Below are 57,276 nucleotides of genomic sequence, written 5' to 3' on the forward strand. Positions count from 1 at the left end.
CCGGGCACGCCGCCGTGCAGCCTCGGCCGGCGGGGGGAGACGGAGCACGAAGGGCGGTAGCGGTCGGATGACCGCCACCGCCCTGCCGCGCCGTCGGGCTACAGCTCCTTGATGCGGACGTTGCGGTAGGAGATCACGTCAGTGGTGCTGTGGACCTGCAGGCCCACGTACCCCGAGGCGTAGCGGCGCCCGTCGGTGCCCGGGTCGTCGTCGCGCGGCGGGTTGAAGACCTGACCGCGGTCGTTTTGGAACTCGTTGATCAGCGTGCCGTTGCGGTAGAGCTGGTAGTGCTGGTCGATCACCCGGATCTCGTAGTCGTTCCAGGTGCCCTTCGGCGTCACACCGGCGCCGGCGAGGCCGACTCGGTCGAAGCCGTAGACCGATCCCGTCTTGTACATGTCCCCGTCGGGACGGTCGAAGATCTGCATCTCGTGCCCGTACTTGATGGCCACCCACTCGGGCCGGGACTCCTCCGGGTGGTCGTGGACGTCGGGGAAGCGGACGAAGACGCCGCCGTTGGCGCGGCCGTCACCGGGTGCGTCGTCGCGGAACTGGAGCTTCAGCGAGAAGTCACCGTAACGGCGCTTGGGATACCAGAGCATGCCCATGCCCTCGACGGTGTCGTCGCTGGTCATGGAGCCGTCCTCGTTCAGTCCGAACCTGCCGCCGCCGACCTGTTCCCAGGCGGCGAACGACTCCTCGCTGCCGTCGAACAGGTCGCGGTAGCCGGTGTTCTGACCCGGCGTGCCGATACCGGAACGCTTCGCGGCCTGGTTGATCAGCTTCCGCTCGCGGGGCACGAGGACACCCTCGTCGAGCAGGTCCTCACTGACGCCGCGCACGTGCTTGAGGAAGAGGGCCTGGGAGGTCCACTCCTTCTCGTCCTCGATCAGCTCGTTGACGGTGCAGCGGCGCTGCGTCATCCGGTTGGGCACCCCGGTGTCGATGGTGCCGACGAAGACCGTCTCCCGCTCGTCGTACTCGGGGCAGTTCGGTGCCGGCACGCCACCGCCCGCCACGACGCGGAAGGAGAGCGTGCGCGGCTCGGAGGTGTTGCCCGCCTTGTCGGTGGCCCGGTAGGCGACCGAGTGGTGCCCGGCCCGGTCGACGACCAGCGGATCGCCGTAGGCCAGGTAGGGGGCGCCGTCGAGCGCGTACTCGATCTTCTCGACGCCGGACTTGTCGTCCGTCGCCGACAGCGTCACCGTCGCCTTGCCGAGGTAGTTGCCGTCCGAGTTCTTCTTGCCCTCGGCCGCGCCCTCGGTCGTCGGCGGGGTGGTGTCCACGTTCGGAGGCTCGACGACGGTGAAGCTCGCCGACTTCTCCTCCGCCGCGTTGCCCGCCTTGTCCTTCGCGCGGTAGCGGATCGTGTGCTCGCCCACGTCCGTGACGGTCACCGGCTCGGTGTAGGCCTGGAACTCGCCCTCGTCGAGCGCGTACTCGATGGTGTCGACACCGGAGTCCGCGTCCGAGGCGGTCACCGTGACCGTCGCGGTGCCCAGGTAGTTGCCGTCGGCGTCCTTGTCGCCCTCGACCGTCGCCGAGGTCTCCGGTGGCGTGGTGTCCTCACCCGGCTCCCCGCCGGTCACCACGAGGGTGCCCGTCATCTGCTGATGCCCCGGAATCGTGCAGTGGTACTTGTAGGTGCCCGGGGTGAGGGTGACCTGAGCCGTGTGCTTGCCGCCCTCGGCGTCCGCGGGCGAGGCCAGGATGTTCAGGCTGACGTCCTGGTTGTAGTCCGGGTCCGAGGTGACGAACGTGAGCGTGTGCGACATGCCGGTGGTGTTGCCGGTGGCCGCGCTGTTCTCGAACACGATCGTCGCCTCGCCCGCCACGGCCGTCGCCGGAGCCGAGGCGTACTTGGTCATGTCGTCGTCGGCCGTCCAGGTCAGCACCTGGTCCGCCGCCTTCGGGGCGTCGTCGGCGCGTGCCGCCGCGGTCGCCTGCCCCTGGCCCCACGCCGTCGCGGACGTCAGCCCGAGCACCATCAGCAGCGCCGCCAGCACGGCGGTCAGCAGCCTGGCACGCTCCCGTCTTTCCCGTCGTCTTCCCAGGGGCCTCGCGCTCATCGGCCCGCTCCCTTCCGCAGCGCAGGTTCGGCCATGTCCTCGGGCGTCGGCGTCGGCTCGCCGCCCTTGTAGGTGATCCGCCACAGCGCCGACTTGTCGTCGGAGGTGAAGAAGCCGCGCCCGTAGTCGAGGACGTAGAGGGCACCGTCCGGGCCGAACTTCCAGCCCATGAGGTTGCGGATGCCGCCCTCGCCGACGGGCACGATCTGATCCAGGCTCTCCGCGTGGGCCGGCAGCGCACCGGTCTCGCCGCCCTCGGGCATCAGCAGCGCGTGCCGCGGCTGGTCACCGTCGTACAGGTCGCCCACGAACCACTTGCCGTCCCAGTAGGAGGGCCACTTGACCTTCGAGTCGCTGTCGGCGTCGTAGCGGTAGAGCGGGCCGTTCATCGCGGCCTGCCCGCCGCCCTTGAGCCAGTCCAGCTTCAGCTCCTGCTCGTCGAGCTTGTAGCTGGGCACGCCGTTCTCGTCGCGCGGGAAGTCCGGCGCACCGCCCTGGGGCGAATACCAGATGTTGTTCGGCTTGGCCGGCGGGATGTCGACCAGACCGTCGTTGTTGGGCGACTCGTTCTTGAGGTGGTCGCAGTCGTACCAGCCCAACGGCTTGCTCGGATCGGGCAGGTTGCGGTCGCGGTAGGGCTGCTTGTTGCCCATGCAGAACGGCCAGCCCTGGTTGCCCGCCTCGGTGATCTTGGCGAACGTGTCGTACTTGGCCGGGCCCCACGTCTCGCTCGGCTCGGTCGCGTCCGGGCCGACCCACCCCGCGTACAGCGTGTCGGTCTCCTTGTCGACGGAGATCCGCGACGGGTTGCGCACGCCCATCACATAGATCTCGCCGCGCGTCTTGCCACCGCCCTCGTCCGGCTCCTTGCCGGTGAACAGGTTGCCCTCCGGCAGGCTGTAGGTGCCGTCGTCCTCGGGGTGGATGCGCAGGATCTTGCCGTTGAGGTTGTTGGTGTTGCCGGCGGTGCGGCGGGCGTCCGAGAAGGAGACGCCCTTGAAGTCCGGCTCCGGGTTGTTGCCCGAGTACCCGTCGCTGAACTGCGAGGAGTTGTTGTCACCCGTGGCGATGTAGAGGTTGTCCTGGGAGTCCCACGCCATGCCGCCGCCCGCGTGGCAGCAGCTGTGGATCTGCACGGGCCACTTGAGCAGGACCTTCTCCGAGCCGAGGTCCAGCTTGTCGGTCTCCTGGTCCAGGGTGAAGCGGGAGACACGGCGCTCGGCCATGTGCGTGTCCCGGTTGATCTCGCTGTGCGGCGTGTAGTGCAGGTAGACCCAGCCGTTGCGCGCGAAGTCCGGGTCCAGCTCGATGCCGAGCAGCCCCTCCTCGTTCTTGACCAGCTCCTCGCCGCCGCCCTTGTTGCCGAAGATCGTCAGCTCGCCCGCGAGGGTGACCTTCTCCGTCTCCGGGTCCCAGACGTGGACCGTGCCCTTCCCCTTGCCGACGTCCGGATCGTCCCAGTCGGTGACCACGGGCTGCGAGGCGTCCTCGCCGCCGCGGCCGATGTAGAAGACCCGCCCGTCGGGCGCGGTGACCAGACCGTGCGGCTCCCCGATCTGGTCGTGCTCGCCCGGCTGGTTCGGTTCGGTCAACCGGGTGGCCTCGTAGTTGTCGGAGATCGCCGCCTGGCAGTCGGCGCGGGCCAGCCGCGTCGTCCACATCAGGGCGCCGCGCAGGTGGCTGCGGAAGTCGGTCTCCTGGTAGCTGGAGGCCGTGCCGCCCATGGCGGTGTAGAAGGACCGGCCGCCGTCGTAGTCACGGCACCAGGAGACGGGGTGGTCCCAGCCGCCGCCGTCCTCGCCCGGGTCGTAGCTGTTGGCGCGGACGCGGGCGACCGTGTGGACCTTGCCCGAGGGGTTCTCCTTCCAGTTGGGCCACTTGTCCAGCCGCTTCCACTCGACGGGCAGCCCCTTGGTCGCCGGGTTCCCGCGGTCGCCGATCTCGACCACGGCCCGCTGCGCCTTGGCGGGACTGTGCTCGGCGGGCCGGGCACCGATCAGCCCGGTGAACCAGTCCGAGTACGGCTCGGCGCGGGCCGCGTCGTGGATCCCGAGGAACCCGCCGCCCGCCTCCATGAAGCTCTCCAGGCCGGCCTCCTGCTCGGGATCGAGCACGTCGCCGTCGCCGGTGAGGAAGACGACGGCGTTGAAGCGGCCCAGCCGCTTGGCGTTGGTGAAGACCGCCGGGTTGTCGGTCGCCGAGATCGTGAAGTGCTCCTGGGCCGGCCCCTGCCCGCCGATCTTCTCGATCGCCTCGATCGCGGCGTTGACGGTGGGCGACTCCTCGCCCGTGGCGCCGTGGAAGACCAGCACGCGGACGTCCTCGCCGCCCGGCGGGCTCGGCAGGGCCAGCTTCTGCGCGGGCGTGTCCGGCGGCGGCCCGGCGAGTGCCGGGCTGCTCAGCAGCCCGGCGGCGAGTGTCCCGGCCAGCAGCGCGGCGATCCTTCTGCGCCGGGGTCTGGCCCGCTTCGTATGCGGTTGGTGCCGCATAAGTGATCCACCCCTCTTCTGTCACAGAAACGTGGCAGAAGCTAGACCTCTTTTGGTGGTTCGCCAAGAGCTATGACCACAACTCGACGAACTTTGTCCAGGGTGTGGATAAACTACCGGCGCAGCGCTACGGTCCCAGACTGATCCGTCAACTCGACTCACTCGCACTCACGTTGGCTCCACGCCGGCGCACCAATGGCCTCACGCCCCGGGGAGAACGAGAACGATGACCGGAAACGCGCACACCCACACCCGTCGCACCTTCAGCAGACGCCTCCTGGCGGGCGGCGCCGTCGCGGCCGTCGGCAGCAGCGCGCTGACGGCCGGGGCGAGCCCCGCACAGGCGGCCCCCGCCGCCTCCGGACAACTGCGCCGCGCGGGCAAGGGAGGCGAGACACGCCGGATCAAGATGTACGCGGAGAAGCTGCCCGACGGGCAGATGGGCTACGGCCTGGAGAAGGGCAAGGCGACCATTCCGGGTCCGCTGATCGAACTGGTCGAGGGCGACACCCTGCACATCGAGTTCGAGAACACCATGGACGTCGCCGCCAGCCTCCACCCGCACGGCGTCGACTACGACATCGACAACGACGGCACGAAGATGAACGACAGCCACGTCGAGCCGGGCGGCAAGCGCACCTACACCTGGCGCACCCACGCCCCGGGGCGCCGCAAGGACGGCACGTGGCGCCCGGGCACCGCCGGGTACTGGCACTACCACGACCACGTCGTCGGCACCGAGCACGGCACAGGCGGCATCAGAGCCGGCCTCTACGGTCCCCTCATCGTGCGCCGCGAGGGCGACATCCTGCCCGACCCCGACCGGCAGTTCACCATCGTCTTCAACGACATGACCACCAACAACCTCACCAAGGGGCCCGACTTCAAGGCCACGGTCGGCGACCGCATCGAGATCATCATGATCACGCACGGTGAGTACTACCACACGTTCCATGTGCACGGGCACCGTTGGGCCGACAACCGCACCGGGCTGCTGGAGGGCCCCGAGGACACCTGCCGGGTCATCGACAACAAGATCACCGGACCGGCCGACTCCTTCGGGCTCCAACTCATCGCGGGCGAGGGCGTGGGCGCCGGCGCGTGGATGTACCACTGCCACGTCCAGAGCCACTCCGACATGGGCATGGCGGGCCTGCTGCTGATCGCCAAACCGGACGGCACGGTGCCGGGGCATGGGGAGCACCACTAGCGCCACCAAGGCGTGGCCGCTCACGGCGCCACCAAGGCGTGGCCGCTCACGCGGTCTTCCGGTCAGTGGTGCGCCCAGGCCGGCGCCCACACGTCGCACGGCGTGCGCGGCCGTGAGGCGCGCAGGTGGTCGCGTAGCGCGGTCAGCACGGGGTGCCGGTCCTGGCTGCGGAACAGCAGCACGTGCGGGTAGACCGGGGTCGGGCCGTGCAACGGGATGCGCCGCAGGCCGTGGGTCCGAGGCCGTGCGGCACTACTTTCCGTTGTGTTCGGCGGTCCGCTGCCGGAGTCGGTGACGATCTACCCGCCGTTCTTCACCGAGCATGGGCTGAACACGACGTTCGGGGAGAACGTCTTCGTCAGCCAGGGGTGCACGATCGAAGACGACGTCTGGATCGGGACGGCTGCCGTGATCACACAAGGGGTGGCCATCGGCGCCGGTGCGGTGGTCGCGGCAGGCGCGGTGGTCACTCGGGACGTTCCTGCCGGCACCGTGGTCGCGGGAGTCCCCACCCGGGTGCTCAAGACGATCGACTGAGCCCGGCAGGGACCCGGCGGTCCCGGTGCCGGCCTTCCTGTGCCGGTCTATCCCGTGGCCGGCGCCGTGCCGGCGGTCCCGGAGGCGTCCGGTTCGTAGGCGTCCGGTGCGGAGGCCTCCGGTGCGGACGGATCCGGTTCGCGGGCGGGTGGTGCGGGAGACGGCGTGCGGTAAGCACGCAGGGCCGTGTTGGCCGTAGCTACGACGGCGATCGCCACGCCGGCGGACAGGCCCCCGGCCACGAGGGAGAAGGGGGCGGAGGTGGCGGAGGCCAGCAGGCCGCCTCGGAAGTTGCCGAGTTCGGGGCCCGCGACGCCGATGACGTGTTCCACGGAGGAAACCCGCCCGCGGTACGCGTCCGGGGTCTCCAGCTGGATCAGGGCGCTGCGGGTGACCACCGACACGGTGTCGGCGGCGCCCGCCACGGCCAGGCAGCCGAGCCCCGGCCACAGCGGTCCGGCCAGGCCGAAGCCGGCCAGCGCAAGGCTCCAGACGCCGGCCGCGGTCAGCTGGACCAGGCCGCCGCGGCGCCAGCGCGTCACCGTGCCGGAGAGCAGGCCGGCCGCGATCCCTCCGACAGCGACGGCGGAGAGGAACAGCCCGAGGGTCTGCGGGTTCCCACCGAAGCGGGCCTCGTTGACCAGCGGAAAGAGTGCGATCGGCATGGCGAGCAGCGTCGCCGACAGGTCGGTGGCCAGCGAGCCCCAGAGGGTCTGGCGACGCAGGACGATCCGCCAGCCGCCACGTTCCGGCCGACGGCGGCGGCCTGAGACGGTGCCCTCCGGGGGCATGGCCGGGAGGCGGAGCACCGCGAGCGCTGAGACCGCGACGGCCGCGGCCTGCGCCGCGTAGGCAGCGGGGAGGTCCCAGCGGGCGATGATCAACCCGGCCGTGGCGGGCCCGGCCAGCATCGCCGCCTGGAACGAGACGTTGGTCAGAGCGAGACCGGCCGCGACCTGGTCGGCCGGCAGCAGCCGGACGGGGAGGGTGCGCCGGGCAGGCGCGCCGAGCGCGCTACAGGCCGATCCCGCGGCGACCAGAGCGAGCAGCCCGAGCACGTTCCTGTTGTGCGCCAGCGCCTGGACGCACAACCCCGCGGCAGCCAGCAGCTGGCCTGCGGTGGTGGCCCGCAGCACCGCCCGCCGGTCGACAGCGTCGGCCAACGCGCCGCCGAGCAGCCCGAACAGCAGCATCGGCAGGCCGGTGGTCAGCCCGATGGCGCCGGTGCCCACCGGGCTGCCGGTCACGTCCCAGACCTGGGCGAGCACCGCCACCGTGGCGATCTGACCACCGAGCTGGGAGGCCGAGGAGCCGATCCACAGGGCGCGGAACGGCCGACTGCCACGGAGCGGGCGGACGTCGAGTAACCGGACGGGGATCCTCACCGCGGCGGCTCGATGAGGTGTTCGAGGACGCGTTGCCGCATCGACCGGCGCTCCAACGCCCGCCGCAGCTCCTCGACCACGGTGGTCAGCGGGTGCGGGAGCTCGGCGTCCAGCTCGGCGACCGTCGCGTGGGTCGCGCGCCACTCGGCTTCCATCAACGGCACCAGCGACCGGCCGCGTTCCGTCAGGCCGATGCGCCGGGTACGGGCGTCGGGCCCCGGCTCGGAGGTGACGAGGTCCTCCCTGCGCATGGCGGCGACGGTCTGGCTGATCGCGGAGTGCGAGCGGCCGAGGGACTCCGCGAGCTCGCGGATGGTCAGCGGGCCGGTGTGGGCGAGCCGGATCAGCGGATAGGCGAACCGGGGCCGCACGCCCTTGATGCCGCGCGCGAGGTAGACCTGCTCGATCTCGGCGTCCATGGCGGCCAGCAGCTCATGCAGCGCCTGCCAGGGATCGGGCACCGTCGTGGGATCCGGGGAGTCCGAGGATGACACAGCGCCAATATAACAGCGCTGTTGTAATGTGCTCGGTCACCCTTCGGCACCCGCCCGCCTCCGTACCGTGTTAGGCTGAAGGCGTTGCGGTTTTGGTACCCATGAACGTGTGCGCGCCTGAGCTCAGTGGCTCGGGCGCGTTCTGTTTTTTCCGGAGTCACTCTGGAGGGGGTCATTGCGGCGACGCGGAGCCGCGCGAGGTGTGCGGCTCCCAGCCACCCTGAAGGAGAAGAAGATGGCAACCGGCACCGTGAAGTGGTTCAACTCGGAAAAGGGCTTCGGGTTCATCGAGCAGGACGGCGGCGGCGCCGACGTCTTCGCCCACTACTCGAACATCGCGGCCACGGGCTTCCGTGAGCTCCACGAGGGCCAGAAGGTCGAGTTCGACGTCACGCAGGGCCAGAAGGGCCCGCAGGCGGAGAACATCACCGCCGTCTGAGACGCGACGCGTCGAGACACCCCGCTGGGGCCCGCACCGGTCAGGTGCGGGCCCCAGCGCCGTTCTCACGGCAGCATCCACGCCAGCACGTGCGACTGGAGCAGGACCAGCAGGCAGATGGCGAGGAGCAGCAGCAGGCTCCAGGCGACGGCCTTGCGGAAGAGCACCGCCTCCTTGCCGAGCAGGCCGACGGCCGTCGCCGCGATGGTCAGGTTCTGCGGGCTGATCATCTTGCCGACCACGCCGCCCGAGGTGTTGGCGGCGACCAGCAGCGTCGGATCCAGGCCCGCCTTGCCCGCGGCCGTCTGCTGGAGGGTGGCGAACAGGGCGTTGGCCGAGGTGTCAGAGCCGGTCACGGCCGTGCCCAGCCAGCCGAGGAGCGGGGAGAAGAAGGCGAAGGCCGCCCCCGCGCCGGCGATCCAGGTCCCGATGGTGATGGTCTGGCCCGACAGGTTCATCACGTACGCGAGCGCCAGCACCGAGCCGACCGTCAGCAGCGCCCAGCGCAGCGTCAGCACCGTCTGTCCGAACTCCCGCACGGCCTCCAGCGCCCGCACGCGGTAGACGGCGGCCACCACGATCCCGCACAGCACCAGCAGCGAGCCGGGGGAGGAGAGCCAGGGGAAGACGTAGACGGTGGTCGACGAGCGCTCGCCCGCGGCCGTGAGCACGTGGCCGTCGAGCCCCGGCCAGCGGACGGCCACGTCGCTGTCGGCCAGGAACTCCTTGACCGGGTCCAGCAGTTTCGCGACGGAGAAGACGGCGATGACCACGAGGTAGGGGACGAAGGACATCCAGACGCGGGCACCGGTCATCGTGCCCCCGCCCTCCGGCTGCGCCGACGCGGCGACCTCGGGCGCCGGACCGGCGTCGCCCGCGTCCTGGCGCTCGCGTTCGGCCGCCTCCCGCAGGTTGCGGCGCACGCGCTCCCCGTCGCCCGGCTGCCACACGCGCAGGAAGACGACGACGGCGGCCAGTGCCACCAGGGAGGCGATGATGTCGGTGAGCTCGACCGATATGTAGCTGGAGCTGACGAACTGCGCCACCGCGAACGCCCCGCCGCACACCAGCGCCGCGGGCCACGTCTGCCGCATGCCCCGCACGCCGTCCACGAGCGCCACCAGCAGCAGCGGCACGAACAGCGCGAGCAGGGGGGTCTGCCGTCCGACGTAGGCGCCGATGTCCTCGTAGTCGATCTTCGTGAGGCTGCCCGCGGTGATGATCGGCGTCGCGATGGCGCCGAACGCGACCGGCGCGGTGTTGGCCACCAATACCGTGACGGCGGCCCGCACCGGGGAGAAGCCCAGCGCCATGAGCATCACGCCGGTGATCGCCACCGGTGCCCCGAAGCCGGCCAGCGCCTCCAGCAAGGCGCCGAAGCAGAAGGCGATGATCAGGGCCTGGATGCGGGGGTCGTCGCTGACGAGGTTGAAGGCCCGGCGCAGGTCGTCGAACCGTCCGCTGGAGACGGTCAACTGGTGCACCCACAGGGCGGCCAGCACGATCCACATGATCGGGAAGAGGCCGAAGGCGGCGCCTTCTGCGCCCGCGAGCAGGGTCAGGTCCACCGGCATGCCGTAGGCGCCCACCGCCACCACAACGGAGACGCCCAGCGCCGCGAGCCCCGCCCAGTGCGCCTTGAGCCGCAGACCGCCCAGCAGGACGAAGAGGGTGAGCAGCGGCAGGGCGCCCACCAGCGCGGACAGCGCGAGGGAGTCGGCCACGGGGGACAGGTCGGGACGGTACATGGTCACCCTTCGCCCTCGGACAGCGCTCATGGCGGGGCAGGATCGCACCCCGGTTCGAACTGATCGTTTTGCAAGGTTGATTCCGGATCGGCGCGCTGTCCAGGGGTCCGGCATGATGAGCTCATGTCCCGTCGCAAGGGCGCCCCCAGGGGCCGCCGCTCCGCCGCAACCTCCCGCCCCGTCGCCCAGGGGGCCGCGCCGCTCGCTCCCGGGGCCCCCTGCCCCTGCGGGCTCGCCGCCTACGGGGACTGCTGCGGGCCCTTCCACCGCGGCGCGTCGGCTCCCGCCACCGCCGAAGAGCTGATGCGCTCGCGCTACGCGGCCTTCGCGGTGGGGGACGCCGCCTACCTGCGGCGCACCTGGCACCCCGAGACGCGCCCCGCGCGGCTGGACCCGGCAGGACCGGCACGGTGGACGGGGCTGGAGATCCTCGCCACCACGGGCGGCAGCGCGTTCCACAGCGAGGGCACGGTCACCTTCCGGGCCCACTGGGCGGACGGCGACGGCACGTTCGGAGTGCAGGAGGAGCGCAGTCGGTTCGTTCGGGTGGAGGGGGCGTGGGTCTACCTGGACGGCGCCGTGGCCTGACGGAGTGTCAGGACATGGCACCGGGGGTGCTTACTTAGGTGCCGTATACATCTGATATACCGGTGGTATGACCGAGCACGCATCAGCCGAGCTCGTCATCCGGGACGCCCGCCACGGGGCTCCTGCCACGACCACGCGCCGCGACAGCAGCCACAGCGGGTCCCCTCGGATGAGGGCTCTCACTCCTCACGCAGACCTCTCGGGCCATGCGGGCCATCAGAGGCAGGTAGGCCCCTTGGGGCACGGGGGCCTCTCCGGGCCGGACGGCCGGACCTAGCGCCCTCCCCGTCGGCGGTCCGAGCGCGCCGCCGACCCCGCTGCCCCGCGCGTCCTGGCGCCCGCCGCTCCGGCGGAGCGCGCCCGTGTGCGCGGCGGCGGCACGTCCACCGGTGGGCCCGGATTCCGCTCCCCGCCGCTTGCGGGCCGTCCGGTGTGCCCGATGCCGTCGTGGCGCGCGGCGTTACTCCGTGAGGTTGTCGGTCCACGGGTTCGGCGGCACGGCTCCGCCCGTACCGCGAGGCCGGTCGTCAGGATCGTCGCGGCGGAAATCCGCACCAAATGTCGCAGAGGTCTGAAACGTACCGATCTTCATCCGCCCTAGGCACGCCCGCCGTGCCGTGACAGACGGGTATGGGAAGCGCACCATATGCACCTTCTTGTGAAAGGGACACGCCAGCCGCTGGCCGGCGAGGTCCTGGTCCCCAACTCCAAGTACCACGCGCACCGCGCCCTGATCCTCGCCTCCCTCGCGGAGGGAACCAGTGTGATCTGCGGTCTCACGGACGCCCGGCACGTCCAGTACACCGTGCAGCTCCTGCGCGGGCTCGGCGTCCGCGTCGACGTCGACGGCGACTCCTTCGTCGTCCACGGTGGTCCCTACCGGCCGCGCCGTGCCTCGGTCTCCGCCGGCAGCTCCGGCAGCACGCTCTACTTCATGATCGGGCTCGCTTCCCTCGCCGAACGGCCGGTCGCCGTCACCGGGCAGAAGTACTTCAAGCGGCGCCCGGTCTCCCCCCTGCTGGACGCGCTGCGCACCCTGGGCGTCGAGCTGGAGTCGGCCGACGGATGCCCTCCCGTGCACGTGCGGAACAAGCGGCCCACAGGCGGTCACGTGCGCGTCGCGGGCACGCTCTCCCAGTGGATCTCCGGCCTGCTCCTGCTCGCCCCCTTCGCCACGGGACCCAGCGTCGTCGAGGTCGAGGGCGAGCTGAACGAGCAGCCGTATCTGGAGCTGACGGTGGCCATGATGCGGCAGTTCGGCCTCGCGGTGACCGTCTCACAGGACTGGCGGCGCTTCGAGATCGAGGGCGGTCAGCACGCCACCCCCTGCGACCTCACCCTTCCGCCGGACATCGGCTCCGCGGCCTTCGGACTCGCCGCCGCCGCGCTTCACCCCTCCGACGTGCTGCTGCGCGGCATGCACACGCTGCACGGCGGCCCCGCCGACCACCCGGAGGCCCACTTCCTCGACCTCGCCAGGGCCATGGGCGTCCCCCTGGAGCTGGACGAGGCAGGGCGCGGCGTCCGCGTCCGGCACGACGGCATCGACCTCAAGGGCGTCGAGGTCGACTGCCGCGAGGTCCCCGACATGCTGCCGGTCCTGGCCACCCTCGGCACCTTCGCGCAGGGCGAGTCCGTCTTCCACCACGTGGCCCACACCCGGCTCAAGGAGTCCGACAGGGCCGCCGCCATGCTCCAGCTCAACGCCATGGGCGGCGAGCTCGAACTCCAGGGCGAGACCCTGCGGGTGAGCGGCGGCACCCGGCGCCTGGTGGGCACCGGGCTCTCCTCCTTCAACGACCACCGGGTGCTGATGTCCCTCGCGGTCGCCGCCTCCCGCGCCTCCGGGCGCACCACCCTCACCTACCCCCACGCCTACCGGATCTCCTACCCGGCCTTCCTGGAGTCGATGAACACGCTCGGCATCCCCATGACCGTCGAAGGCGGCACCAGGCCGTCCGCCGAGAGCGGCGGAGGGCCTGGTGCCGACCGCCGCCCGCGCGACCCCCGCACCCCACGGGCCCCCCGCACCCCGGTGGACGTCTCGCGCCCCGACGAGGCGGCCAGGCACACCCTCCCCGCACTCGTCACCGACCGCGCCGCCCGCGACCCGGACGGCACCGCCCTCGTGGACGTACGCGAGAGCGGCGCCACCACCCTCACCTGGCGGCAGCTGCACGAGCGCAGCGAGCACATCGCCGCGCTGCTGCTGCGGCTGGGCGTCCAGCCGGGGGAGGCCGTCGCCTTCCAGCTGCCCAACCGCTGGGAGTTCACCGCGCTCGCGCTCGCCTGCCTGCGCGTCCGCGCGCTGTGCTGCCCCATCATGCCGATCTTCCGCGAGCGGGAGGCCGCCTTCACCCTGCGCCGCTCCTCGGCCCGTGTCCTGCTGCTGCCCGACCACTTCCGCGGCCGGCGGCACGCCGCCGAGATCGCCGCGCTCGTGGCCGAGGGCAGCACCGACGTCGGCAGGCTCGCCCACGTCGTCGTCCTGCCCTCGGGAGAAGGCCCCGCCGCCCTCCCCGCCGCGGCCCGGGAGGGCGGGAGCGTCCGCTGGCACGAGTGGAGCGCGGCGCTCGACGCCACCCCCGTCGACCCCGAGGCGCCGGCCGCCCGCGTGCCCACCCCCAACGACCTCACCCAGCTCCTGTTCACCTCCGGCACCACCGGCGAGCCCAAGGGCGTCCTCCAGCGCTCCGCCTCCCTCAGCCGCGCCGTCGCCATGGAGATCAGGCACCTCGGGCTGACCGGAGCGGACACCATCTGGATCCCCTCGCCGCTCGCCCACCAGACCGGTTTCCTCTACGGCATGTGGCTGGCGCTCGTCCTCGGCGTCCCGCAGATCGTGCAGGCGGAGTGGAACGCGCCCCTGGCACTGCGGTCACTGCGCGAGCACCGCGCCACCTTCGTCCAGGCCGCGACACCCTTCCTGATGGACCTCGTGCGCGCCGTCGAGGACGGCGAACGCGCCCCCCAGGACCTGCGGATCTTCGTCGCCACCGGCGCCACCGTCCCCCGCGGCCTGGCCGAACGCGCGAGCAGGGTGCTGGGCACCACCGTGCTGGGCGCCTTCGGCTCCACCGAGACCTGCCTGGCCTCCCTCGCGGGCCCCGGCGACGAGCCGGCACAGCGCTGGGGCACCGACGGGCGTGCCCTCACCGGCGTCCGCCTCAGGGTGACCGACGAGAGCGGAGCCGAACTGCCCTGCGGCACCGAGGGCCACTACGAGATCCTCACCCCGACCCTCTTCGACGGCTACCTGGAGCGCCCCGACCTGACCGCCGAAGCGCTCACCGCCGACGGCTGGTACCGCACCGGCGACCTCGCCACCATCGACGCCTCCGGATTCCTGCGGATCACCGGCCGGGTCAAGGACGTCATCAACAGGGGCGGCGAGAAGATCCCCGTCGCCGAGATCGAACAACTGCTGCACGACCACCCCGCGGTGGCCGACGTGGCCGTCGTCGCGATGCCCGACGAACGGCTCGGGGAGCGCGCCTGCGCCTTCGTCGTCCCCGAACCCGGCGGCGCGCCCCTCGGGTTCGAGCAGATGCAGAAGTACCTCGACTCCCACCAGGTCGCCAAGCAGTACTGGCCCGAGCGGCTGGAGACCGTCGCGGACGCGCTGCCCCGCAACGACGTCGGAAAGATCCAGAAGTTCGTGCTCAGGGAGCGGGCCCGCGGCCTGCGCCCCCAGCGCGGAGAAGGAGAGGGCAAGTGAGTGAGCAGCACGGCACGCAGCCGGCACAGCAGGGCGTGGGGCCCGCGCAGTACGAGCGGCTGCGCCAGAAGGCCACCGCGTGGGTGAGGGGCCCCGGCGAGGAGTGGGCCGCGCGCATCGAGGCCACCGGCCAGGTGCCCGAACAGCTGTGGGCCGAACTGCGCGAAGAGGGCTTCCTGCGCATGGCCGCGCCCCGCTCCTACGGCGGCCACGGGCTCTCCTTCACCCAGTGGATGGGTCTGATGGAGATCTTCTCCCGCTCGCACGGCTCCCTGAGGATGATCGTCCACGTCGTCAACGGCATCTGGCGCGCCATGGACCCCTTCGCCTCCGACGAGCAGCGCAAGAAGTTCGTCCTGCCCGCCATCGAGGGCGACATCAAGATCGCGTTCACCCTCACCGAGCCGGGCAACGGCACCGGAGCCGACATCACCACCTCCGTCGTCCGCGACGGCGACACCTACCGCCTCACCGGCGACAAGCACCTGATCACCTTCGGAGTGCGCTGCGACTACTACCTGCTCGCCGCGCGCGTGGAGGGCTCCACGGGACACGAGGGCACCGTATCGCTGCTGGTGCCCCGCGACGCCGCAGGTGTCCACGTCGAGGACACCTCCCAGACCATGGGCGTGACCGGCACCGACCACGCCACCCTCCGCTTCGAGCGCACCCCCGTGCCGGTCGCCAACCGGCTCGGCAAGGAAGGCGAGGGGCTCGACGTCGCGCTCGGCGGCTTCCTGACGCCCTCGCGGATCTCGGTCGGCATGAGCTGCGTCGGCCTGGCACAGCGCGCCCAGGAACTCGCCCTCGACTACGCCGAGCGCCGCCACACCTTCGGCAAGAAGCTCAGCAGGCGGCAGGCCGTCCAGTTCATGCTCGCCGAGAACGCCGCCGACATCGAGGCCGCCAAGCAGCTGGTGATGCACGCCGCACGCACCTTCGAGGAGGGCGGCGAGGACGCCTCCATGCTCTCTTCCATGGCCAAGATGACCGCCGTTTCCATGCTGACCCGCGTCACCGACAACGCGCTCCAGGTGCACGGTGGCCTCGGCTACTGGAAGACCAGCCCCATCGAACGCGTCTACCGCGACGCGCGCGCCCAGCGCTTCGAAGAGGGCACCAACGAGATCCAGAAGACCGTCGTCTTCCGCGAACTGCTGCGCGCACACACTAAGGGAGGGAACCCGTGACCGACACCGAGACCCCGAAGGTCGCACTCATCACCGGAGCCTCGCGAGGCATCGGCCGCGAGCTGGCGCTGACGCTGGCCCGGCGCGAGGGCGCCACCATCGCCGTCAACTACAAGAAGAACGCCGACCTCGCCGAGAAGACCGTCGCCGACATCGCCTCCCTCGGCGGCAGCGGCTTCGCCGTCCAGGCCGACGTGGAGACCCCCGAGGGCGTCACCGCGCTCTTCGACGAGGTCGCCAGGCGCTGCGGGCGGCTCGACTGGTTCGTCTCCAACGCGGCGGCCAGCGCGTTCAAGAACATCGTCGACCTCAAGCCCCACCACCTCGACCGCTCCTACGCCATGAACCTGCGGCCCTTCGTGCTCGGTGCACAGGAGGCCGTCAAGCTGATGGACGACGGCGGCCGCATCGTGACGCTGTCCTCCTACGGGTCCGGCCACGCCTACCCCACCTACGCGGCCCTCGGCGGGATGAAGGCCGCCCTCGAGGCGTGGGTGCGCTACATGGCGCTGGAGTTCGCGCCCTACGGCATCAACGTCAACGCGGTCAACGGCGGGCTGATCGACTCCGACTCGCTGGAGTTCTTCTACGACGTCCCCGGCATGCCCGAGATGAGCACCGTCCTCGACCGCATTCCCAAGGGCCGCCCCGGCACCGCGGGTGAGGTCGCCGACGTGCTGGCCTTCCTGCTGGCGCCCGAGTCGGAGTACATCACGGGGCAGACGCTCGTCGTCGACGGCGGACTCAGCGCCGTCGCACCGCCCTTCTTCGCCGACGCGGGAGGCGAACTGCGCCTCCCGCCCCGCCCGCAGCGCCCCGCATGACCGACCGCGCCCCCGCGGCGGCCTGGACGGCCGACCGCGCCCCGCAGCGGTCCGCATGACGGCCCGCCGGGCGCCCGCCCACCCCCTCCGGCAGGCGCCCGGCGCGGCCCAGCACGCACCACACCGAGGAGTCCCGCGTGTTCACCCACGTCACTCGGCCCGGCGCCATCGGCTCGCTCCGGGTCGCGAACCGCCTGGTCATGGGGGCGATGCACCTCAACCTGGAGAACCTGGACGACGGAGGCGCCGCACTGGCGGCCTTCTACGCGGCACGGGCCCGCGGCGGAGCCGGACTCATCATCACCGGCGGCTCGGCCGTCAGCACCGTCGCCGCCGGCGGCCCCGGCTACAGCCACGTCAACGACCCCGCGCACCACCCCGTGCTGCGCCGCACCGCCGACGCCGTGCACGAGGAGGGCGGAAAGATCGCCCTCCAGCTCTTCCACGCGGGACGCTACGCCCTCACGGGCGCGAGCGGCCCGGCACCCGTCGCGCCGTCGGCAGTGCACAGCCGCTTCTCGCGGACCACGCCCCGCGCGCTGACCGAGACCGAAATCGGCGAAACAGTCCGCGACTTCGCCAGCGGTGCGGCCACCGCGCGCGACCTCGGCTACGACGCCGTCGAGGTGATGGCCTCCGAGGGCTACCTGATCAACCAGTTCCTCTCGCCCGTCACCAACCTGCGCGACGACGCGTGGGGCGGCGACGCCGCACGCCGCCGCCGCTTCCCGCTCGAGGTGCTGCACGCCGTACGCGAGGCGGCCGGCGACGGCTTCCCCGTGCTCTTCCGCATCTCCGGGGCCGACCTGGTCCCCGGCAGCAGCACCCAGGAGGAGACCGAAGCGCTCGCCGTCGCCCTGGCCCAAGGCGGCGCCGCCGCCCTCGACATCGGCGTCGGCTGGCACGAGTCGCGCGTCCCCACCGTGCAATCCGCCGTGCCGCCCGGCACCTGGGCCCCCTACGCCGAGGCCGTGAAGAAGGCGCTGTGCGCGGCCGGGTACGCGGACGTGCCCGTCATCGCCTCCAACCGGGTGGTCGGGCTCGACCAGGCCGAGAGCCTGCTGCGCGGCGGCGGCATCGACCACGTCTCCATGGCCAGGCCCCTCCTGGCCGACCCGGACCTGCCGGCCAAGTGGACCGCGGGGCGCAGCGCGCTCGTCAACGTCTGCCTCGCCTGCAACGAAGCCTGCATCGACCGCTCGTTCGGCACCGAACGCGTCTCCTGCCTGGTCAATCCGCGCGCCGGACACGAACGGGAATTCCCCGAGCAGCCCGGGACCCACCCGCCCCGCTCCTTCGCCGTCATCGGCGGCGGCCCCGCGGGGCTGGAGGCCGCACGCGCGCTCGCCGCGCTCGGCCACCGCGTCGACCTCTTCGAGGAGGACGAGCAGCTCGGCGGGCAGTTCCGCCTCGCCCGGCAGGTCCCCGGCAAGGAGGACTTCGCCGCCACCGTCCGCTACTTCACGGCCGAACTCGCCCGGCTGGGCGTACGCGTGCACCTCGGGCGGCGACTCGGCCTGGGCGACGTCGGACTCCTGCGCCGCTTCGACGGGGCCGTCCTGGCCACCGGCGTCCAGCCCAGGCTCCCCGACATCCCCGGCTGGCCCCTCCTGCACACCCTCACCTACCCCGAGGCCTTCGCCCGCCCCGAAACCCTGGGCGAACGCGTCGTCCTCCTGGGCGGCGGCGGCATCGCGATGGACCTCGCGCACCTGCTCACCGGAGAGCGGACGCCCGCGACCCCGCAGGCGTTCTACGCCGCGTACGGCCTCGGTGAGGGCCCCGCCCCCGAGGCCCCCACGGCGCGGCACCGGCTGACGCTCGTCAGGCGCGGCCCCCGGATCGGCGCGGGGACCGGGCCCAGCACCCGCTGGGTCGTCCTGTCCGCGCTGCGGGCCCACGGCGTCGAAATGGTGACCGGCGTCGGATACCGCGAGATCACCAGGGAAGGCGTGGTGGTCCGGGGCGCCGACGGAGCCGAGCGACTGCTCCCCGCCGACTCGGTGGTGTGCGCCACCGGGCAGGAGCCCGAGCGCGCGGCCGTGCACGCGCTGCGGGCCGCCGGCGTCCCCTTCGAGGCCGTCGGCGGCGCACGCGACGCGGCCGGGGTCAACGCGGTGCGCGCCACCGCCGAAGGCCTGGCAGCCGCCCACCGGCTGGGTACCGCGACCGTGTGAAGCCCCGCCCGTCCCCTCCCTCCCGTCCCCGGGGCTTCGCCCCCGAACCCCGTCCGTCCCCCCGCAACCGCAACCGCAACCGCGACGAAAGCAGCAGCGTGACCGTGTCCCACCACCCCGCAGAACCCGCCGTGGTCGTCACCGGCATCGGCGCCCTCACCCCCGTCGGCAACGACAGGGAGACCAGCTGGGAGGCGCTGCTGGCCGGCAGATCCGGCGTGGCCGAGATCTCCCGCTTCGACGCGCGCGACCTTCCCACCCGCATCGCCGCCGAGGTCAAGGACTTCCGCCCCGAAGAGCACTTCGACCGCAAGCGCCTCCGCCGCTCCGAGCGCTTCTCGCAGTACGCCGTCGTCGCGGCGCGGGAAGCCGCACGGGACGCCTCGCTGGCCGTGGACGGCGATCCGGACGCCCGCGTCGGCGTCCAGATCAACAACGCGGTGGCCGGCTTCCCCGGCATCGAGGCGGCGACCGACCAGCGGCACGAGGACCCGCGCAAGGTCAGCCCCTACTTCGTCTCCTCCGTGATCCCGAACATGCCCGCCTGCGAGGTCGCCATCGACCTGGGCGCCCACGGCCCCGTCAACGCCTCGGCCCTCGCCTGCGCCAGCGGCATCCACGCGCTGCTGGAGGCGCGCCGCACCATCCTGGCGGGCGAGGCCGACGTCGTGGTGGCCGGCGGCACCGACTCGGCCCTCACCCCCGTCATGTTCACCGGGCTGAGCACCATGGGCGCGCTCTCCACCCGCAACGACGCGCCCGAGCGGGCGAGCCGGCCGTTCGACGCGGAGCGCGACGGGTTCGTCTTCGGCGAGGGCGCCGTCGTCTTCGTCGTCGAGTCCGCCGCGCACGCGGCGGCCCGGGGCGCGCGGCCCTACCTGGAGATCGCAGGTGGCGCCCTCACCTCGGACGCCTTCCACGTCAGCGCACCGCACCCCTCGGGCGAGCACGCGGCCACCGCGATGCGGCGGGCCCTGGCCACGGCGCACACCGCCCCCGGCGAGGTGGACTACATCTGTGCGCACGGCACCGCGACGCGGATCAACGACCGGCTGGAGACCCAGGCCGTGCGGTCCGTCTTCGGCGAGGCGGCGGACGGGCTGCTGGTCAGCTCGCCCAAGTCCATGGTCGGACACATGATCGGGGCCGCCGGAGCGCTCTCCGCGATGGTCGCGGCGCTGGCCGTGCGGGACGGTGCGGTGCCGCCGACCATCAATCTGGACACCCCCGACCCCGAGTGCGACCTCGACCACGTCCCGCACACCGCGCGCAAGACCGACGTGCGCACCGCCGTGGTCAACGCCTTCGGGTTCGGCGGCCAGAACGTCGTGGCCGTGCTCCGGGCGCCGCGGGGCGCGCGGCATCCCTAGGGCCTCTCGTTGGGATCTTGCTGGGCTCGCCGGGCCCCGTGGGGGCGGACCGCCCGGCGCCTCACTCCGGCGAGTCCTCCAGCACCCTGAATTCGAGGCCCGCGCGGACCAGCCGGGCGGTGAGCGCCTCGCCCATGGCGACCGACGTCGTCACCTGGCCCGCCGTGGGCGGCAGGTCGTCGTGGGCCAGGCACAGGGCCGCCTCGGCGAGCATCGTGGCCGTCTCGTCGTAGCCGGGATCGCCGCCCGCGACCTCGGTGACGACGCGGCGGCCGCCGCCCCGCCCCACGAACCGCACCGAGAACCAGCTGCGGGCCCTGCGCGCCTCGTCGGGGCCCTGTCCCGGAGCCAGCCGTGCGGACAGGAAGCGCCGCAGCGCGGGCAGTTGGGCGGCGGCGAAGAGCCCGCCCGCGCCCGCGAGGCCGCCCGCGACCAGCGGCAGCCGCTTGACGGCGGCGTGGTGGCGGTAGGTGAAGACGGGCCCGTACCTCTCCAGCGCGGCGGCCGAACGGCCGACGATCTGCGGGTCGAGGGTGGGCAGCGGTACCGCCCACACGCCCAGCTCCTCGTCGCGGCGCACGGTGCCCGTCGGCGTGCGGATGACGCGGTGCGCCGGGCGCGGGTCGGCGGCGCGGCGGGCCTTGGCGGCGCGGGCCATCCGGTCGACGCGCGCGAAGGCGAGCAGGGTGCTCGCCAACGTGCCGCCGGAGATCATGGCGTTGGAACGTACGAACCCGTCAACGCTGAGCGGTACGTTCTCGGGCAGTTGTTCGACGGTGAAACGCACCCCCAGGTCGTGGGGGACGGAGTCGAAGCCGCAGGCGTGCACGAGCCGCGCCCCGGTCTCCTCGGCGCGGGAGTGGTGCCGCAGATACATCAGGTCCACGAACTCCGGCTCGCCCGACAGGTCCAGGTAGTCGGTGCCGGCCTCGGCGCAGGCGGCGACCAGCCGGGTCCCGTAGCGGATGTAGGGACCCACGGTGCTGGCGACCACGCGGGCGCGGGCGGCGAGGTCCGCCACGGAACCCGCGTCGGCCGCGTCGGCGGTGACCAGGGGGACGTCGGCCGCGGCGGGATGGTCGGCGGCCAGCCGCGCGCGCAGGGCCGCGAGCTTGTCGCGGCTGCGTCCCGCCAGCGCCCAGCGGCACCCCTCGGGCGCGTGCGCGGCCAGGTGGCGTGCCGTCAGCTCTCCCACGAACCCGGTGGCCCCGAACAGGACGATGTCGAACTCCCGCGCCCCGCGCTCAGCTGTCCCAGTCTCCACGGCGATCTCCTCCGGACGAGCGTCTCTTACCGATCAGTAGGGTGCCGTCCCTCATTTCAGCAGACGGGACATCCGACGGTCGGCGAGGGGCCTGCCCCCGGTCTGACAAGTGGGGCAGTACTCCAGCGTCGAATCCCGGAAGGAGACCGAGCGGACGGTGTCCCCGCACACCGGACAGGCCTCGCCCGCGCGGCCGTGCACCCGCAACCCGAGCCGCTTGCCCGCCTTGAGCCCGGCGGCCGGCACCCCGCGCGCCCGCTCGACGGCATCGGCGAGCGTGTCCCGCAGCGCCGCGTACAGCGTGTCGACCTCCTCCTCGGACAGGTCGGCAGCCAGCTTGAACGGCGACATCCGCGCCGCGTGCAAAATCTCGTCCGAGTAGGCGTTGCCGATCCCGGAGACGACCGACTGGTCCCGCAGCAGGCCCTTGATCTGCTGGCGCCGGCCCCCGAGCAGCGCCGCCAGTGCCTCGCGGCCGAACTCCGGTGCCAGCGGATCGGGCCCGAGCCTGGCGACGCCGGGCACCTGCCGCGGGTCGCTCACCACGTGGACGGCCAGCCGCTTCTGCGTGCCCGCCTCCGTCAGATCGAAGCCCTCACCCGAGGCGGCGCCGCCGGAGACGTCGGCCAGTTCGAGACGCAGCGCGAGCGGACCCTTGCCGGGGCGCGGCGGCGCGGCGGGCAGCGCCTCCTGCCACCGCAGCCACCCCGCCCTGGCCAGGTGGACGACCAGGTGCACAGCGCCCGCCGGCCCGCCGTCCGCCGCCATGTCGAGGAACTTCCCCGCCCGTCGCACCCCCGTGAAGGTGCTCCCTTCGAGCGTCTGCACGGGCGGGTCGTACGTCTTGAGCACGCTCACGGCGACCGTCAGCACGCGCCACACGGACCGCCCGGTCAGCCGCTCGTCCAGGAAGCCGGACAACGCCTCGACCTCGGGAAGCTCCGGCACGGTGTCTCCTTCCGCGAGAAGCGAGAACGCCGGGGCGGCCTCGCCGCGAGACCGCCCCGGCCCTTGGGGCCCGCCCTCAGGCCAGCGTGGCCTCGTGCGTGATCGTGGTGCCCTTGAGCGCCTGGCTGACCGGGCAGTTCTGCGCGGCGTCCGCGGCGGCCGCGTCGAAGGCGGCCTGGTCGATGCCGGGAACCTCGCCCTCGACGGTCAGATGGATGCCCGTGATGCCGGTACCCGGCTGGAAGTCCACGGCGGCCTTGGTGGTCAGCCTGGACGGCGGGGTTCCCGCGCCGGTCAGCCCGTTGGAGAGCGCCATCGAGAAGCAGCTGGAGTGCGCGGCCGCGATCAGCTCCTCCGGGCTGGTCCTGCCACCGGGCTCCTCGGCGCGCGCGGCCCAGGAGACGGGGTATTCGCCGATGCCCGAGGAGTCGAAGGTGACGGCCCCCGCCCCCTCCTGCAAGGTGCCGTTCCAGACGGTGTGGGCGGTGCGTGTGGTGGCCATGGTGATCACTCTTTCCTCACATCGGTGTCAACAGGCACGGGGCGCGCCCGAGCCGGATTCCGCACCCGGCGCTGGACACCCCGTGCCAGTCTCGCAGTACCCGATCCTGCGCCTTCACCACGTCGGCGACACCTCCCGACGCGCCGAGGGGGAGGGCGGTCAACCCGGTCGTCCCCGGTCACCCTCCCCCTCGGCGTCGCCGCGGTCCCCGCCGCCGTTCCCGGACTCAGGCGAAGGCGGGCATGATCTCGTCGTGGATCGCCCTCAGCTGAGTCGCGGCATCCGCCACCCCTTCCAGATCGCGCCCGGTGAAGGCCCGCACCAGGGCCCGGTCGGTGACGGCGCAGATCACGTGGTTGACACCGGCCGGTGCGATCTCGTCCCGGATCCTGGCCGCGCACTCCCGGGGCGTGCCGGACACCGAGAGCCGCTCGGTCAGCGAGTCGGTGGTCAACTCGATGCCGCGGGCCAGGTCGCCCGCGCCGATGGCGTCGATCACCGGCTTCAGCTCGGCCGGGTCGACGCCGTTGCGGACCAGTTGCTCGGCGGGCATCGAAGACGCGTAGATGCCCACCATGCTGCGGGCCGCGTCCTTGGCCGCGGCCGAGTCGGGACCCGTCGCGAAGACCACCCACGCGCCGATGTCCAGCGCACGCCAGTCCTTGCCCGCCCGCTCCGCCCCCGCCCTGATGTGCCGGACGGCGTACTCGTACGCGTCACGGGTGTAGCTGAGGGCGTGGTGGCAGCCGTCCGACAGCTCACCGGCCGCCTCGAAGGACCGGGGCCCGCGCATGGCACCGAGCTTGAGCGGCACCCGCTGCTGCACAGGACGGGCGAAGGTGAACAGCCCCTCGTAGGAGTAGAACTCACCCTGCCGGGTGATCGCGCCCTCGTCGAGGAGCGTGCGCACGACGGCGAGCGCCTCCTTGGTGCGGGACAGCGGCCTGGTGCGCTGCCAGTCGATGCCGTACTGGGCGAGGAGCCCGAAGTTGCCGCTGGAGAGCACCGCTTCGGCACGCCCGTCGGACAGCTCGTCCAGCGTGGCGACGGCCTGCGCGATCAACGAGGGCTCCCGAAGCGTCACGGGGGAGACGCTGGGCCCCAGACGGATGCGCGTGGTCGATCCCGCCGCCGCGGCGAACAGCAGCCACATGTCCTTGTGCCAGGTCTCGTCGGCTGCGTAACACGCGTGGAACCCCAGCTCGTCGGCGAGGCGGATCGCCTCGAGCGACTCGGTGAGGGGGCAGTCGGGAAGCATCGCGTAACTGAACTTCATGAGCCACCTTTCCTGCCGCCGGCACCGGGCGGGGCCTCAGCCCGTGCCGGAAGGCGCGAGGAGTGGTGTGCGGACCGGGCAGATTGTGCCAAGGGGGCGCGCGCCCCGCGAGAGTTGTGTGCGACGACGCGCCGGACGACTGGGCACCCCGTACAACAACTTCCGTACGTCCCGCGGCTTCCGCGGCGGTACGGTGTGACGCCCAGCGGGTATCGAAGAGTAACCAGCCTCATTCGGAGAGTGAGAAGGAAGTGGGTGGCCCACCATCATGATCAAGGGAATCGACGTCTCCTCCTACCAGCCGGAGGACTACAGCACGAAGGGCATGGAGTTCGTCTTCATCAAGATCACGGAGGGGAAGTCCTACACCAACCCCAAGTGGGTCGCGCAGCGCAAGACCGGCCGCGACGCGGGACTGGTCACCGGCTTCTACCACTTCGTCAGGCCGGGCAGCATGAAGGAACAGGCCGACTACTTCCTCTCGAAGATCGACCTCGTCGCGGGCGACATGCTGGCACTCGACTGGGAGGACGCCGGGGTCGGCAACGACGAGAAGGACGAGTGGATCAAGTACGTCCAGGACAAGGCCCCCAAGCACAAGGTCGTGCTCTACTGCAACGTGGACTTCTGGCTGAACCGCGACAAGACCTCGTTCGCGGGAGACGGCCTGTGGATCGCCCACTACAACGGCAAGCCCGGCGAGCCGGGAGTCAAACACCGGTGGCGCTTCCACCAGTACACCAGCGACCCCATCGACACGAACCTGGGCGAGTTCGACAGCCGGGACGCGCTGCGCAGTTGGGCGGGCGGCAAGAAGTAGCCGCGCGCCCCACCGCGCCTCGCACGCGGGGATGGGGGCCCGCAGGGGAGCCCGCGCCGCCGGGGCGAGCGTCGCCGACGGCGGCCGAGGGTCCCACCCGACGCCGGCTGCCGATACGCTCCCGTTCATGCCGGAAGCCAACTCGCCCTCGTCCCCGTCCCCCCACGCCCGCACGGAGGCCCCCGCCGACGAACGGATACGCACGAACGAGCGGACCCCCGCGGCGGAACGCACACCCCCGCAGGGCCGCGCCGCCACGGAGGGCGCCCCCACCGAAGGGCGCACCTCCGTGGCCGGGAGCGCCCGGGCCGCGGCGAGCCCCGCCCCGGAGACCGGGCCCGGGCGTGCGGCGGGTGCCGAGCGCGCTGCCGACCAGGGGCGTGCGGCGAGCGCTGAGCGTGCGGCGCGGGAGCAGTACCCGGCCGAGGAGGACCAGCGGCCGGCAGTGGAGGGCGACGGCCCGGCCGAGGAGGAGCGCCCGTCGCTGACGCCGCGACAGGCGCGGCGCATACGCATCGTTCTGTCCACCGTCGTCATGCTGGCCGTCGCCGTCGCCCTCGCCGTCCGGCTGGGGGCCGCCCCCTCCGTGCTGACCGTCGGCTTCTACGGGCTGGCGCTGATCCTCTCCGGGACCGCCATCGCCCTCAGCCGCAGAGGCCGCACACGGGTGGCCACCGCGGTGCTGGCGGCCGGTTTCGTACTCGTGGTGTTCGGCGAATGGCTGGTGTGACCCGCACGGCCGGGCACGGCCGTCGGCGCCACGGCCCCGGCGCTCAGATCCACTCGGTGGAGTCGCCGCCCACCAGACCCGGCACGCGCGCCCAGTCGCGGGGGCTGCACGCGGCGTCCGGCGTACCCCCCGCCTCCCTGGGACCGCCCGCGCGCGCGGCCGTTCCGAAACCGACCGCCGGCAACGCGTACCGCAGTCGGCCCAGCGGGCTGTCGGCCTCCGCCAGCCACGGCGCGTGGTCGAGCGGCGGCTCGGCCGCCGCCTGAGCCCCACGCACCGTCCCCGCCCCTCCGGGCGCGGCCCCGCCGGCGCCTTGGCGGGCGGCATCCGAGAGAGGGGCCCCGGGCAGGTCGTGCAGCAGCCAGTGGGCGGTACGCGCCAGCGAGAGCCGTACCAGCCGTGACCCCGCCGTCCCGGTGCGCTGCTCGGTGAGCGCCCTCAGCAGCCCCGCCGCCAGCAGATAGCCGGAGCCGTGGTCGAGCGCCTGCGCGGGCAGCGCCCCAGGGACCAGATCAGGCGAAGAGGAGTCCCCGCCCGCGCTCTCCGCGGCCTCCACAGCGGCGATGCCCGTCGCCGCCTGCACCAGGCTGTCGAAGCCCCGTCGGCGCTGCCAGGGCCCCGCCGGACCCCAGGCACTGAGCTGGCCCACCACGAGGCCGGGGCGGCGGTCCATCAGCGACTCGGGCGCCAGCCCGAACCGGTCCAGCGCGCCGGGCCGGTAGCCGGTGACCACCACGTGCGCCGACGCCAGCAGCTCCTCGAACGTCGCCTGCCCCGCGCGGCTGGACAGATCCAGCAGCGTCGAGCGCTTGCCCAGGCCCGTGTCCGCGTGCGTACCGGGGAACTCGGGCCGCTCCGGCGCGTCGACGCGCAGCACGTCGGCGCCCAGCAGCGCCAACGTGCGGGTCGCGACCGGGCCCGCGAGCACCCGGGTGAGGTCCAGGACGCGCAGCCCCCGCAGTCCGCCGGGGCCCGGCGGGCCCTCCAGGGCCGGCGTCGGCGCCGCGTCCAGACCGCCCACCGCCACCAGCGGGGCGGCCGCGACCGCCTGCCGCTGCGGATGCGCCACCCACTCCTCGGGCGTGCGGACGGCCACCGCCAGACCGCCCTCCCGGAACACCACCTCCTCGACCTCCCGCGCCCGGCGGCTCGCCAGCTCCGTGGCCACCCGGCCCGCCGCCGCCTCGTCCTCGGCCGGGCCGTGGTCCTGCATGCCCAGCGCGGACAGCAGGCGGGCACGGTGGTGCGGGTAGTTGGCGTGGGTGCGGACCCAGCCGTCAGCCGTACGCCAGAAGCGCGACAGCGGTGCGAAGGCGGCCGGGCCGTGCCCGTCGATACGGACCAGCCGGTCGCTGTGGAAGGCCGTCGCCACCGCGCCGTCATCGACCCGTACCGGCGGCAGAAGCGCGCTCCGCGCCCGTACGCAGGAGAACTCGGCCGCGGCGAGCGAGCAGACGGCGACCGCCGCGGAGGCCAGTTCCCGCACGGGCAGCGCGGACGGGAGCACCCCTGGGCGGCGCTCGTAGGAGACCCGCCCCAAGAGAGCGGGGTCACCGCCCAGCGCGGCCCACGCCTGCGCCGCTCCGGACGGGGTGCCGTTCCGCCGCCCCTCCACGGCGTCCTGCTCGGACGCAGGGTCCGAGACGCCCGAGGCCGCACCGGACACCCGGCCGGAGGCGCCGGCGGTGAACGCGGCGGACGCCGGTCCGCCCGGTTCGAACTCGGTGTCGAACTGTCCGGCGCTCGCGGGGCCGCGCGCGGACAGGTCCCCCGGCGACGCGGGCTTCCCGGCCGCAGCAGAAAACTGATCCATGGCACGCATTTTCACACCCGAAGGCACCGAAGGCCGGGACGGCGGGGCGGTGAGGGGGCCCAAGGTCGCGGCCGCATGCCGTCGCCCGGGCCGGGGCGCAGGGCCCGGAACGAGGTCTGCGGCGCAGCACACGGCGGTGGGCGGCGGGCCGCTCTGTCGGGCGGGTGCCCGAGAGGGACGGCGCGCGAGAGTGCCGCGGTCCGCGCGGGCGACTACTCCGTGCGGGTGCCGTGCCGGGCCCTATGCCGCGGGGGCTCCCTCGGGGGCGGTGCCCGCGGGGTGGTGCCCGCCGGGGCGGGACCCCGACCGGGATCGCCCCGGCCGGGGCGGGCGGGCCGTGGAGTGGGGCCGCTGTGCGGCCGGGTGGCCGGGTGGCCGCGTGGGGGCCTGGGCGCGCCCTGGGCCCGGGCTCCCGGGCTCCCGGGCCGCGCCCTGGGCCCGGGCCCCCGGGTGGGGCAGCCCCGGGCGTGGACCCGGGACGCCGTGGCGCTCGCCCGTTCGCCGGGGCGCCTGTCCGACGTGGCGCCCGTGCCGTACGCCGTGGCGCGAGGGCCGCGTGGCGAGGGTCCGCCGGGCGGTGAGGGCCACCGCCCCGCAAGGGCCACCGCCTCGCGAGGCACACCGCAGCGCGAGGGCCATGTCGTTCAGCGTTCGCTGTCGAGCTCCGCCATGAGCGGGGCCGGGTACCGCGCGCCGCGCGCCGCGCCCCGGGGGACCAGGGCCTCGATCCGGGCCAGGTCGTCCCCGGTCAGCGAGAGGCGGGTGGCGTCGGTCATCGTCGCGACCTGCTCGGGCCTGCGCGCGCCGATCACCGGCACCATGTCGTCACCCTGCGCCGCGACCCACGCGATGGCCAGCTGCGCGACGGTGGCGTTCTTCTCGGCCGCCAGCTCACGGAGCGGAGCGACGAGCGCGGCGTTGTGTTCGAGGTTGGCACCCTGGAAACGCGGGAAGGCCGCCCTCTTCGCCCCGGGCGTCCCGCTGCCACCGATCAGACCGCTGGAGAGGACACCGTAGGCGGTGATACCGACGCCCAGCTCACGGCAGACGGGCACGATCTCGTCCTCGACGTCCCGGCTCAGCATCGAGTACTCGATCTGCACGTCGCAGATCGGTGCGACCGCGGCGGCGCGGCGGATCGTGTCCGCTCCCACCTCGCTCAGACCGATGTGGCGCACGTAGCCCTTCTCGACCATCTCGGCGATCGCGCCGACGGTGTCCTCGATCGGCACGGCCGGGTCGAGGCGGGCGGGCCGGTAGACGTCGAGGTGGTCGACGCCGAGACGTTGCAGCGAGTAGCTCAGGAAGTTGTGCACGGACCGGGGGCGGGCGTCGTTGCCGCCCGGTGTTCCGTCCGGCCCGCGCAGGGCGCCGAACTTGACCGAGAGAACCACGTCCTCCCTGGCACGGCCGCTCAGCGCCCGGCGGATCAGCCATTCGTTGTGTCCCGAGCCGTAGAAGTCGCCGGTGTCGAGGAGGGTGCCACCGGCGTCGAGGTAGGCGCGGACGGTGCGTACGCCCTCCTCGTCATCGGTGGGGCCGTACCCGCCGGACAGGCCCAGGCATCCCAGGGCGGGGGAGGTGACGGTGGGGCCGGAGTCGCCGAGTCGAGCGGTGCGGAGTGTCGATGTCATGCCCTCACCGTGGGCCGGGTCCCGGTCCGGTACCAGGTCCGGCCCATCCAGGGACAGCCTGTCCCTGGATGGCCGGGGCGCGGCCGCGGACAATGGGAGGCATGACAGATCGCGCAGGGCTCGCCGACTTCCTCCGCCGACGCCGCGACACCCTGCGCCCGGCCGATGTCGGCCTGCCCGCGGGAACGCGGCGCCGTGCCGCGGGCCTGCGCCGCGAGGAGGTGGCGCAACTGGCCGGTATGTCCAGCGACTACTACGCCAGGATCGAACAGTGCCGCGGGCCGCGCCCGTCCACGTCGATCGTGGCGGCGCTGGCCCTCGCCCTCCGCTGCGATCTGGACGAACGCGACCACATGTTCCACCTGGCCGGGCTGAGTCCGCCGTCCCGGCGCGCGGGCCGGCAGGTGCGTCCGGGACTCATCAGCCTGGCCGACCACCTCACCGACGTGCCGGTGTGCATCTGCACCGACCTGGACGAGACGCTGTGGCAGAACGGGCTCGCCGACAGCGTGCTGGGGCCGATGCCCCGCGCCGCCGGCCGCCCGCGCAACCTGTGCTGGCGCTGGTTCACCGACCCCGACTTTCAGGAGCGGTGCCCGCCCGCGGACCGGCCCCGCCTCTCGGCTGCGCACGTCGGCAACCTGCGGGCCACGTACGCGCGACGCGGCGCCGATCCGGACGTGGCCGCCTTGGTGGACGCTCTGCGCCGCGGCAGCGCCGAGTTCCGTGCCCTGTGGGACAGGCACGAGGTCTCCGTGCGCCGCTCCGACCGCAAGAGCGTGTTCCACCCCGAGGTGGGGACGCTGCACCTGAACTGCGAGGTGCTGCTGACCCCGGAAGAGGACCTGAAGGTCGTGGCGCTGTTCCCGTTGGAGGGCACCGACGCGCGGGACAAGCTCGAACTACTGCGCGTCATCGGACCGCAGCACGGTCGCTCCGCGGCCCGATGTCTTTGACCCTGGTCGGAGTTCCGTCCGGGGCGAACGCGCGGTGGAAGGTGAAGGCGTGCGGCGCGGGGCCGTGGTCGTGGAGGTGTTCCAGCCGGGAAACGCCGTCCTGCCAGGTGGGTGTCACGCTGTCGGAGACCCACCAGAACACGTGACCCGGGTGCCCCGTCCTCTCGAACCAGTCCTCACGCCTGTTCAGAGCCTCACGGTGCAGACCGGTGTAGATGGCGTCGAAGGCGGGGCGCAGGCCGGTCCAGAGTGAGAGGGTCGCGGCCAGCGCTGTGGTTTCCACCGTACGGCCCTTGCCGTACCAGGCCGGTACGGCGAACTCCCCCCACACACCCCAGTCCAGGCCGAAGTAGGACTCCCGGTCGCCGTCCGCCGCTTCAGCATGAGCGAGGTACCCGGGGTGCTGACTGATCTTCCGGTAGATGGCCTCTCCGCTGTCGTGGAACTCGCGGGTGAGAGGTCCGGGGTCAGCGAGAGGTGACTTCAGTACGCCGAACGTGTACAGTGCAAGATAGGGCATGGTTCTCTCCCTGGTGGGCGGTGCGAGGGCGAGGAGCCGCGGGGTGTGGCTCACGCACCCCGTCGCGGGTGGCCCACCCCCGAAGGAACTCCGGCGCGACCGTGGGCGATCGCCGAGGACAGCCGAGAACGCGGGTGAAGGTTGCTGCCTGTGCGGGCCCTGTCGAAGCTGCGTTTCCCCGCCCAAGTGGCCTTCTACCGGCAGCGCGGAGAACCCTGAAAAATCCATGGCGCCGACCACTGAGAACGCAGCTTACCGCTCGCAGGTCTCACCGACGCTCAGCGACGCGCCCGCCGCAGGGCTCCCTTGGCGAGCTTTCCCGTGGGGGTACGCGGCAGACGGTCGGTGAACTCCAGCGAGCGGGGCACCTTGTATCCGGCGAGGTGCTCCCGCAGATACGCCAGCAACTCGTCTTCGAGCCCCGGCTCGATCGAACCTCCCGGGCCCTCCGGACGCGCGGGAGCCGACGGCTCGGCCTCGACGACGGCGTGCACCGACTCGCCCATCTCCGCATCCGGCACGCCGATCACGGCCACGTCGGCGACCTTCGGATGCAGAGCGAGGCAGTCCTCGATCTCCTGCGGATAGATGTTCACGCCACCCGAGATGATCGTGAACGCCGCACGGTCCGTGAGGAAGAGATACCCGTCCTCGTCGACATGGCCGATGTCCCCCGTCGTCGTCCACGCCGGATGCAGCGGATGCCGGGCCTCGGCGGTGCGGTCCGGATCGTTGTGGTAGGTGAACGGCAGTTCCTCGCGGGCGAAGTAGACGGTCCCCGTCGTCCCCGCCGCCACCTCCGTACCGTCGTCCGCGCAGACCCTCACCTCGCCCAGCGGCCCCGACCTGCCGACCGAACCCGGCTTGCGCAGCCACTCCCGGGGGGTGATGACGGTCAGTCCGTTGCCCTCCGTCGCGGCGTAGTACTCGTACAGGACCGGGCCCCACCACTCCATCATGCGGCGCTTCACCTCGGCGGGGCACGGAGCGGCGGCATGGATCGCCACCCGCAGTGAGGACACGTCGTAGCGCGCCCGCTCCGCCTCGGGCAGCTTCAGCATGCGGACGAACATCGTCGGCACCCACTGGCTGTGAGTGACGCGGTACCGCTCGATCGCCTCCAGGGCCCCGGCGGCGTCGAACGCGTCCATCAGTACCACCGTCCCGCCCGCCGCGGTGACGACCGCGCAGAAACGCAGCGGCGCCGCGTGGTAGAGCGGAGCGGGGGAGAGGTAGACGGTGTCGGTGTCGAAGCCGTACAGCTCGGAGAAGAGCACGGCCAGCGGATGGGGCGAGTCGGTGAGGTCGTCACCTGACAGCGGCGGCCGGATCCCCTTGGGGCGGCCCGTGGTTCCCGACGAGTAGAGCATGTCGGCACCCCGCGGCTGGCGCGCGGGCGGCTGAGGTGACGCCGCCGCCAGCACCCGCTCGTAGTCGTCGTAGGCGGCCGCCTCGCCCGGCAGACCCTCCAGGGGCCCGTACGCCAGCCGCTCCCGCACCTGCGGCGTGCGCGACACCAGCGCGGCCGCCAGTTCGGGCAGTGCCGCCGAGACGACCAGCACCCGCGCTCCGCAGTCCCGCACGATGTAGGCGGCCTCGTCGGCCGTCAGATGGCTGTTGACGGCGGTGACGTAGAGACCGGAGCGCAGCGCCGCCCAGTAGACCTCCAGGCAGCGCGGGTCGTTGTCGGACACCAGCGCGAGATGATCGCCGGGTACCAGGCCTGCCGCGCGTACGTGGTTCGCGAGCCGGAGGGAGCGCTCCTCCAACTCCCGGTAGGTGACCATCCGCCCCGTGCGGGCGACGACGACGGCGGGCTTGTCGCCTCGAGCGGACGCGTGGACTCCCGGGTACATGGGCGGTGTCCCTCCAACGGTCCTGACAGGGCATCAACCCAGTGTCGCGCCGTGCCGCTCCCGGGTCACCACCGCCGACATTCCGCCGGCACCCCGCGGGCACCCCGTCGGCACCCCTGCTCGGGCCCGCCCCCGTGCTGCCCGTGCTGCCCGTGCTGCCCGCGCCGATGATCGGGCCCTGCCCCTGTTCGTAGCCGCGCTGCGCGTACTCGCGACCGCGCTGCCCCTACTCGCGGTCGCATCGCCCGTGCCCGCAGGTGCACTCCGTCCGAGCCCCGGGCCGCTCGCCCCCACCCCGCCACGGGGACGAGCAGCCCGTCCCACCTCGGGCGAGCAGCTCCCACCTCAGCAGCGCTCGGACACGTGGCCCTCGCGGCCCTCGGGCAGCACATCCAGATCGCGGCGGACGACCGATATCTGATCGCCCCACTGGCGGCACGCCGCCGCCAGCCCCTTGGCGCCGTACTCGACATCCAGCACCCGGTCGTCGTACGCCGCCGCGTACTGCTCGCACTCGTCGTACTGCCCGCACTCCTCCGTCACCGCGAAGTCGAAGCCCATGCGGGCGCGCCGGGGCAGCAGCTCCGCCGCGTTCTTCTGGCCCGCCGCCAGCCCGGCCCGGTGTGCGCGCCGGGTCAGCAGCGCGGCGAACGCGGCGTTGTCGGCGTGGCCGAGCCGGCCGCCGGAGCGCTCGTAGGAGTCGAGGTTGTCCAGCTCGACCGCTTGGAAGTCCTTGTCGGCACAGCCGTCGATCCACCGGCCGACGAGGCGCGCCAGCGCCTCGCGCCGCTCGGCCGTCGTAAGGTCGAACAGCGCCTCGTCCCACTCGCGGTCCAGCACCGGCTCGCCGTCCTCGCCGCGCAGGAGAAGGCGGGGATGGTGCCGCTGCCACCAGTCGAGCGCGTCGGGCTGCGCCTGGAAGGCGTTGACGTAACAGATGTTGTACTTCCCCGGCTGCGCGCTGTCGCCCCGGTCCCGGGAGACGACGCGCACGCCGGAAGGCGAGGGGTAGCCGCCGCCGATCTGGTAGTCGAACCCGGCACGGGCCGGCGGCCGTTGCATCCCCTTGGCCGCCTCCCGCGTGCCCTCGTCGGGGGAGGCCGCGCCCCGCGCGCCGGAGCAGCCGGCGAGGGCCACGGCCGTGAGGACGGCGGCGAGCGCGACCGCCACCGCCCGCTGGCTCCGCCGGGCGGTGAGAGGGAGTGTGGTGCGCATGCGGCTACCTGCCCCCGTCCTCGTCGGGGTCGGGCTCGGCCAGCACCGTCGGCAGGCCCTGCTCCTCGAACTTCCGGCGCATCGGCTCGGGCAGGCCGCTGTCGGTGAGGAACGTGTCGAAGAGCTCCGGCCCGCCGATCCGGGCGAAGCACCGGACACCGGCCTTGGAGGAGTCCGTCACCACGACGGCCCGCTCGGCATGCCGGGCCATCAGCCCGTTGATCCGGCCCTCCGCCTCGTCGTGCACGGTGGCGCCCGTCCTGGGATCCATGCCGTTGGCCCCGATGAAGGCGATGTCCACGGTGATCTCACCGAGCATCAACTCGCTGTAGGGGCCGGTCAGCTCGAACGTACGGGAGTGCGCCACCCCGCCCGTCAGCACCGTTTTGACCTGGGGCCTGACCGCCAGCTCGTAGGCGATGTTCAGCGCGTTCGTCACGATCGTCAGGTGCGGCTGCGGGCTCGGCTCGGCCAGGTCGGCGCGCGTCACCAGGGCGCGGGCGATCTCCGTCGTCGTCGTCCCGCCGCTGAGGCCCACCACGCTGCCGCGCTCCACCATCGCGGCCGCCGCCCTGGCCAGCGACTGCTTCGCCCCCACGTGGTGCCCGCGCTTGTAGCGGATGGGCAGGTCGTAGGTCACCGCGCTGAGGACCGCACCGCCCCGGGTGCGGGTGAGGAGCTGCTGCTCGGCGAGCGCGTCCATGTCGCGCCGCGTCGTGGCCGCGGAGACCTCCAGAGCCGTGGCGGCCTCCTCGACCTCCATGCTGCCGCGCTCACCGAGCAACTCCAAAAGAGCGTTCATCCGCTCATGGCGCTTCACCTGACGTCTTCTCCTTCTCCCGCCCCTCCGCCCCCCAGGACATGGAGCAGACGCGCCGCCTCGCTTTGGACCGCGTCCCGCGCCGGGGCAACGTACTTGCGCGAGTCGATGAGCGCGGGATCGGCCTCCAGTACCTTACGCACCCCCTGGGTGAAGACCGACACGAGATGCGTCGAAATGTTGATCTTGGTCATTCCGGCGGCGAGGGCCGCGCGCAGTTCCTCGTCCGGAACCCCCGAGGAGCCGTGCAGCACCAGCGGGACCGGCAGCTTCTCCCGCAGCCTCCCGATCAGCTCCAGATCCAGCTTCGCCGTGCGCTCCCGCATCGCGTGCGAAGAGCCGACCGCGACGGCCAGGGCGTCCACCCCCGTGGCCGCCACGAACGCCAGCGCCTCCTCGGGGTCGGTCCGCACGCCCGGCGCGTGCACCCCGTCCTTGCCGCCCACCTCGCCCAGCTCCGCCTCCACGAACACGTCACGGTCGTGGCACCAGGCCGTCAGCCGTGCCGTCGTCTCGACGTTGCGCGCGTACGGCAGAGTGGAGGCGTCGATCATCACGGAGCCCACCCCCGCCGCGACACCCTGGTGGACCAGCTCCGCGTCGGTGATGTGGTCCAGATGCACCGAGACGTTCGTCCGCGCGGACTCCGCCAGCGCGAGCGAGGCCCGGGTGATCGGCAACAGGCTGCCGTGGTACCTGACGCAGTTCTCGCTGATCTGGAGGATCAGCGGTATACCGGTGGCGTCGGCGGCGGCGACCAGCGCCTCCGCCGTCTCCAGGTGGATGACGTTGAAGGCGGCGGCACCGGTGCCCGCCGCGCGGGCGTCGGCGAGGATCGAGCCGGTGGAAACGAGGGGCATCGGGGACTCCTTGGGCGGGTGGGACGGGCTGGGCGGGGAGAGGCTCGGAGCGCGGGGAGCCCGGAGCGGGCGAGTCCCGGAGCGGGCGGGGTGCCCTCCGGCCGGCTCAGCCGTCCAGCATCACCGAACGCGTCAGGCTCCGCGGGTTGTCCGGGTCGAGCCCCCGGGCGCGCGCCCGCTCCAGCGCGACGCGGTGCACCAGGACCAGATCGGCCAGCGGATCACGGCCGCCGTGGTGCACGAACCGGGCGCCCGTCGCCTCGACATCGCCCTCCAGCCCCTCGGGCGCCTGGCCGAAGAGCCAGGTGACCCGCCCGGGCGCGGCGATGGCTATCGGCCCGTGCCGGTACTCCATGGCGGGGTAGGACTCCGTCCAGCTCTGGGACGCCTCCCGCATCTTGAGCGCCGCCTCGTTGGCCAGCCCGAACGTCCAGCCCGTGCCGAGGAAGCTGAACTGCTCGGCGTCCAGCCACTCCTGCTCCAGCGGGGCGGTCAGCGCCGCCTCCGCGTCGCCGACCGCGCTGCCCAGGTCCTCGCCCAGGTGGGCGCGGAGCAGAGCGAGGGCCGAGGTGGCGAACCGCGTCTGCACCACGGACTTCTCGTCGGCGAACGGGAGCGCGACCGTCTCGTCCGAGAGGGAGGTGGCGGGGGTGTCCTCATCTCCCAGCACCGTCACGGTGGGGGTGTCGCCGCGCAGTTCCTCCAGCAGCCGCAGCACTTCGGTCGTGGTACCGGAACGGGTGATGGCGACCACCGCGTCATAACCGCGCGCCTTGCCGAGGAAGGCCTCCGAAGCGGCGAAGGCGTCCGTCACACCCTGCCCGGAGCCTTCCCGCAGGGCTGCGTATGCCTGGGCCATGAACCAGGATGTACCGCAGCCGACGACGGCCACGCGCGCGCCCGCCGCGGGCAGCGGGTTGTCCCCGGAGCCGATCCTCGCCGCGGCCCGCCACGTCTCCGGCTGGCTGCGCAGCTCCTGCTCCATGTACGACGTCTCGCCCATGTGCGAGCACCCCTCCTGGGTCCGGGCCTTGCAGGCCCGATGCGTGAAGTTGCATGAAACAACTGACTTTCACGCAACTTTACGCATCGAACCCCGCGCTGTCCATCCCACGCCCGAGTGAACGCCGTACCACTTGCCCTCGCGCGTGCCGCCGGGCTGGTTGCCCCGGTGACGGCCGCCGCGCTGGTTGCCACCGGGCTGGTAGCCGCCGCGCTGGTACCCGCCGGGATGAGGGACGCTGCGCTGCGGCCGGGTGGGCGACGAGGTGACGCCCACCTCCACTCACCGCGTCGTCGACCGCCGTGTCTCGGCGTGGAAGCAGCCGTATTCGACGGCGCGTACATGGACCGCCGCCACGAGGGGATCGGCGTACAGCCGGGTCAGGGATTCCTCGATCGTGGGGGCATCCTTACGGCCCTCTTCCACCAGGAGGCCGCCCAGGATGCGGCCTTCGGCGGAGTAGGCGCGCAGTACCCGGCGGGCGCCCCGCAGGGCGTCGGGGTAGGCGCCGTTCGGGCTGTCCGTCCAGCCGCCGCAGTCCGCCGGGTGGATGAAGACCGGGCCCACCTCGTCGTAAGGGCCGGGGTCCGCGCCGGTCTCGCGGGCCCAGCGGCGCAGTGGTGCGTAGGAGACGAGGGCGAGCGTCTCGTCCGGTTCGCTCCGCCGCAGGCAGCACCGGAGCGGGGTGCCGCCTTCGGTGTCGGTCACGGCGCGGGGCGGGGCGCCGGCGTCGTCACGCGTCCGCAGTTCCGCGAGGGTTCCGTCAGCGAGGGCGAGGATCGTGTAGTGCGTCGTCATGGGGCGAGCGTCCCTCCGTGGGGCGCCTCTTCGCCGGCGTCATCCGGACGGGGTGTTCGCGGCGCGTCAGGCCCGTGGCGGCGCGTGGCGAAGCTGGAGGGCAAGGGCTTGTGGAATGGGAACGGTGTCCATAGCATCCTTGGTGTTACATCAGTTGTGTCACAGTGCTGGGGGCTCGATGGCGGCAGCGCGAGAAGCGGCGGAGCGCGAACCGGTCCGCGGCCCGCTGAGCGGGGTGCGCGTGGTGGAGCTGGCCGGGATCGGACCAGGGCCTTTCGCGGCGATGACGCTCGCCGACCTGGGGGCCGACGTCGTCCGTGTCGACCGTCCGGGTGGCGGCTCGCTGGCCATCCCGGCTCAGTACGACGTGACGAACCGCAACAAGAGGTCCGTCCTGCTCGACCTCAAGGACGAGGAGGGCCGCGAGGCCGCCCTCGCGCTGACCGACCGGGCGGACGTGCTGATCGAGGGGTTCCGCCCCGGGGTGGCCGAGCGGCTCGGCGTCGGCCCGGACGACTGCCTCGCCCGCAACCCGCGCCTGGTGTACGCCAGGATGACCGGCTGGGGGCAGGAAGGGCCGCTCGCCGAGCGCGCCGGGCACGACATCGGCTACATCGCCGTCACCGGCGCCCTCGGTATGACAGGGCCCGCAGAGGGGCCACCCGTCGCCCCGGCCAATCTGCTGGGCGACTACGCGGGCGGCTCCCTCTACCTCGTCATCGGCGTCCTGTCCGCCCTGCACCACGCACGCGGGCCGCGGGGCGAGGGACAGGTCGTGGACGCGGCCATCGTGGACGGCACCAGTCACCTGACCGCGATGATCCAGGGGATGCTCGCCGCGGGCGCCTGGCAGGACCGCCGGGCGGCCAACCTGCTGGACGGCGGCTGCCCCTTCTACGGCACCTACGCGACGTCCGACGGCGGCTTCATGGCCGTGGGCGCGCTGGAGCCGCGGTTCTACGCGCGGTTCGCCGAGCTCCTCGGCATCGCCGACGAGGCACCGCCCCGCGAGGATGTGGCGGCCTGGGGGGAGTTGCGCGCGCTGATCGCCGCGCGCTTCGCCTCCCGTACGCGCGCGGAGTGGGCCGAGGTCTTCCAGGGCTCGGACGCCTGTGTGGCCCCCGTGCTCTCCCTCACCGAGGCGCCCGCCCATCCGCATCTGGCGGCTCGCGGCACCTATCTGGAGCACGGCGGCCTCACCCAGCCGGCGCCGGCCCCCCGGTTCTCCGTGACACCCACGGGCGTGTACGCGGGTCCGGCCAGGCCCGGCGCGCACACCGCCGAGGTCGCCCGCGACTGGAACGTCCCCTCCCTGACTCCCTCGGCCGCGTCCGCCGCCTCCGACGCCTCCGCCGCCTCCGCCGCGTCCGACGGAGACGCCCGGCCGGCGTCCGGCACGCGCGAGGTCCTGGGCGAGACGCCGGGGGCGCTGCATGACGCATCCGAGGCCCTGTCCGGCACGCCCGACGGGCCGGCTCCCACGGTGGAGACTCCCGCGTCGGAGCCCGCCGACCCGTTCGAAGGAGAGCACCCCACGTCATGAAGCGCCAGATCTTCACCGAGGAACACGAGGCGTTCCGGCGGACCGTCCGCACCTTCCTGGCCAAGGAGGTCGAGCCGCACTACGCCCAGTGGGAGCAGGACGGCGTCGTCTCGCGCGAGGTGTGGCGGGCGGCCGGACGGCAGGGGCTGCTGGGTCCTGCCGTGCCCGAGGAGTACGGCGGTGGGGGAGAGGCCGACTTCCGCTACGCGGCGGTGCTGGCCGAGGAGTTCACCCGCGCGGGCGCGCCGGGCCTGGCCATCGGGCTGCACAACGACATCGTCGGCCCCTACCTCACCTCCCTGGCCACCGACGAGCAGAAGCGGCGCTGGCTGCCCGGCTTCTGCTCGGGCGAGATCATCACCGCCCTCGCCATGACGGAGCCCGGCGCGGGCTCCGATCTGCAGGGCATCCGCACCGCGGCCGAGGACAAGGGCGACCACTGGCTGCTGAACGGGTCCAAGACGTTCATCTCCAACGGCATCCTGGCCGACCTCGTGGTCGTCGCGGCCAGGACGACGCCGGAGGGCGGCGCGCACGGGCTGAGCCTGCTGGTGGTCGAGCGCGGCATGGACGGCTTCGAACGGGGCCGCAACCTCGACAAGATCGGCCAGAAGGCGCAGGACACGGCCGAGCTGTTCTTCACCGACGTGCGTGTCCCCAAGGAGAACCTGCTCGGGGAGGTCAACGGCGCCTTCGTCCACCTGATGACCAACCTCGCCCAGGAGCGCATGGCGATCGCCGTCGCGGGGATCGCCGCGGCCGAACACCTGCTGGAGATCACCACCGCGTACGTCAAGGAGCGCACCGCGTTCGGCCGTCCGCTCGGCAAACTCCAGCATGTGCGCTTCGAGATCGCCGAGCTGGCCACCGAGTGCGCCGTCACCCGTGCGTTCCTCGACCGCTGCATCGCCGACCACGCCGAGGGCGAGCTGGACGCGGTGCACGCCTCCATGGCCAAGTGGTGGGCGACCGAGTTGCAGAAGCGGGCGGCGGACCGCTGTCTGCAACTGCACGGCGGCTACGGGTACATGAACGAGTACCCGGTCGCCAAGGCGTTCACGGACGGCCGCATCCAGACCATCTACGGCGGGACCACCGAGATCATGAAGGAGATCATCGGCAGGTCGCTGCTCAGCTGACGACGGCCACCGGCTCCCACCGCCTGATCCCGTATCCCACGAAAGGCACCCCTCGTGAGCTCAGAAGCGTACGTGTACGAGGCCATCCGCACCCCGCGCGGGCGCGGCAAGGCCAACGGAGCGCTGCACGGCACCAAGCCCGTCGACCTGGTCGTCGGCCTCATCGACGAGCTGCGCCGCCGCATGCCGGATCTGGACCCGCAGGCCATCGACGACATCGTGCTCGGCGTCGTCGGCCCCGTCGGCGACCAGGGCTCGGACATCGCCAAGATCGCCGCGCTGGCCGCCGGGCTGCCGGACACGGTCGCGGGCGTTCAGGAGAACCGCTTCTGCGCCTCGGGCCTGGAGGCGGTCAACATGGCCGCGGCCAAGGTCCGCTCGGGCTGGGAGGACCTGGTGCTGGCGGGCGGCGTGGAGTCCATGTCGCGGGTGCCGATGGCCAGCGACGGCGGGGCCTGGTTCAACGATCCGATGACCAACTGGGACACCGGGTTCGTCCCCCAGGGCATCGGCGCGGACCTGATCGCCACCGTCGAGGGCTTCGGCCGCCGGGACGTGGACGAGTACGCGGCCCGTTCGCAGGAGTTGGCCGCCCACGCCTGGAAGGACGGCCGCTTCGAGCGCTCCGTCGTGCCCGTGCGCGACCGCAACGGGCTGACCGTCCTGGACCACGACGAGCACATCCGCCCCGGCACGACGGCCGACACGCTCGCGTCTTTGAAGCCGTCGTTCGCGGCGATCGGCGACATGGGCGGCTTCGACGCCGTCGCGCTGCAGAAGTACCACTGGGTCGAGAAGATCGACCACGTGCACCACGCGGGCAACTCCTCGGGCATCGTGGACGGTTCCGCGCTGGTCGCGATCGGCAACGAGGAGGTCGGCAAGCGGTACGGGCTCCGTCCGCGCGCCCGGATCGTCTCGGTGGCCGTCTCGGGAGCCGACCCGACGATCATGCTGACGGGCCCCGCGCCGGCCTGCCGCAAGGCCCTGGCCAAGGCGGGGCTGACGGCGGACGACATCGCCGTAGCGGAGATGAACGAGGCCTTCGCCGCCGTCGTCCTGCGGTTCCAGCGGGACATGGGCATCCCGCTGGAGAAGATCAACGTCAACGGCGGCGCCATCGCCATGGGACACCCGCTGGGCGCCACAGGGGCGATGCTGCTCGGCACGTGCGTGGACGAGTTGGAGCGGACCGGCCAGCGGTACGGGCTGGTCACCCTGTGCGTGGGGGGTGGCATGGGAGTCGCCACCGTGGTCGAGCGGCTGTAGTCGCACCGCGTCCCGCACACCCGCACCAGCCCGCATCCCGGAACCGGAGACCAAGCCATGCCACGATCCACCGAAACCGCTGAGTCCACCGAAACCACGGAAACCGCCGTCTCGTCGACCATCCGCTGGGACCAGGACGGTGACGGCGTCGTCACGCTGACCTTCGACGACCCCGACCAGTCGGCCAACACCATGAACGCGGCCTTCCAGGCGTCGCTGACCGCGACCGCCGACCGGCTGGAGGCCGAACGCGAGAGCGTGCGCGGCGTCATCATGACCTCCGCGAAGAAGACGTTCTTCGCGGGCGGCGACCTGCGCCTGCTCATCCAGGCGCGGCCCGGCGACGCCCAGCAGGTCTTCGACAACGGCATGCGCATCAAGCGCGACCTGCGCCGGATCGAGACCCTCGGCGTGCCCGTCGTGGCCGCGGTCAACGGGGCCGCGCTCGGCGGCGGCCTGGAGATCGCGCTCGCCTGCCACCACCGGGTGGCGCTCGACGCGAAAGGCTCGAAGATCGGCTGCCCCGAGGCCACGCTCGGCCTGCTGCCCGCGGGCGGCGGCGTCACCCGTACGGTGCGGCTGCTCGGCGTCACGGACGCGCTGCTGAACGTGCTGCTCCAGGGGCAGCAGTACCACCCGGCGCGCGCCAAGGAGGTCGGGCTCGTCCACGAGGTCGTGCAGACACGCGAGGAGATGCTGGCCGCGGCGCGCGCCTTCATCGAGGCCAACCCCGAGGCGCGCCAGCCCTGGGACGAGAAGGGCTACCGGATCCCCGGCGGGACGCCCGCGCACCCGAAGTTCGCCGAGAACCTGCCCGCCTTCCCCGCCAACTTGAAGAAGCAGACCGGCGGCGCCCCCTACCCGGCGCAGCGCAACATCATGGCCGCGGCGGTCGAGGGCTCCCAGGTCGATTTCGAGACGGCGCAGGTCATCGAGGCGCGCTACTTCGTGGAGCTGGCCTGCGGTCAGATCTCCACCAACATGATCCAGGCCTTCTTCTTCGACCTCCAGGCCGTCAACGCGGGCCGCAGCAGGCCGGACGGCGTCCCGGAGCGGAAGGTGGCGAAGGTCGCCGTACTCGGCGCCGGGATGATGGGCGCCGGGATCGCCTACTCCTGCGCCAAGGCGGGCATCGAGGTGGTCCTCAAAGACGTCTCGCGGGAGGCGGCCGACAAGGGCAAGGCCTACTCGGCGGGGCTGCTGGACAAGGCGCTTCAGCGGGGCAAGACGACCGAGGCCAAGCGGGACGCCCTGCTGGCCCGCATCACGCCCACCGCCGATCCGCAGGACGTGGCCGGCTGCGACGCGGTGATCGAGGCGGTGTTCGAGGACCCGGCGCTCAAGCACAAGGTCTTCCAGGAGATCCAGGGCATCGTCGCTCCCGACGCGCTGCTGTGCTCCAACACCTCCACCCTGCCCATCACCGACCTGGCCGAAGGCGTGGAGCGGCAGCGGGACTTCATCGGGCTGCACTTCTTCTCGCCCGTCGACAAGATGCCGCTCGTCGAGATCATCAAGGGCCGCGAGACCGGCGACGAGGCGCTGGCCCGCGCCTTCGACCTCGTGCAGCAGATCCGCAAGACCCCGATCGTCGTCGGCGACTCGCGCGGGTTCTTCACCTCCCGCGTCATCGGGCACTTCATCAACGAGGGCGTCGCGCTGCTCGCCGAGGGCGTGGACCCGGCCACCGTGGAGCAGGCCGCCGCGCAGGCCGGCTATCCGGCCAAGGTGCTCTCCCTGATGGACGAGCTCACCCTGACGCTGCCGCGCAGGATCCGCGACGAGACGCGCCAGGCCCTGCGCGCCGAGGGAAAGGACCTGCCCGCGCACCCGGCGGACGCCGTACTGGACCGCATGGTCGACGAGTTCGGCCGCACCGGGCGCAGCGGCGGCGCCGGGTTCTACGACTACGACGAGAGCGGCAAGCGCGTCGGGCTCTGGCCGGGACTGCGTGCCCACTTCACCAGGCAGGGCGCACAGGAGGACGGCACCGGCATCCCGTTCGCGGACATGCGGGAGCGGATGCTCTTCGCCGAGGCGCTGGACACCGTGCGGCTCTTCGAGGAGGGCGTGCTCACCACGGTCGCCGACGCCAACATCGGTTCCATCATGGGCATCGGCTTCCCCGCCTGGACGGGCGGCGTCATCCAGTACATCAACGGCTACGAGGGCGGCCCCGCGGGGTTCGTCGCCCGTGCCCGCGAGTTGGGCGCGCGCTACGGGGAGCGGTTCGCGGTGCCCGCGCTGCTGGAGGAGAAGGCCGCGAAGGGTGAGACCTTCACCGACTGACCCTCCGTGTCACCGCGGCGCGGGGGCCGCCAGCCCCCGTGTCACCGCGGCGCGGGGCCCGAAGCCGCGGGCTCGGGCTCCGCGTCCGGCTGCGGGGCGCTCTCCTGCGGGAACGCCTCCCGCAGCTCCTCCTTCATGGAGCGCTGGAAGGTGGTCACCAGGGCCTGCACCACCATCGGCTGCATGTGCGCGGACAGCGACTTCATCCGCTCCAGCCGCTCCGGGTCCGACTCCTGCTCCCGGTAGGGGTCCCAGACCTCCCTCTTGAACAGGCGGCTCAGCTCACGCGCCGCCGAGCGGGTGTGCTCCAGCATCACCTCGCGGGCGGCCAGGATCGCCTCCTGGGAGATCGGCACGTCCAGCAGCCGCACCCCGAGCTGGAGCATCGCCGGGTCGACCCGGAAGACGTCGGGGTCGTCCGTGCGGGCGAGCACGCTCATCGCCTCCAGCCGGTCCAGGTCGTCGTCCGTCAGCTCCCGTCCGACGCGGGCCCGCAGCTGGCCGCGTGTCGTCTCGTCCACCGTGTCGGGTGTCCAGGAGGCGACCACGGCCCGGTGGATGGCCAGGTCGTGGGCGCTGATGTCGTCGGGGAGCCGCTGGAGGTAGCGCTCGATGGCGGCCAGCGTCATGCCCTGGTTCTGCAGCTCCTCTATGAGCGCCAGCCGGGAGAGGTGCTCGGGACCGTACCTGCCGACGCGGCGGGGGCCGATCGTGGGCGGTGGCAGCAGGCCCCGGGTGCTGTAGAAACGGATGGTGCGAACGGTCACCCCCGCGCGGGCCGCGAGCTGGTCGACGGTGAGCTGGTCGGTGAGCGCCTCCGTCGGCCCGTCCTGTCGCTCCATGTGCCGCGCCTTCCTCACCGCCGCGTCAGCGGCCTGCCGTCCGTACCGATCACGTTCAACAGTATTGCTGTCGCACCACTCGTGTGAAACCTTCGCAGGCGTCTTTCGGCTTCCGGAGGTGCCATGACCACGCTCCTGCGACTCCCCGGCGACACCCCCTCCGCACTGACCCTCTGCGATCTGCTGCTGCGCGACGTGGAGGACCACGGCGACCTGGCGGCGCTGTCCTGGTACGCCGACGACGGCACGCGCACCACACTGACCTGGGCCCAGGCCCGCCACCGGATCGCCGAGGTGGCGGCCGGGCTCACCGCGCTGGGCGTCACCCCCGGTGACCACGTCCTGCTCATGATGGGCAACCGCCCCGAGCACTGGCTCACCGACCTCGCCCTCGTCCACCTGGGCGCCGTCCCCGTCTCGGTGTACCAGACGGCCGCCACCGAGCAGATCGCCCACATCGTGCGCCACTCACGGGCGCGGCTCGCCGTCGTCGGCACAGCCGCGGAACGCGAGCGCTGGGAGCGGCTGCCGGCCCGCCTGGGCCTCCAGCGGCTCGTCGTGGCAGACGAGGACGCAGCGGGCCCGCACACCGCCTGGGACACGCTGCCGCGCCCCTGTGATCCTTCCGTCTTCGAGGAGACCTGGCGCCGGGTGCGCTCCTCGGATCCGGTGACCGTCGTCTACACCTCGGGCACCACAGGAGACCCCAAGGGCGTGGTGATCAGCCACCGCAACGTCGTCCGCAACGCCCTCGCGCTCGACCAGGTCGCCGAGCTGCCCGACCACGCCGACCACCTGTGCTACCTGCCCTTCGCCCACATCGCCGAACGGATGCTGGGCATCTACCTGCCCGTCTTCCGCGCCTCCCACGTCCACCTGTGCGCGGACCCGGCGCAACTCGCCCCGCTGGCCCGCAGGCTGCACCCCGCCGAGTTCTTCGGCGTCCCCAGGATCTGGGAGAAGCTCGCCGCCTCGCTGCGCGCCGGCGTGGAGGCGCTCGCGCCGGAGCGGCGCGCCGCCGTCGCGGCCGCCGGCGAGGTGGCCCGCGCCCACGTGCGCTGCCGGGAGCGCGGGCAGGTGCCCGAGCCCGAACTGGCGGCGGCCTACGCGCAGGCCAGGCGCGAGGTGATCGAGCCGCTGCTGGCGCAGGCGGGCTTCGAGTCGCTGGTGTGGACGGCCAGCGCCTCGGCGCCCATGCCGCCGGACGTGCTCGACTTCTGGGCGGGCTTCGGCATCGCGATCATGGACGCGTGGGGGCTGACGGAGACGACCGGAGCGCTCACCCTCAACGGGCCCCAGGCCTTCAGGATCGGCTCCGTGGGCCGGCCCCTGGAAGGCACCGAGGTCCGTACGGCCGCGGACGGCGAGATCGAGGTGCGCGGCACCACCGTCTTCGAGGGTTACCTGCGCCCCGACGGCTTTGTCGAGCCCGCCACCGACGCGGACGGCTGGTTCGCCACCGGCGACATCGGCCGCGTCGACGACGACGGCTTCCTGTGGCTGACCGACCGCAAGAAGGACATGATCGTCACCTCCTCGGGCAAGAACGTCTCGCCCGCTCTGGTGGAGAACGCGCTCAAGGAGCACCCCCTCATCGGGCAGGCACTGGTGCACGGGGACGGCCGCTCCTACCTGGTGGCGCTGCTGGTGCTGGACACCGAGGCGGCCGGCGCCTGGGCGGCCCGCCAGGGCATCGACGCCGCCGACGGCGCCCTGTGCGGGCACCCGGCCGTACGGGCCGAGGCCGAGCGGGCCGTCGCTGCCGCCAACGCGCGGCTCAACCGCACGGAACAGGTCAAGCGCTTCCGCCTCCTGGAGCGCGAGTGGAGCCCCGCGACGGGTGAGCTGACGCCCTCGCTCAAACTCCGCCGCCGGGTGATCACGGATGCCTACCGCCGCGAGATCGACGCACTTTACGAAGATCATGTGTGAGATGTTCCCCGGTGTGACCTGCATCACCGCATAGTTGCCCTGTGCAGGGAAAGGTGACGCCTTGGTCCGCAGCCGTGCTCGCGGCGGCCGGCCCGGCAACGCCCGAACCTCAAGTGAGTTGGAACGATCGTGAGCAACGACGTCGTCCAGGACGCCATCCCGCCGCAACCCGGCGGGGGTGACCGGGCCGGAGCGCAGACCCCCCACGGGCCGGCGCAGGACGCCGGGGACACCGGCTACAGCAAAGACCTCAAGGCGCGCCACATCAACATGATCGCCATCGGCGGGGCGATCGGCACCGGTCTGTTCCTGGGCGCGGGCGGCCGCCTCGCCTCCGCGGGGCCCGCGCTGGCGATCGCCTACGCCGTCTGCGGCCTCTTCGCCTTCTTCGTCGTCAAGGCGCTCGGCGAGATGGTGCTGCACCGCCCCTCCTCGGGCTCCTTCGTCTCCTACTCGCGCGAGTTCCTGGGGGAGAAGGGCGCCTACGTCGCCGGCTGGATGTACTTCCTCAACTGGTCGACCACCGGCATCGCCGACATCACCGCCATCGCCCTCTACACCCACTACTGGAGCTTCTTCACCGACATCCCGCAGTGGGTGCTCGCGCTGATCGCGCTAGCCGTGGTGCTGGCCATCAACATGATCTCCGTGAAGATCTTCGGCGAGCTGGAGTTCTGGTTCGCGGTGATCAAGGTGGCGGCCCTGGTGGTCTTCATGGGCATCGGCATCGTCCTGCTCGCCACCCAGCACGAGGTCGGCGGCACCACCCCGGGGCTCAGCCAGATCACCGACCACGGCGGCATCTTCCCCGGCGGTCTGATGCCCGTCGTCATCGTCATGCAGGGCGTCGTCTTCGCCTACTCCTGCGTCGAACTGGTCGGCGTGACCGCGGGCGAGACCGCCGAGCCGCACAAGGTCGTCCCCAAGGCCGTGAACGCGATCATGTGGCGCGTCGGCTTCTTCTACGTCGGCTCCGTGCTGCTGCTCACGCTGCTGCTGCCCTGGGACCAGTTCGCCGACGGGGAGAGCCCGTTCGTGACCGTGCTGTCCAAGCTCGGGGTGCCCGGCGCGGGCGACGTGATGAACCTCGTCGTCCTCACCGCGGCCATGTCCAGCCTCAACTCCGGGCTCTACTCCACCGGGCGCATCCTGCGCTCCATGGCCATGTCGGGGTCGGCGCCCAAGTTCACCGGCCGGATGAACCGCAGCCAGGTGCCCTACGGCGGCATCCTGCTCACCTCGGCCGTGTGCGTCGTCGGTGTCGGGCTCAACTACGTGGTGCCCGGCAAGGCGTTCGAGATCGTGCTGAACATCGCCGCGCTCGGCATCATCAGCACCTGGTGCACCATCATGCTGTGCCACTGGGTGTTCGTGCGGCGCGCCAAGGCCGGGCTGGTCGAGCGCCCGTCCTTCCGGCTGCCCTTCTCGCCCGTCACCGAGTGGGTGACGATCGCCTTCCTGGTCGGCGTCGTCGTGCTGATGTGGAAGGACCCCGACGTGGGCCGGCGCACCGTGATGCTCGTACCCGTGATCGCCGCCGCGCTGGTCGCGGGGTGGTTCGGCGTGCGCGGACGGGTGCGGGCCGCCGCCGCGGAACGCGAGGTGAAGTAGCCGGCCCCGCACCGGCTGCGGACGGTCGCGCCGCCCGCCGGCCCGGAGTTCGCCGACGGGCCCGCGACGTGGCCGGCCTCCGTCCGCTCCCGCGGGAGAAGGCCCTCGTGCCGTGCCTGGGCGCGACGTCGCAGATCCGCGTCCCGGACGGCAGCCGGTGCACCGGATTGATCGAAGCCCAGGGGACCGGACGCCGGACGGCGGGACCGACCGGGCCGACAGCGGGCCGTCCCGCAGCCCGTCGGCCACGGGATCCCCGTCGCCAACGGCCGAACGGTTCGTGAAGCCGCCGAACGTGTGCCTGTATCTGAGGGAACACACCGGGCTCATGGAGCCGCTGGTCCCCGGGCCCAAGCTGAGGTTCGCGCACAAGGAAACGGCCAGTTGCGACTTCGAACCCGGCAAGGAACTCGACAGGGCGATCAACCAGCTCGACGTGGAGGCTCCCCTGCTGCCCGCGAACCTCGGGGGGTGCCCCACGGACGGCGAGCGGCTGCCCGGCCTCGGCGACGAGGCCTACATCTCCGAGGAGACGGATCTCGACGACGGCGATTGGCGCGAGCGCGAGGTGCGGGTCTACTTCCGCGTCAAAAACCTCGCCGTGTGCCTGACGCACCGAAGAGCCGCCCTGGCCGCACTGCCGCCCGATTCCAGGAAGGCAGTGATCACGTTCGCGCACGCTGTCGACAAATGGGTGCGACAGGCCCCGGTGACCTCATGACCTGGTGACCTCATGACCTGGTGAGCCGGGCCGGGATCCTGCGTGGGGCACCCGGCCCGGTCGCCCGGGTCCGTCGTACGTGCCGACCAGCCGGCGTTCAAGGCCGAGGACGAGTCGCGGCGGAGTCAGCTCGCTCGACGTCCTTGACGAACACGAGCCCGTCGACGTCGGCCAGGTGGGCCGGGTCGAGCGGGGAGTAGCCGAACCAGGGGAGACGCGGGCGGCGGGCCGCGGTCCCGCGGCCAGGGAGGTGGCCCACTCCGGCGCGTCGATCAGGCAGCGATCCTCCGGCAGCGCGTACAGGAGGCCCTCCACGGTGTCCGGGGGCGGGACGTCCACGCCCTGGTGCCGGAGCGTGCCGAGCGCCGTGGCCACGAAGGCGTAAGCGCCGCCCAGCCGCGCGCTGACGAGCGCGCCGGCGCCCCACCACTCCAGCGGCGGGCCGCCCATGCTCATCGCGCTCTTGGCCCGCTGGAGATGGCCGTTGTGCGCGGAGACAAGTGCCCGGCCCCGCCGGGCGAGGGCCAGGAGGTTGTCGGCCATGATCTGGTCCCGCAGGCCCAGCAGCCGTGTCATGCGGCCCTGCGAGGTGTCGGCCATCCAGGAGTGGTAGCGCAGCAGGCCGACGGCGGTGCGCCCGTACAGGCGTGCCCGCTCCCAGTCCTCCTGGGAGGTCGCCGTATCCGGACGCGGCAGCCGCGCGTCGAGCAGCGCCACCAGGTCGTCGGCGAGCAGGCGCAGCCGCTGGGCCTCGGCCGAGCTCCCCACGGACCTGTCCGGGTTCCGCATCGCGGCGGGTTCGGTCCACAGCTCGTCGGCGCCGAGCAGGTCCTGGAGCGTCCGCGCGGTGCAGGGGAGGAGTTCCGGCTCCACCCGCGCCGAGAGGTGGTCGTGCAGTGCGGTGAGGGCCTGCCGGGGGCTCGCGGCGCCGGATATCTCCAGGGGGCCGTCGACACCGGCGAAGCGCACCTGCTCGGATGCCGGGCGGTCCTCGTTGTAGGCGCGCATCCAGCGCACGAGTGCGCGGTTGCCGGCGAACGCGCCCCAGCCGTGGCTGAATCCGTGCTCCATGACCGCGTCGAGGTCGCCCGTGCCCGAGGTGACGTAGGCGTCCACGGTCAGGCCTGCCAGGCAGTCGCTCTCGACGGCGATCGTCCGGTAGCCCTCCTCTTCGACGAGCTGCCGGAAGAGGGCGTTGCGCAGGTCGAGCAGCGCGTCCTCACCGTGGACCGGCTCGCCCAGGGCGAGCAGTCGCGGCCGGCCCTCCAACAGCCGCAGGAGCGCGGGCGCTTCGACGGGATGAGTGGTGGTGTGCTGGGTTTCGGCGTCCATTCCCTCAACGGTATCGTTGAACTCTCGGTGGAAACTTTTCCGCGATATCCTCGGAGTTGTGGGACGAAACCTTCAAAGCGGTGAGCGGCTGAGGCCGGTCGATCTGGCGCGCGGGCACGGCCTGTCCACGCAGGCGGTCCGCAACTACGAGGAGGCCGGCATCCTCCCGGCCGCGGACCGCACACCCCACGGCTACCGCACCTACACGCCGCTGCACGCGCGGGCGCTGCGTGCCTTCCTGGCCCTGCTGCCGGGCCACGGCCACCGGACGGCGGCGTCGATCATGCGGGCCGTCAACGCGGGCGCGGTCGACGAGGCGTTCCGCCTCATCGACGAGAGCCACGCCCAACTCCTCGACGACCGGCGGACGCTCCGGGCCGTGCGCGCGGCCCTCCGCGATCTGGGGCCGGGCGCGCAGTCCGGCACCGGCGCGGCGTCCGAGACGGGTGCGGTGTCCGAGACGGGTGCGGGGCCGGGTCCTGCGGCGGCAGCCGGGAACGGCGGCACGTTCATCGGGCCGCTCGCGGGGAGGCTCGGTATCAGGACCGCGACGCTGCGCAAGTGGGAGCAGGCCGGGCTGGTGAGCCCGCGCCGCGACCCGCGAACCGGGTACCGCGTCTTCGGCGCGGCCGATGTGCGGGACGCGATGCTGACCCACCAACTCCGGCGCGGCGGCTACCTGCTGGAGGAGATCGCCCCGCTGATCGCCCAGGTCAGGACCGCCGGTGGGGTGGAGCCGCTGGAGGGGGCGCTGCGTGACTGGCACGCTCGGCTGGCGGCGCGCGGACGGGCGATGCTCACCGGCGCCGCCGCGTTGGACGCCTGTCTCGGCGAGCCCCTCAGTTCAGCCGTACCGGCAGCTCGTACAGCTCGTTCTGGGTGACCGCCGGCTTGTTGCGCAGCTGGGCGGGATCGACCGCGAGGGAGAGCCCGGGGAAGCGCTCGAAGAGGGCGGGGAGGGCGACCAGGGCCTCCAGACGCGAAAGCGGAGCTCCGGGGCACACGTGCGGACCGTGCCCGAAGGACAGGTGCCGCGTCGGGGTGCGAGTGACGTCGAACCGCTCCGCGTCGGGCCCGTGCTGCCGCTCGTCCCTCCCGAGGGCGCCGTAGGCGATGATCACCGCGTCGCCCTGTCCGAGTACGGTGCCGCCGACCTCCATGTCCTCGGTGGCGAACCGGATCAGCACGTGCGTGGTGGGCGCGTCCCACCGCAGCGTCTCCTCGATGGCTGCCTCCCAGCCCACCTCGCCCGCCAGGACGAGAGCGAGCTGGTCCGGGTGGGTCAGCAGGGCGCGTACGGTGCTCACGATCAGGCTGATCGTGGTCTCGTGCCCCGCGGTGATCAGCACCTGGACGGTGGCGATGATCTCCTCGTCGCTGAGCGAGTCGCCCTCGTCGGCGGCGGCCAGCAGCGCGCTCGTCAGGTCGTCGCCCGGGGACCGGCGCTTCTCGGCCACGATCGCGCCGAAGAGCGCGCCGAGTTCGGCGATGATGGCCTGCACGTCCTCGCCCGGCGTGACGCTGCTGAAGAAGCCGTCGAAGAGGGTGCGCAGCCGGGGGATCCGGTCGGTGTCGACGCCCACCAGGTCCCCGATCACGGCCATCGGGAGCGGGTAGGCGAACGCGGCCTTGAGATCGACGCGGCCGTCCGCGTCGGCCGAGGCCCGCAGGTCGTCCAGGAGCCCGCGGGTGATCTCCTCGATGCGCGGCCGCATCGCGGCCACCCGGCGGGGGGTGAGGGCCTGCGCGGTCAGCGTGCGCAGCCTGCGGTGCTCGGGGCCGTCGAAGGTGAGCATGCTGGGGCCCGGGTCGGCCAGGCCGATCAGCGGCCAGGTGTCGGGGATCTCCCCGCGTTTCCAGGCCGCCCAGTGGCCGATGTCCTTCACCAGCCTGCTGTCGGTCAGCAGCCGCCGCGCCTCCGCGTGGTGGGTGACCGCCCACACCCGTACCCCGCCGGGCAGTTCGACGGGGGCCAGGGGCCCCGCGGCGCGCAGCGCGGCGCCCTCGCCCGCCAGGTCGCCGACGAGCGGGTCGAGCGCGATCACGCCTTCCCGGGCGCCTGACGAGCGCGACCCGGTGAAGGGGCACGCGGCGGCGGGCTCGGTCATCGCAGGCCTCCCTGGGCGCTCGTGGGGGTCGGGGTGAAGCGGACGGGGAGCGACGCCAGGCCCCGCAGGAAGGGCGAGGGCCGCCACACGAGGGCCTGGCGGCTGACGGCCAGGTCGACGTCCGGCAGGCGGTCGAGCAGGACCTCGATGCCGGTACGGGCGATGCCCTCGGCGATGTCCTGCGCGGGGTAGGGGCAGCGGTGGTCCCCGTGCCCGAAGGAGAGGAAGGCGTTGTTGCCGCCGGTCAGCACCGTGCGGTCGGGCCGCACCTGCGGATCGCCGTTGGCGGCGGCGAAGCTGAGCATCAGCAGGTCGCCCGCCGCCACGTGCCGCCCGGCGAGCTGGGTGTCACGGGTGGCCCAGCGGCCCGCGATGTTCTGGGTGGGCGTGTCCTCCCACAGCACCTCGTTCATCGCCTCGGCGACGCTGTGCCGGCCGCCGGTCAGCGAGGCGGCGAAGCGCTCGTCGGTGAGCATCAGCCGCAGCGAGTTGCCGATCCAGTCGGCGGTCGGCTGGTGGCCCGCGATGATGTTGACCATCATGTCCTCGACGATCTCCTCGAAGGAGAACCCCTCGGCGAAGTCGTGGTGCAGCATCCGCGAGGCGACCCCGGCGGCGGGAGCCTGGCGCCGGGAGGCCAGCAGTGTCTCCATCGCCCCCTTCACCCGGTCGCGTCCGGCCAGCGCGCCCTCGCCGCCGTCCACGAGGTCGTTGATGCTGGGCACCAGCGCGGCGCCCTCCTCGTCGGTGAAGCCGTAGAGCCGGGCGAGCACCAGCGCGGGCAGCACCTTGGCGTACTCGGCGATCAGGTCGGCCGAGCCGCGTCCGCACAGCTCGTCGATCAGCCGGTCGGCGAACCGCTCGGAGTGGTCGCGCAACTCGAACGGGTCCACGGCGGTGAGCGCGTCGCTGACCAGAGCGGAGCGGCGCTGGTGCCGTTCCGCCACGGTGTAGAGGATCGACGGCTGCTTGCCGACCATCGGCAGCAGCGGCCAGTCGGCCGGGATGTTCGGCCACTGGTTCCACAGGCCCGAGTCGCGGCTGTAGAGCACCGGATCGGAGGTGATCTGGTGCAGTTCCCGGTAGCCGAGGACCAGCCAGCAGGGGACGTCGCCCGGCAGTGTCACCGGAGCGAGCGGCCCGTGCTGCTCGTACATGTCGCGGTAGAGCCTGGCGCGGTCGTCGTTTTGGAAGCGCGGCCCCAGCAGGGGGACGGACTCCGAGCTGGGGTGCGCGGGGCAGCCGGGCGGCGGTGCGGAGACGGTGCTGTGGTGCTGAGCGGGTGTCACGGGGTGTTCTCCCGGCGCGCGGTGGAGAGGGCGTACAAGTGGTGGACGAGGGCGAGCAGCACGTCCTTGCTGGAGGTGCGGGAGCGTGCGTCGCACTCGACCAGCGGGACGTCGTCGGGCAGATCGAGCGCCTCGCGTACCTGGTCCGGGGTGTGCCGGGGGCCGCCGAAGTCGTTGCTGGCGACGATGAACGGAGTGCCGTGCGCCTCGAGGCGGTCGATGGCGTACCACGACTCCTCCAGGCGGCGCGTGTCCACCAGCACGACGGCGCCCAGCGTGCCGGAGAAGAGCCGGTCCCACAGGAACCAGAACCGCTCCTGGCCGGGCGCGCCGAACAGGTAGAGCACCGTCTCGTCGTCCAGGCTGATGCGGCCGAAGTCGAAGGCGATGGTGGTGGTCGTCTTGTCCTGGACGCCGGAGAGGTCGTCGACCCCCTCACCGGCCCGGGTCATCGTCTCCTCGGTGTTCAGCGGGCGGATGTCGCTGACCGCCCTGACCATGGTCGTCTTGCCGACCCCGAACCCGCCGACGATCACGATCTTCAGTCCCTGCGCCGCCGTGCTCAGCAGCGGGGGGCGTTCCTGCGCGTCGGCGGTCGCCACCGGGGTCGCTTCAGATGTTGCGGAGTCCAACGAGCACCTGCTTCAGGATGTCGGGATCGGGCAGTGCGTCAGCGGTCTGGGCACGCCGCGGATGACGGGCGGTGATCTTCCCCTGCGCGAGCAGGTCGCCCAGCAGGATGCGGACGACGCTCACCGGCAGTCCCAGATCGGAGGCCAGCTCCACGACCGCCGTGGGGAAGCGGCAGATGCGGAGGATCGCGGCGTGCTCCGACTGCATGCCGCGCACGGGGGCGCTCTCGCTGACCACGAGCGTCACCAGATCGAAGGTGTCGGCTCCGGCCACCGAACGGCTGCGCCCGCCGGTCACGGTGTACAGCCGGTCCGGGTCCTCGTCCCGGCCCGGCCGCGTCATGCCTGCCCGCCCCCGCGCCCGTCACTCGCCGCCTGTTGGCGCGGCGGGGCGCTGAGGTATTCGCTGAGCTGCTCGATCAGCTCGTTCATGTTGTGGCCGATCAGACCGACGTCCGACTCCTCGTCGGCGACGACGGCCAGGTGGGCGCCGTCACCGGCCTCCACGACGAACAGGATGCCGCCGTAGAACTCCGCCATGGCCTGCCGGACTCCGCCGTCACCGTTGCCGAACTCCACGGAAGCGCCGTGCGACAGGCTCTGGATACCGGCCGAGATGGCCGCGAGCTGGTCGGCCTGGTCCACGGAGAGCTCCGGGGTGCGGCACAGCTTCAGGCCGTCCCGGGACAGCACGAGTGCGTGCCGGGCGCCGGGCGTGCGCTCCAGCAGACTCTCCAGCAGCCAGTCGAGCTTGCTGTCAGTGATCATTCGGTGTCGTCCTCCGAGAAGGGAGAGGAGCGGGCGGGGGAGGGGGCGCCGGGGGCTGTGGGGTGTCGGCCCGTCGCGCCGGGTTCGGGGGTCTTGTCGCGGGACTCGGTGGTCTCCTCGTCCGACGGGGCGGCACCCTGCACGGCCCGGCGGAAGTCGCCGAAGCGCGCGCCCGGGGGCCGCTTGGTACGGCCGGCTGCCGGGTCGCGGTCGCGCTCCCGTGCGCCGGACTCCTCGGTCGCGTCGGGCGCGGAGCCCGTGGCGGAGGAACGGGAGGCGGAAGCGCGGGCGACCGCCGCCAGGGTCTGGCCCCGGCGCCGCTTGGGCAGGCCGCTGGTTCCGAACTCCTGGGGCGGAGGCGCCGCGGTCGCGTACTCGCCGGTCCGCGGGCTCTCGTACTCGCCGGTGCGTGAACTCTCGTGCTCGCCGGTCCGCGCGCTCTCGTGCTCGTCTGTGTGTGTGCTCTCGTTCCCTCCGTGGCCCAGGGCGGGCCCGCGGGAGGCGGGCGCGTGCTCCGGCTGCCGGGCGGGCGTGTCGCCCGTGGCACTGCCGGGCGCGGCGCTCAGCAGCCCGCGGCTCCTGGCGGGCGCGGCGGCCGGCGCGGGCCCGGCCGCGGGCACGCCGGGGCTCTCCGCACGGCGCGGCTCGGTCACCAACTCGCGCGGGATACGGACGAGGACGCCCGTCCCGCCGTGCGCGGAGGGGCGGAAGGAGACGGACAGGCCGTGCTTGCGGGCCAGGCGCCCGACGACGGCCAGCCCGAGCCGGGTGCCCGAGAGCGTGGACAGGTCGTTGTGCTCGGCGGAGACGGCCTGCTGGGCGCGGCGGAGCGCCACCTCGCCCATCACCAGGCCGCCGTCCTCGATGGTGATGACCACCCCGGCGGCCACCTCCTCGACGTACACGTGTACTTCGGAGGTGGGCGGGGAGAAGTTCGCCGCGTTGTCCATCAGCTCGGCCAGCGCGTGCATGACGCCCTCGGCCGCGTGGCCCGCGATGGCCACCTCGCTCGCCGAGTGCAGCCGCACCCGCTGGTAGCCGCTGATGCGCCCCATCGCGCCGCGCAGAATCGACTCCATGACGATGGGCTTGGCCCACCGGCGTCCCGAACGGGCGCCCGTCAGTACCGCGATGGAGTCAGCGATGCGGCCTGTCTGTGCCGTGCGGTGGTCCAGGTGCAACAGGTCGGCCAGCACGTCCTCGTCGGCGTGCCGATGCTCCATCTCCCGCAGGTCGGCGGCCATGCCCGTGGCCAGCGCCTGTACGCGTCCGGCCGCGTTGGCGCACGCCGACATCGCGGCGGCCCGCATGTTCTCGCCCTTGTGCACCTCGCGCGCCAGGGTGACCAGCACCCGGCGCTGCGTCTCACCGGCCGCGGCGGGCGCCTCGGCCAGCGCGGTCTCGGCCGAGCCGCCGCGGCGCAGCCGGTCGACGACAACGGGTACCACCGCGTCGGCGAAGTAGGCGTCGGCCCGCTCCCGTTCGGCCGCGCGCGCGTTGCCGGCCGCCAGGGCGGCACGCAGCCGACGCCCCGTCAGCACGGCGCGCGCGGCGACGGTGACGGCCGCGCACAGCACGACCCCGGCCGCGCCGCTGCCCCAGGCGACGGCGGTACGCGCCGACGCGTCGGCCGCGTACACGGCCGTCAGGCAGGCGACCGCGGCGAGCGCGGCGGAGACCAGCAGTGCCAGTGCGGTTCCCGTGCCGGTCCCGGCGCCCGGGGTCGCGGCCGCGGTCCCGGGCCCCGCGGCCGTTCTGCCGGTGCCTGCGGCCGGTGGCGGTGATATCTCGGGGGAGGTCATCAATCAGGTCCTAGGGGACGGAACCGGGCAGAGGCGAGAGCTGATGCCGCAGCCCTCCGAGCAACGTCGCACCAATATAAGTCAGTTAGTGATCACGAAATGACGGAGGGGTGTTCCGGTTCGGAAGATGGCGGAATGCCGCCCCTCCGGGTTCCGGCCGACGGCCCCGGACCGTACCGCGCGTCCCACCGCAGGGGAAGGCATCATGAGGAGTGTGAAGGCACGCGAGAGGCATCCAGCACGCACCGACCCGGCGCCGCCACCGTCCGACGGCATCCTGTGGGACGTGGCCGGGGACCTCCGCATCCTGTTCACGCTGCCCGGCGCGCTGACCATGCAGGTCGCCCACCCCGCCGTCGGCGCCGGAGTGGACCAGCACTCCGTCTTCCGCACCGACCCGTGGGGCCGAGGCGAGCGCTCGGTGCGCAGCGTGCTGCTGTGGGTGTACGGAGGCGAGGAGGCCGCCGCCGAAGGCCGCAGACTGCGGGAGCTGCACAAGACGATCCAGGGCGTCGACGCGCACGGCCACCGCTACCACGCGCTGATGCCCGCCTACTACGCGTGGGTGCACGCCACCGGCTTCCCCTCCTTCCAGCACGGACAGCGCTACCTCGCCCGCCGCCCCTTCACCGAGGCGGAGGAGCGGCGGCTGTACGCCGAGTGGCTCCAGGTCGGCCGCGTGCTGGGCCTCCACGAGCGGGACATGCCGCAGACGCTGGAGGAGTTCTGGCCCTACTGGCGGCGCA

The 57,276-nt window shown here is 72.6% G+C and carries 45 protein-coding genes and 3 pseudogenes (1 of these 48 running past the window's edge); 21 read left to right on the top strand and 27 right to left on the bottom strand.

Translation table 11 applies throughout. The annotated features are described in order from the left end of the window. Window positions 1-98: 98 nt before the first annotated feature. Together DTL70_RS18615 and DTL70_RS18620 are read right to left on the bottom strand one after the other, a co-directional pair. On the bottom strand, window positions 99-2,069 hold the full coding sequence (locus DTL70_RS18615) for an OmpL47-type beta-barrel domain-containing protein (RefSeq protein WP_114023075.1): 1,971 nt from the start codon (window positions 2,067-2,069) through the stop codon (window positions 99-101). Continuing rightward, entirely contained in the window at window positions 2,066-4,558 is a 2,493-nt protein-coding gene (locus DTL70_RS18620) for a ThuA domain-containing protein (protein WP_114023076.1), read from the bottom strand. The genes DTL70_RS18615 and DTL70_RS18620 overlap by 4 nt, the downstream gene beginning before the upstream one ends. A 226-nt stretch (window positions 4,559-4,784) precedes the next feature. Between DTL70_RS18620 and DTL70_RS18625 the strand changes: the two genes are divergently transcribed. After that, window positions 4,785-5,768, top strand: a complete 984-nt coding sequence (locus DTL70_RS18625; protein ID WP_114023077.1) for a multicopper oxidase domain-containing protein — start codon at window positions 4,785-4,787, stop codon at window positions 5,766-5,768. Between the two features lie 62 nt (window positions 5,769-5,830). Here DTL70_RS18625 and DTL70_RS18630 read toward each other — a convergent pair. Beyond that, window positions 5,831-6,010 (bottom strand): annotated as a pseudogene (locus DTL70_RS18630) (LysR family transcriptional regulator); the annotation flags it as partial. Between DTL70_RS18630 and DTL70_RS18635 the strand changes: the two are divergent. Continuing rightward, a complete protein-coding gene (locus DTL70_RS18635) occupies window positions 5,985-6,305 on the top strand; it encodes a DapH/DapD/GlmU-related protein (RefSeq protein ID WP_114023078.1) in 321 nt (106 codons plus the stop codon). The pseudogene DTL70_RS18630 and the gene DTL70_RS18635 sit on opposite strands and share 26 nt — an antisense overlap. Before the next feature lie 47 nt (window positions 6,306-6,352). On the opposite strand, the gene DTL70_RS18640 is transcribed toward DTL70_RS18635, so the two are convergent. Together DTL70_RS18640 and DTL70_RS18645 are read right to left on the bottom strand one after the other, a co-directional pair. Continuing rightward, a complete protein-coding gene (locus DTL70_RS18640; RefSeq protein ID WP_114023079.1) occupies window positions 6,353-7,690 on the bottom strand; it encodes an MFS transporter in 1,338 nt (445 codons plus the stop codon). Continuing rightward, on the bottom strand, window positions 7,687-8,184 hold the full coding sequence (locus DTL70_RS18645) for a MarR family winged helix-turn-helix transcriptional regulator (RefSeq protein WP_245979453.1): 498 nt from the start codon (window positions 8,182-8,184) through the stop codon (window positions 7,687-7,689). The genes DTL70_RS18640 and DTL70_RS18645 overlap by 4 nt, the downstream gene beginning before the upstream one ends. Before the next feature lie 235 nt (window positions 8,185-8,419). On the opposite strand from DTL70_RS18645, the gene DTL70_RS18650 reads away from it, so the two are divergent. Continuing rightward, window positions 8,420-8,623 (top strand): cold-shock protein, encoded by a 204-nt coding sequence (locus DTL70_RS18650; RefSeq protein WP_114023219.1) that lies wholly within the window; start codon window positions 8,420-8,422, stop codon window positions 8,621-8,623. A gap of 65 nt (window positions 8,624-8,688) precedes the next feature. Here the strand turns inward: DTL70_RS18650 and DTL70_RS18655 are convergent, their stop codons facing one another. Continuing rightward, window positions 8,689-10,371 (bottom strand): L-lactate permease, encoded by a 1,683-nt coding sequence (locus DTL70_RS18655; protein ID WP_114023080.1) that lies wholly within the window; start codon window positions 10,369-10,371, stop codon window positions 8,689-8,691. Window positions 10,372-10,494: 123 nt separating this feature from the next. Here DTL70_RS18655 and DTL70_RS18660 point away from each other — a divergent pair, with 123 nt between their 5' ends. From DTL70_RS18660 to fabF, 6 genes are all read left to right on the top strand, one after another. Next, window positions 10,495-10,959 carry a YchJ family protein gene (locus DTL70_RS18660; protein ID WP_114023081.1) on the top strand — a complete coding sequence of 155 codons (465 nt, stop codon included), beginning with the start codon at window positions 10,495-10,497 and terminating at the stop codon, window positions 10,957-10,959. Between the two features lie 646 nt (window positions 10,960-11,605). Continuing rightward, complete coding sequence (aroA, locus tag DTL70_RS18665) at window positions 11,606-14,677, top strand: 3-phosphoshikimate 1-carboxyvinyltransferase (RefSeq protein ID WP_114023082.1); 3,072 nt, start codon at window positions 11,606-11,608, stop codon at window positions 14,675-14,677. Window positions 14,678-14,712: 35 nt separating this feature from the next. Continuing rightward, window positions 14,713-15,867 (top strand): acyl-CoA dehydrogenase family protein, encoded by a 1,155-nt coding sequence (locus DTL70_RS18670; RefSeq protein ID WP_114023220.1) that lies wholly within the window; start codon window positions 14,713-14,715, stop codon window positions 15,865-15,867. Further along, entirely contained in the window at window positions 15,864-16,691 is an 828-nt protein-coding gene (gene chcA, locus DTL70_RS18675) for a 1-cyclohexenylcarbonyl-CoA reductase (RefSeq protein WP_114023083.1), read from the top strand. Before DTL70_RS18670 ends, chcA begins: the two co-directional genes overlap by 4 nt. A gap of 137 nt (window positions 16,692-16,828) precedes the next feature. After that, window positions 16,829-18,868 carry an oxidoreductase gene (locus DTL70_RS18680; RefSeq protein ID WP_114023084.1) on the top strand — a complete coding sequence of 680 codons (2,040 nt, stop codon included), beginning with the start codon at window positions 16,829-16,831 and terminating at the stop codon, window positions 18,866-18,868. A gap of 98 nt (window positions 18,869-18,966) precedes the next feature. Beyond that, window positions 18,967-20,238 carry a beta-ketoacyl-ACP synthase II gene (fabF, locus tag DTL70_RS18685; RefSeq protein WP_342776503.1) on the top strand — a complete coding sequence of 424 codons (1,272 nt, stop codon included), beginning with the start codon at window positions 18,967-18,969 and terminating at the stop codon, window positions 20,236-20,238. A 61-nt stretch (window positions 20,239-20,299) separates the two neighbouring features. On the opposite strand, the gene DTL70_RS18690 is transcribed toward fabF, so the two are convergent. From DTL70_RS18690 to DTL70_RS18705, 4 genes are all read right to left on the bottom strand, one after another. Next, window positions 20,300-21,502: a saccharopine dehydrogenase family protein gene (locus DTL70_RS18690; protein ID WP_114023085.1), complete on the bottom strand. Its 1,203-nt coding sequence runs from the start codon at window positions 21,500-21,502 to the stop codon at window positions 20,300-20,302. Window positions 21,503-21,553: 51 nt separating this feature from the next. After that, the gene (locus DTL70_RS18695; protein ID WP_114023086.1) at window positions 21,554-22,450 is read right to left on the bottom strand and encodes an Fpg/Nei family DNA glycosylase; all 897 of its coding nucleotides are present in this window, start codon (window positions 22,448-22,450) and stop codon (window positions 21,554-21,556) included. 76 nt (window positions 22,451-22,526) lie between these two features. Next, window positions 22,527-22,952 carry an OsmC family peroxiredoxin gene (locus DTL70_RS18700; RefSeq protein ID WP_114023222.1) on the bottom strand — a complete coding sequence of 142 codons (426 nt, stop codon included), beginning with the start codon at window positions 22,950-22,952 and terminating at the stop codon, window positions 22,527-22,529. A 226-nt stretch (window positions 22,953-23,178) separates the two neighbouring features. After that, entirely contained in the window at window positions 23,179-24,228 is a 1,050-nt protein-coding gene (locus DTL70_RS18705; protein WP_114023087.1) for an LLM class flavin-dependent oxidoreductase, read from the bottom strand. Window positions 24,229-24,496: 268 nt separating this feature from the next. Here DTL70_RS18705 and DTL70_RS18710 point away from each other — a divergent pair, with 268 nt between their 5' ends. Beyond that, a complete protein-coding gene (locus tag DTL70_RS18710; RefSeq protein WP_114023088.1) occupies window positions 24,497-25,048 on the top strand; it encodes a glycoside hydrolase family 25 protein in 552 nt (183 codons plus the stop codon). Window positions 25,049-25,175: 127 nt separating this feature from the next. After that, window positions 25,176-25,778 carry a hypothetical protein gene (locus DTL70_RS34360; protein WP_245979455.1) on the top strand — a complete coding sequence of 201 codons (603 nt, stop codon included), beginning with the start codon at window positions 25,176-25,178 and terminating at the stop codon, window positions 25,776-25,778. A gap of 43 nt (window positions 25,779-25,821) precedes the next feature. Here the strand turns inward: DTL70_RS34360 and DTL70_RS18720 are convergent, their stop codons facing one another. Next, the gene (locus DTL70_RS18720; RefSeq protein WP_245979456.1) at window positions 25,822-27,600 is read right to left on the bottom strand and encodes a CoA transferase; all 1,779 of its coding nucleotides are present in this window, start codon (window positions 27,598-27,600) and stop codon (window positions 25,822-25,824) included. Window positions 27,601-28,235: 635 nt separating this feature from the next. Further along, entirely contained in the window at window positions 28,236-29,225 is a 990-nt protein-coding gene (locus DTL70_RS18725) for an aldo/keto reductase (RefSeq protein ID WP_114023089.1), read from the bottom strand. Between the two features lie 101 nt (window positions 29,226-29,326). Between DTL70_RS18725 and DTL70_RS18730 the strand changes: the two genes are divergently transcribed. Continuing rightward, window positions 29,327-30,181, top strand: coding sequence for a helix-turn-helix transcriptional regulator (locus DTL70_RS18730; RefSeq protein WP_114023090.1), 855 nt, complete (start codon window positions 29,327-29,329; stop codon window positions 30,179-30,181). Here DTL70_RS18730 and DTL70_RS18735 read toward each other — a convergent pair. The 7 genes from DTL70_RS18735 to DTL70_RS18765 all read right to left on the bottom strand — a co-directional run bounded on the left by DTL70_RS18735 (window position 30,138) and on the right by DTL70_RS18765 (window position 37,253). After that, window positions 30,138-30,701, bottom strand: coding sequence for a DUF3291 domain-containing protein (locus DTL70_RS18735; RefSeq protein ID WP_114023091.1), 564 nt, complete (start codon window positions 30,699-30,701; stop codon window positions 30,138-30,140). The two genes, DTL70_RS18730 and DTL70_RS18735, sit on opposite strands and share 44 nt — an antisense overlap. 278 nt (window positions 30,702-30,979) lie before the next feature. After that, the gene (locus DTL70_RS18740) at window positions 30,980-32,557 is read right to left on the bottom strand and encodes an acyl-CoA synthetase (RefSeq protein ID WP_114023092.1); all 1,578 of its coding nucleotides are present in this window, start codon (window positions 32,555-32,557) and stop codon (window positions 30,980-30,982) included. A gap of 345 nt (window positions 32,558-32,902) precedes the next feature. Continuing rightward, window positions 32,903-33,772: an endo alpha-1,4 polygalactosaminidase gene (locus tag DTL70_RS18745; protein WP_114023093.1), complete on the bottom strand. Its 870-nt coding sequence runs from the start codon at window positions 33,770-33,772 to the stop codon at window positions 32,903-32,905. A 4-nt stretch (window positions 33,773-33,776) separates the two neighbouring features. Beyond that, entirely contained in the window at window positions 33,777-34,592 is an 816-nt protein-coding gene (locus DTL70_RS18750) for a DeoR/GlpR family DNA-binding transcription regulator (protein ID WP_114023094.1), read from the bottom strand. After that, window positions 34,589-35,452, bottom strand: a complete 864-nt coding sequence (locus DTL70_RS18755; RefSeq protein ID WP_114023095.1) for a class II fructose-bisphosphate aldolase — start codon at window positions 35,450-35,452, stop codon at window positions 34,589-34,591. The genes DTL70_RS18750 and DTL70_RS18755 overlap by 4 nt, the downstream gene beginning before the upstream one ends. 106 nt (window positions 35,453-35,558) lie before the next feature. Continuing rightward, a complete protein-coding gene (locus tag DTL70_RS18760; protein ID WP_114023096.1) occupies window positions 35,559-36,455 on the bottom strand; it encodes an SIS domain-containing protein in 897 nt (298 codons plus the stop codon). A gap of 282 nt (window positions 36,456-36,737) precedes the next feature. Then, on the bottom strand, window positions 36,738-37,253 hold the full coding sequence (locus tag DTL70_RS18765) for a DUF1203 domain-containing protein (RefSeq protein ID WP_114023097.1): 516 nt from the start codon (window positions 37,251-37,253) through the stop codon (window positions 36,738-36,740). Between the two features lie 178 nt (window positions 37,254-37,431). Between DTL70_RS18765 and DTL70_RS18770 the strand changes: the two are divergent. From DTL70_RS18770 to DTL70_RS18785, 4 genes and pseudogenes are all read left to right on the top strand, one after another. Further along, a pseudogene (locus tag DTL70_RS18770) lies at window positions 37,432-38,577 on the top strand (CaiB/BaiF CoA transferase family protein); the annotation flags it as partial. Between the two features lie 215 nt (window positions 38,578-38,792). Beyond that, window positions 38,793-39,935 carry an acyl-CoA dehydrogenase family protein gene (locus DTL70_RS18775; RefSeq protein WP_114023099.1) on the top strand — a complete coding sequence of 381 codons (1,143 nt, stop codon included), beginning with the start codon at window positions 38,793-38,795 and terminating at the stop codon, window positions 39,933-39,935. A 54-nt stretch (window positions 39,936-39,989) separates the two neighbouring features. Then, window positions 39,990-41,204 carry an acetyl-CoA C-acetyltransferase gene (locus DTL70_RS18780; RefSeq protein ID WP_114023100.1) on the top strand — a complete coding sequence of 405 codons (1,215 nt, stop codon included), beginning with the start codon at window positions 39,990-39,992 and terminating at the stop codon, window positions 41,202-41,204. Between the two features lie 57 nt (window positions 41,205-41,261). After that, window positions 41,262-43,493 (top strand): 3-hydroxyacyl-CoA dehydrogenase NAD-binding domain-containing protein, encoded by a 2,232-nt coding sequence (locus DTL70_RS18785; RefSeq protein ID WP_114023101.1) that lies wholly within the window; start codon window positions 41,262-41,264, stop codon window positions 43,491-43,493. Window positions 43,494-43,534: 41 nt separating this feature from the next. Here DTL70_RS18785 and DTL70_RS18790 read toward each other — a convergent pair whose 3' ends face one another. Beyond that, window positions 43,535-44,335, bottom strand: a complete 801-nt coding sequence (locus tag DTL70_RS18790) for a MerR family transcriptional regulator (protein WP_114023102.1) — start codon at window positions 44,333-44,335, stop codon at window positions 43,535-43,537. 123 nt (window positions 44,336-44,458) lie between these two features. On the opposite strand from DTL70_RS18790, the gene DTL70_RS18795 reads away from it, so the two are divergent. From DTL70_RS18795 to DTL70_RS18805, 3 genes are all read left to right on the top strand, one after another. After that, window positions 44,459-46,267, top strand: coding sequence for an AMP-dependent synthetase/ligase (locus DTL70_RS18795; protein WP_114023103.1), 1,809 nt, complete (start codon window positions 44,459-44,461; stop codon window positions 46,265-46,267). A gap of 129 nt (window positions 46,268-46,396) precedes the next feature. Then, on the top strand, window positions 46,397-47,878 hold the full coding sequence (locus DTL70_RS18800; protein WP_114023104.1) for an amino acid permease: 1,482 nt from the start codon (window positions 46,397-46,399) through the stop codon (window positions 47,876-47,878). 328 nt (window positions 47,879-48,206) lie between these two features. Further along, a complete protein-coding gene (locus tag DTL70_RS18805; RefSeq protein WP_114023105.1) occupies window positions 48,207-48,599 on the top strand; it encodes a hypothetical protein in 393 nt (130 codons plus the stop codon). Between the two features lie 97 nt (window positions 48,600-48,696). Here the strand turns inward: DTL70_RS18805 and DTL70_RS18810 are convergent. Then, window positions 48,697-49,931, bottom strand: a pseudogene (locus tag DTL70_RS18810) (erythromycin esterase family protein). A 58-nt stretch (window positions 49,932-49,989) separates the two neighbouring features. Here DTL70_RS18810 and DTL70_RS18815 point away from each other — a divergent pair. After that, entirely contained in the window at window positions 49,990-50,814 is an 825-nt protein-coding gene (locus DTL70_RS18815) for a TioE family transcriptional regulator (protein ID WP_114023107.1), read from the top strand. Here the strand turns inward: DTL70_RS18815 and DTL70_RS18820 are convergent. The 6 genes from DTL70_RS18820 to DTL70_RS18845 are packed head-to-tail and all read right to left on the bottom strand — an operon-like array spanning window position 50,771 to window position 56,530. Then, complete coding sequence (locus DTL70_RS18820) at window positions 50,771-52,039, bottom strand: cytochrome P450 family protein (RefSeq protein WP_114023108.1); 1,269 nt, start codon at window positions 52,037-52,039, stop codon at window positions 50,771-50,773. The two genes, DTL70_RS18815 and DTL70_RS18820, sit on opposite strands and share 44 nt — an antisense overlap. Continuing rightward, window positions 52,036-53,328 (bottom strand): cytochrome P450, encoded by a 1,293-nt coding sequence (locus DTL70_RS18825; protein ID WP_114023109.1) that lies wholly within the window; start codon window positions 53,326-53,328, stop codon window positions 52,036-52,038. The genes DTL70_RS18820 and DTL70_RS18825 overlap by 4 nt, the downstream gene beginning before the upstream one ends. Continuing rightward, complete coding sequence (locus DTL70_RS18830) at window positions 53,325-53,960, bottom strand: GTP-binding protein (protein WP_245979457.1); 636 nt, start codon at window positions 53,958-53,960, stop codon at window positions 53,325-53,327. The genes DTL70_RS18825 and DTL70_RS18830 overlap by 4 nt, the downstream gene beginning before the upstream one ends. Next, a complete protein-coding gene (locus DTL70_RS18835; protein ID WP_114017887.1) occupies window positions 53,941-54,303 on the bottom strand; it encodes a DUF742 domain-containing protein in 363 nt (120 codons plus the stop codon). The genes DTL70_RS18830 and DTL70_RS18835 overlap by 20 nt, the downstream gene beginning before the upstream one ends. Then, a complete protein-coding gene (locus DTL70_RS18840) occupies window positions 54,300-54,728 on the bottom strand; it encodes a roadblock/LC7 domain-containing protein (RefSeq protein ID WP_114017888.1) in 429 nt (142 codons plus the stop codon). Before DTL70_RS18840 ends, DTL70_RS18835 begins: the two co-directional genes overlap by 4 nt. After that, on the bottom strand, window positions 54,725-56,530 hold the full coding sequence (locus DTL70_RS18845) for an ATP-binding protein (RefSeq protein WP_114023111.1): 1,806 nt from the start codon (window positions 56,528-56,530) through the stop codon (window positions 54,725-54,727). Before DTL70_RS18845 ends, DTL70_RS18840 begins: the two co-directional genes overlap by 4 nt. Window positions 56,531-56,735: 205 nt before the next feature. On the opposite strand from DTL70_RS18845, the gene DTL70_RS18850 reads away from it, so the two are divergent. Then, on the top strand, window positions 56,736-57,276 hold the 5' portion of the coding sequence (locus DTL70_RS18850; protein WP_114023112.1) for an oxygenase MpaB family protein. 332 nt of this gene lie beyond the right edge of the window; the window shows 541 of its 873 coding nt (coding positions 1-541); the start codon lies at window positions 56,736-56,738; its stop codon lies beyond the right edge, outside the window.

The sequence above is a fragment of the Streptomyces diacarni genome, assembly GCF_003323715.1.
Lineage (GTDB): Bacteria > Actinomycetota > Actinomycetes > Streptomycetales > Streptomycetaceae > Streptomyces > Streptomyces diacarni.

Bases quoted from the DNA above. Each gene is read 5' to 3' on its own strand.
- DTL70_RS18785 (WP_114023101.1), top strand. From the start codon at position 41,262: ATGCCACGATCCACCGAAACCGCTGAGTCCACCGAAACCACGGAAACC.
- DTL70_RS18845 (WP_114023111.1), bottom strand. From the start codon at position 56,530: ATGACCTCCCCCGAGATATCACCGCCACCGGCCGCAGGCACCGGCAGA.
- DTL70_RS18765 (WP_114023097.1), bottom strand. From the start codon at position 37,253: ATGACGACGCACTACACGATCCTCGCCCTCGCTGACGGAACCCTCGCG.
- DTL70_RS18790 (WP_114023102.1), bottom strand. From the start codon at position 44,335: ATGGAGCGACAGGACGGGCCGACGGAGGCGCTCACCGACCAGCTCACC.
- DTL70_RS18705 (WP_114023087.1), bottom strand. From the start codon at position 24,228: ATGAAGTTCAGTTACGCGATGCTTCCCGACTGCCCCCTCACCGAGTCG.
- DTL70_RS18795 (WP_114023103.1), top strand. From the start codon at position 44,459: ATGACCACGCTCCTGCGACTCCCCGGCGACACCCCCTCCGCACTGACC.
- DTL70_RS18730 (WP_114023090.1), top strand. From the start codon at position 29,327: ATGACAGATCGCGCAGGGCTCGCCGACTTCCTCCGCCGACGCCGCGAC.
- DTL70_RS18760 (WP_114023096.1), bottom strand. From the start codon at position 36,455: ATGGGCGAGACGTCGTACATGGAGCAGGAGCTGCGCAGCCAGCCGGAG.
- DTL70_RS18625 (WP_114023077.1), top strand. From the start codon at position 4,785: ATGACCGGAAACGCGCACACCCACACCCGTCGCACCTTCAGCAGACGC.
- DTL70_RS18820 (WP_114023108.1), bottom strand. From the start codon at position 52,039: ATGACCGAGCCCGCCGCCGCGTGCCCCTTCACCGGGTCGCGCTCGTCA.
- DTL70_RS18620 (WP_114023076.1), bottom strand. From the start codon at position 4,558: ATGCGGCACCAACCGCATACGAAGCGGGCCAGACCCCGGCGCAGAAGG.
- DTL70_RS18650 (WP_114023219.1), top strand. From the start codon at position 8,420: ATGGCAACCGGCACCGTGAAGTGGTTCAACTCGGAAAAGGGCTTCGGG.
- DTL70_RS18655 (WP_114023080.1), bottom strand. From the start codon at position 10,371: ATGTACCGTCCCGACCTGTCCCCCGTGGCCGACTCCCTCGCGCTGTCC.
- aroA (WP_114023082.1), top strand. From the start codon at position 11,606: ATGCACCTTCTTGTGAAAGGGACACGCCAGCCGCTGGCCGGCGAGGTC.
- DTL70_RS18725 (WP_114023089.1), bottom strand. From the start codon at position 29,225: ATGACATCGACACTCCGCACCGCTCGACTCGGCGACTCCGGCCCCACC.
- DTL70_RS34360 (WP_245979455.1), top strand. From the start codon at position 25,176: ATGCCGGAAGCCAACTCGCCCTCGTCCCCGTCCCCCCACGCCCGCACG.
- DTL70_RS18660 (WP_114023081.1), top strand. From the start codon at position 10,495: ATGTCCCGTCGCAAGGGCGCCCCCAGGGGCCGCCGCTCCGCCGCAACC.
- DTL70_RS18735 (WP_114023091.1), bottom strand. From the start codon at position 30,701: ATGCCCTATCTTGCACTGTACACGTTCGGCGTACTGAAGTCACCTCTC.
- DTL70_RS18745 (WP_114023093.1), bottom strand. From the start codon at position 33,772: ATGCGCACCACACTCCCTCTCACCGCCCGGCGGAGCCAGCGGGCGGTG.
- DTL70_RS18805 (WP_114023105.1), top strand. From the start codon at position 48,207: ATGGAGCCGCTGGTCCCCGGGCCCAAGCTGAGGTTCGCGCACAAGGAA.
- DTL70_RS18700 (WP_114023222.1), bottom strand. From the start codon at position 22,952: ATGGCCACCACACGCACCGCCCACACCGTCTGGAACGGCACCTTGCAG.
- DTL70_RS18775 (WP_114023099.1), top strand. From the start codon at position 38,793: ATGAAGCGCCAGATCTTCACCGAGGAACACGAGGCGTTCCGGCGGACC.
- DTL70_RS18840 (WP_114017888.1), bottom strand. From the start codon at position 54,728: ATGATCACTGACAGCAAGCTCGACTGGCTGCTGGAGAGTCTGCTGGAG.
- DTL70_RS18710 (WP_114023088.1), top strand. From the start codon at position 24,497: ATGATCAAGGGAATCGACGTCTCCTCCTACCAGCCGGAGGACTACAGC.
- DTL70_RS18755 (WP_114023095.1), bottom strand. From the start codon at position 35,452: ATGCCCCTCGTTTCCACCGGCTCGATCCTCGCCGACGCCCGCGCGGCG.
- DTL70_RS18635 (WP_114023078.1), top strand. From the start codon at position 5,985: ATGCGCCGCAGGCCGTGGGTCCGAGGCCGTGCGGCACTACTTTCCGTT.
- DTL70_RS18615 (WP_114023075.1), bottom strand. From the start codon at position 2,069: ATGAGCGCGAGGCCCCTGGGAAGACGACGGGAAAGACGGGAGCGTGCC.
- DTL70_RS18740 (WP_114023092.1), bottom strand. From the start codon at position 32,557: ATGTACCCGGGAGTCCACGCGTCCGCTCGAGGCGACAAGCCCGCCGTC.
- DTL70_RS18835 (WP_114017887.1), bottom strand. From the start codon at position 54,303: ATGACGCGGCCGGGCCGGGACGAGGACCCGGACCGGCTGTACACCGTG.
- DTL70_RS18720 (WP_245979456.1), bottom strand. From the start codon at position 27,600: ATGCGTGCCATGGATCAGTTTTCTGCTGCGGCCGGGAAGCCCGCGTCG.